At 72.2% G+C, this 56,933-nt stretch carries 52 protein-coding genes and 1 pseudogene (1 of these 53 running past the window's edge); 40 read left to right on the top strand and 13 right to left on the bottom strand.

What is annotated here, in order from left to right; all coding sequences use genetic code 11:
• The 3 genes from metH to ACGFSH_RS22710 all read left to right on the top strand — a co-directional run.
• On the top strand, positions 1-3,179 hold the 3' portion of the coding sequence (metH, locus tag ACGFSH_RS22720; protein ID WP_393351363.1) for a methionine synthase. The gene continues 340 nt to the left of window position 1, outside the view; the window shows 3,179 of its 3,519 coding nt (coding positions 341-3,519); the start codon falls outside the window, past its left edge; its stop codon occupies positions 3,177-3,179.
• Between the two features lie 132 nt (positions 3,180-3,311).
• The gene (locus ACGFSH_RS22715; RefSeq protein WP_393351361.1) at positions 3,312-4,010 is read left to right on the top strand and encodes an HAD family hydrolase; all 699 of its coding nucleotides are present in this window, start codon (positions 3,312-3,314) and stop codon (positions 4,008-4,010) included.
• Between the two features lie 476 nt (positions 4,011-4,486).
• On the top strand, positions 4,487-6,094 hold the full coding sequence (locus ACGFSH_RS22710) for an ABC transporter substrate-binding protein (protein ID WP_393351360.1): 1,608 nt from the start codon (positions 4,487-4,489) through the stop codon (positions 6,092-6,094).
• 75 nt (positions 6,095-6,169) lie between these two features.
• Here ACGFSH_RS22710 and ACGFSH_RS22705 read toward each other — a convergent pair whose 3' ends face one another.
• Both ACGFSH_RS22705 and ACGFSH_RS22700 read right to left on the bottom strand, forming a co-directional pair.
• Entirely contained in the window at positions 6,170-6,841 is a 672-nt protein-coding gene (locus tag ACGFSH_RS22705; protein WP_044380401.1) for a response regulator transcription factor, read from the bottom strand.
• Positions 6,842-6,855: 14 nt separating this feature from the next.
• Positions 6,856-7,860, bottom strand: coding sequence for a RecB family exonuclease (locus ACGFSH_RS22700; RefSeq protein WP_393351358.1), 1,005 nt, complete (start codon positions 7,858-7,860; stop codon positions 6,856-6,858).
• Between the two features lie 187 nt (positions 7,861-8,047).
• Between ACGFSH_RS22700 and ACGFSH_RS22695 the strand changes: the two genes are divergently transcribed.
• The 3 genes from ACGFSH_RS22695 (at position 8,048) to ACGFSH_RS22685 (ending at position 11,311) form a co-directional block, all read left to right on the top strand.
• Entirely contained in the window at positions 8,048-9,553 is a 1,506-nt protein-coding gene (locus ACGFSH_RS22695) for a site-2 protease family protein (RefSeq protein WP_393351356.1), read from the top strand.
• 58 nt (positions 9,554-9,611) lie between these two features.
• The gene (locus ACGFSH_RS22690; protein WP_393351354.1) at positions 9,612-10,514 is read left to right on the top strand and encodes a tRNA (adenine-N1)-methyltransferase; all 903 of its coding nucleotides are present in this window, start codon (positions 9,612-9,614) and stop codon (positions 10,512-10,514) included.
• Between the two features lie 239 nt (positions 10,515-10,753).
• Positions 10,754-11,311 carry a hypothetical protein gene (locus ACGFSH_RS22685; RefSeq protein WP_393351352.1) on the top strand — a complete coding sequence of 186 codons (558 nt, stop codon included), beginning with the start codon at positions 10,754-10,756 and terminating at the stop codon, positions 11,309-11,311.
• A gap of 61 nt (positions 11,312-11,372) precedes the next feature.
• On the opposite strand, the gene ACGFSH_RS22680 is transcribed toward ACGFSH_RS22685, so the two are convergent.
• Positions 11,373-11,678, bottom strand: a complete 306-nt coding sequence (locus ACGFSH_RS22680) for a ferredoxin (RefSeq protein ID WP_393351349.1) — start codon at positions 11,676-11,678, stop codon at positions 11,373-11,375.
• 243 nt (positions 11,679-11,921) lie between these two features.
• Here ACGFSH_RS22680 and arc point away from each other — a divergent pair, with 243 nt between their 5' ends.
• The 6 genes from arc to prcA all read left to right on the top strand — a co-directional run bounded on the left by arc (position 11,922) and on the right by prcA (position 18,080).
• Positions 11,922-13,688 carry a proteasome ATPase gene (gene arc, locus ACGFSH_RS22675; protein WP_109001848.1) on the top strand — a complete coding sequence of 589 codons (1,767 nt, stop codon included), beginning with the start codon at positions 11,922-11,924 and terminating at the stop codon, positions 13,686-13,688.
• A 233-nt stretch (positions 13,689-13,921) separates the two neighbouring features.
• A complete protein-coding gene (gene dop / locus ACGFSH_RS22670; protein ID WP_393351347.1) occupies positions 13,922-15,433 on the top strand; it encodes a depupylase/deamidase Dop in 1,512 nt (503 codons plus the stop codon).
• A 187-nt stretch (positions 15,434-15,620) separates the two neighbouring features.
• On the top strand, positions 15,621-15,839 hold the full coding sequence (locus ACGFSH_RS22665; protein WP_256920687.1) for a ubiquitin-like protein Pup: 219 nt from the start codon (positions 15,621-15,623) through the stop codon (positions 15,837-15,839).
• Positions 15,840-16,015: 176 nt separating this feature from the next.
• Positions 16,016-16,465, top strand: coding sequence for an endonuclease VII domain-containing protein (locus ACGFSH_RS22660; protein WP_393351344.1), 450 nt, complete (start codon positions 16,016-16,018; stop codon positions 16,463-16,465).
• Complete coding sequence (gene prcB / locus ACGFSH_RS22655) at positions 16,417-17,262, top strand: proteasome subunit beta (RefSeq protein ID WP_393351341.1); 846 nt, start codon at positions 16,417-16,419, stop codon at positions 17,260-17,262. The genes ACGFSH_RS22660 and prcB overlap by 49 nt, the downstream gene beginning before the upstream one ends.
• Positions 17,263-17,324: 62 nt before the next feature.
• A complete protein-coding gene (gene prcA / locus ACGFSH_RS22650) occupies positions 17,325-18,080 on the top strand; it encodes a proteasome subunit alpha (protein ID WP_393351339.1) in 756 nt (251 codons plus the stop codon).
• A gap of 91 nt (positions 18,081-18,171) precedes the next feature.
• On the opposite strand, the gene ACGFSH_RS22645 is transcribed toward prcA, so the two are convergent.
• Positions 18,172-19,188, bottom strand: a complete 1,017-nt coding sequence (locus tag ACGFSH_RS22645) for a LacI family DNA-binding transcriptional regulator (protein WP_393351337.1) — start codon at positions 19,186-19,188, stop codon at positions 18,172-18,174.
• Between the two features lie 119 nt (positions 19,189-19,307).
• On the opposite strand from ACGFSH_RS22645, the gene ACGFSH_RS22640 reads away from it, so the two are divergent.
• The 12 genes from ACGFSH_RS22640 to ACGFSH_RS22585 all read left to right on the top strand — a co-directional run bounded on the left by ACGFSH_RS22640 (position 19,308) and on the right by ACGFSH_RS22585 (position 31,663).
• Positions 19,308-20,567, top strand: coding sequence for an MFS transporter (locus ACGFSH_RS22640; RefSeq protein ID WP_393351334.1), 1,260 nt, complete (start codon positions 19,308-19,310; stop codon positions 20,565-20,567).
• Positions 20,568-20,576: 9 nt separating this feature from the next.
• The gene (pafA, locus tag ACGFSH_RS22635) at positions 20,577-21,938 is read left to right on the top strand and encodes a Pup--protein ligase (protein WP_069771814.1); all 1,362 of its coding nucleotides are present in this window, start codon (positions 20,577-20,579) and stop codon (positions 21,936-21,938) included.
• A gap of 137 nt (positions 21,939-22,075) precedes the next feature.
• Positions 22,076-23,080, top strand: a complete 1,005-nt coding sequence (locus ACGFSH_RS22630; protein WP_393351331.1) for an FKBP-type peptidyl-prolyl cis-trans isomerase — start codon at positions 22,076-22,078, stop codon at positions 23,078-23,080.
• A 65-nt stretch (positions 23,081-23,145) separates the two neighbouring features.
• Positions 23,146-23,517 (top strand): FKBP-type peptidyl-prolyl cis-trans isomerase, encoded by a 372-nt coding sequence (locus ACGFSH_RS22625; protein WP_329408164.1) that lies wholly within the window; start codon positions 23,146-23,148, stop codon positions 23,515-23,517.
• Between the two features lie 154 nt (positions 23,518-23,671).
• Positions 23,672-24,649 carry a helix-turn-helix transcriptional regulator gene (locus ACGFSH_RS22620; RefSeq protein WP_393351329.1) on the top strand — a complete coding sequence of 326 codons (978 nt, stop codon included), beginning with the start codon at positions 23,672-23,674 and terminating at the stop codon, positions 24,647-24,649.
• Positions 24,650-24,667: 18 nt separating this feature from the next.
• Positions 24,668-25,729, top strand: coding sequence for a WYL domain-containing protein (locus ACGFSH_RS22615; RefSeq protein WP_329408160.1), 1,062 nt, complete (start codon positions 24,668-24,670; stop codon positions 25,727-25,729).
• A complete protein-coding gene (locus ACGFSH_RS22610; protein ID WP_393351327.1) occupies positions 25,726-26,016 on the top strand; it encodes a hypothetical protein in 291 nt (96 codons plus the stop codon). The genes ACGFSH_RS22615 and ACGFSH_RS22610 overlap by 4 nt, the downstream gene beginning before the upstream one ends.
• A 17-nt stretch (positions 26,017-26,033) precedes the next feature.
• Entirely contained in the window at positions 26,034-26,228 is a 195-nt protein-coding gene (locus ACGFSH_RS22605) for a hypothetical protein (RefSeq protein ID WP_393351325.1), read from the top strand.
• Between the two features lie 292 nt (positions 26,229-26,520).
• On the top strand, positions 26,521-26,808 hold the full coding sequence (gene tatA, locus ACGFSH_RS22600) for a Sec-independent protein translocase subunit TatA (protein WP_329408154.1): 288 nt from the start codon (positions 26,521-26,523) through the stop codon (positions 26,806-26,808).
• Positions 26,809-26,855: 47 nt separating this feature from the next.
• Entirely contained in the window at positions 26,856-27,800 is a 945-nt protein-coding gene (tatC, locus tag ACGFSH_RS22595; protein WP_393351323.1) for a twin-arginine translocase subunit TatC, read from the top strand.
• Between the two features lie 31 nt (positions 27,801-27,831).
• A complete protein-coding gene (locus ACGFSH_RS22590; protein WP_393351321.1) occupies positions 27,832-28,722 on the top strand; it encodes a diacylglycerol kinase in 891 nt (296 codons plus the stop codon).
• Positions 28,723-28,810: 88 nt separating this feature from the next.
• Entirely contained in the window at positions 28,811-31,663 is a 2,853-nt protein-coding gene (locus ACGFSH_RS22585; protein ID WP_393351319.1) for a DEAD/DEAH box helicase, read from the top strand.
• A gap of 348 nt (positions 31,664-32,011) precedes the next feature.
• On the opposite strand, the gene ACGFSH_RS22580 is transcribed toward ACGFSH_RS22585, so the two are convergent.
• The gene (locus tag ACGFSH_RS22580) at positions 32,012-32,233 is read right to left on the bottom strand and encodes a hypothetical protein (RefSeq protein WP_393351318.1); all 222 of its coding nucleotides are present in this window, start codon (positions 32,231-32,233) and stop codon (positions 32,012-32,014) included.
• A gap of 405 nt (positions 32,234-32,638) precedes the next feature.
• Here ACGFSH_RS22580 and ACGFSH_RS22575 point away from each other — a divergent pair, with 405 nt between their 5' ends.
• The 5 genes from ACGFSH_RS22575 to ACGFSH_RS22555 all read left to right on the top strand — a co-directional run bounded on the left by ACGFSH_RS22575 (position 32,639) and on the right by ACGFSH_RS22555 (position 37,287).
• On the top strand, positions 32,639-34,213 hold the full coding sequence (locus tag ACGFSH_RS22575; RefSeq protein ID WP_393351316.1) for a sensor histidine kinase: 1,575 nt from the start codon (positions 32,639-32,641) through the stop codon (positions 34,211-34,213).
• Positions 34,210-34,617, top strand: coding sequence for a roadblock/LC7 domain-containing protein (locus tag ACGFSH_RS22570; protein WP_393351314.1), 408 nt, complete (start codon positions 34,210-34,212; stop codon positions 34,615-34,617). The genes ACGFSH_RS22575 and ACGFSH_RS22570 overlap by 4 nt, the downstream gene beginning before the upstream one ends.
• The gene (locus ACGFSH_RS22565; protein WP_393351312.1) at positions 34,614-35,054 is read left to right on the top strand and encodes a DUF742 domain-containing protein; all 441 of its coding nucleotides are present in this window, start codon (positions 34,614-34,616) and stop codon (positions 35,052-35,054) included. Before ACGFSH_RS22570 ends, ACGFSH_RS22565 begins: the two co-directional genes overlap by 4 nt.
• Positions 35,035-35,655 (top strand): ATP/GTP-binding protein, encoded by a 621-nt coding sequence (locus ACGFSH_RS22560; RefSeq protein ID WP_393351310.1) that lies wholly within the window; start codon positions 35,035-35,037, stop codon positions 35,653-35,655. The genes ACGFSH_RS22565 and ACGFSH_RS22560 overlap by 20 nt, the downstream gene beginning before the upstream one ends.
• 75 nt (positions 35,656-35,730) lie before the next feature.
• Positions 35,731-37,287 carry a cytochrome P450 gene (locus ACGFSH_RS22555; RefSeq protein ID WP_393351308.1) on the top strand — a complete coding sequence of 519 codons (1,557 nt, stop codon included), beginning with the start codon at positions 35,731-35,733 and terminating at the stop codon, positions 37,285-37,287.
• Here the strand turns inward: ACGFSH_RS22555 and ACGFSH_RS22550 are convergent.
• Positions 37,281-38,267, bottom strand: coding sequence for an RluA family pseudouridine synthase (locus tag ACGFSH_RS22550; RefSeq protein WP_393351307.1), 987 nt, complete (start codon positions 38,265-38,267; stop codon positions 37,281-37,283). The two genes, ACGFSH_RS22555 and ACGFSH_RS22550, sit on opposite strands and share 7 nt — an antisense overlap.
• A 66-nt stretch (positions 38,268-38,333) precedes the next feature.
• On the opposite strand from ACGFSH_RS22550, the gene ACGFSH_RS22545 reads away from it, so the two are divergent.
• Entirely contained in the window at positions 38,334-38,915 is a 582-nt protein-coding gene (locus ACGFSH_RS22545; protein ID WP_393351305.1) for a GNAT family N-acetyltransferase, read from the top strand.
• Positions 38,916-39,109: 194 nt separating this feature from the next.
• On the opposite strand, the gene ACGFSH_RS22540 is transcribed toward ACGFSH_RS22545, so the two are convergent.
• Together ACGFSH_RS22540 and ACGFSH_RS22535 are read right to left on the bottom strand one after the other, a co-directional pair.
• A complete protein-coding gene (locus tag ACGFSH_RS22540) occupies positions 39,110-39,961 on the bottom strand; it encodes a siderophore-interacting protein (RefSeq protein ID WP_393351304.1) in 852 nt (283 codons plus the stop codon).
• Between the two features lie 67 nt (positions 39,962-40,028).
• Positions 40,029-40,958: a 5'-3' exonuclease H3TH domain-containing protein gene (locus ACGFSH_RS22535; RefSeq protein WP_393351643.1), complete on the bottom strand. Its 930-nt coding sequence runs from the start codon at positions 40,956-40,958 to the stop codon at positions 40,029-40,031.
• A 205-nt stretch (positions 40,959-41,163) separates the two neighbouring features.
• Here ACGFSH_RS22535 and ACGFSH_RS22530 point away from each other — a divergent pair.
• The 4 genes and pseudogenes from ACGFSH_RS22530 to ACGFSH_RS22515 form a co-directional block, all read left to right on the top strand.
• Positions 41,164-41,322, top strand: a pseudogene (locus ACGFSH_RS22530) (glycine/betaine ABC transporter ATP-binding protein); the annotation flags it as partial.
• A gap of 20 nt (positions 41,323-41,342) precedes the next feature.
• Positions 41,343-41,507 (top strand): hypothetical protein, encoded by a 165-nt coding sequence (locus tag ACGFSH_RS22525; protein ID WP_393351302.1) that lies wholly within the window; start codon positions 41,343-41,345, stop codon positions 41,505-41,507.
• Between the two features lie 506 nt (positions 41,508-42,013).
• The gene (locus ACGFSH_RS22520; RefSeq protein ID WP_329408125.1) at positions 42,014-42,619 is read left to right on the top strand and encodes an XRE family transcriptional regulator; all 606 of its coding nucleotides are present in this window, start codon (positions 42,014-42,016) and stop codon (positions 42,617-42,619) included.
• Positions 42,619-43,338 (top strand): helical backbone metal receptor, encoded by a 720-nt coding sequence (locus ACGFSH_RS22515; RefSeq protein ID WP_393351300.1) that lies wholly within the window; start codon positions 42,619-42,621, stop codon positions 43,336-43,338. The genes ACGFSH_RS22520 and ACGFSH_RS22515 overlap by 1 nt, the downstream gene beginning before the upstream one ends.
• Here the strand turns inward: ACGFSH_RS22515 and ACGFSH_RS22510 are convergent.
• The gene (locus ACGFSH_RS22510; protein ID WP_393351298.1) at positions 43,250-44,425 is read right to left on the bottom strand and encodes a TDT family transporter; all 1,176 of its coding nucleotides are present in this window, start codon (positions 44,423-44,425) and stop codon (positions 43,250-43,252) included. The genes ACGFSH_RS22515 and ACGFSH_RS22510 overlap by 89 nt on opposite strands.
• Positions 44,426-44,495: 70 nt before the next feature.
• Here ACGFSH_RS22510 and ACGFSH_RS22505 point away from each other — a divergent pair, with 70 nt between their 5' ends.
• Complete coding sequence (locus ACGFSH_RS22505; protein ID WP_393351296.1) at positions 44,496-45,422, top strand: LysR family transcriptional regulator; 927 nt, start codon at positions 44,496-44,498, stop codon at positions 45,420-45,422.
• Between the two features lie 109 nt (positions 45,423-45,531).
• On the opposite strand, the gene ACGFSH_RS22500 is transcribed toward ACGFSH_RS22505, so the two are convergent.
• Together ACGFSH_RS22500 and ACGFSH_RS22495 are read right to left on the bottom strand one after the other, a co-directional pair.
• Positions 45,532-46,299, bottom strand: coding sequence for a gamma-glutamyl-gamma-aminobutyrate hydrolase family protein (locus ACGFSH_RS22500; protein WP_393351293.1), 768 nt, complete (start codon positions 46,297-46,299; stop codon positions 45,532-45,534).
• 64 nt (positions 46,300-46,363) lie between these two features.
• Complete coding sequence (locus ACGFSH_RS22495) at positions 46,364-47,098, bottom strand: FadR/GntR family transcriptional regulator (RefSeq protein WP_393351291.1); 735 nt, start codon at positions 47,096-47,098, stop codon at positions 46,364-46,366.
• Between the two features lie 137 nt (positions 47,099-47,235).
• On the opposite strand from ACGFSH_RS22495, the gene ACGFSH_RS22490 reads away from it, so the two are divergent.
• The 3 genes from ACGFSH_RS22490 to ACGFSH_RS22480 all read left to right on the top strand — a co-directional run bounded on the left by ACGFSH_RS22490 (position 47,236) and on the right by ACGFSH_RS22480 (position 50,815).
• The gene (locus ACGFSH_RS22490; RefSeq protein WP_393351289.1) at positions 47,236-48,606 is read left to right on the top strand and encodes a glutamine synthetase family protein; all 1,371 of its coding nucleotides are present in this window, start codon (positions 47,236-47,238) and stop codon (positions 48,604-48,606) included.
• Positions 48,607-48,680: 74 nt separating this feature from the next.
• Positions 48,681-50,036 carry an aldehyde dehydrogenase family protein gene (locus ACGFSH_RS22485; RefSeq protein WP_393351642.1) on the top strand — a complete coding sequence of 452 codons (1,356 nt, stop codon included), beginning with the start codon at positions 48,681-48,683 and terminating at the stop codon, positions 50,034-50,036.
• Positions 50,033-50,815, top strand: coding sequence for a 3-oxoacyl-ACP reductase (locus ACGFSH_RS22480; protein WP_393351287.1), 783 nt, complete (start codon positions 50,033-50,035; stop codon positions 50,813-50,815). The genes ACGFSH_RS22485 and ACGFSH_RS22480 overlap by 4 nt, the downstream gene beginning before the upstream one ends.
• A 16-nt stretch (positions 50,816-50,831) precedes the next feature.
• Here ACGFSH_RS22480 and ACGFSH_RS22475 read toward each other — a convergent pair whose 3' ends face one another.
• Entirely contained in the window at positions 50,832-52,034 is a 1,203-nt protein-coding gene (locus tag ACGFSH_RS22475; RefSeq protein WP_393351285.1) for an amino acid deaminase/aldolase, read from the bottom strand.
• Positions 52,035-53,556: 1,522 nt separating this feature from the next.
• On the opposite strand from ACGFSH_RS22475, the gene ACGFSH_RS22470 reads away from it, so the two are divergent.
• Positions 53,557-54,537 carry a hypothetical protein gene (locus tag ACGFSH_RS22470; RefSeq protein ID WP_393351283.1) on the top strand — a complete coding sequence of 327 codons (981 nt, stop codon included), beginning with the start codon at positions 53,557-53,559 and terminating at the stop codon, positions 54,535-54,537.
• Positions 54,534-55,811 (top strand): type VII secretion-associated serine protease mycosin, encoded by a 1,278-nt coding sequence (mycP, locus tag ACGFSH_RS22465; protein WP_393351282.1) that lies wholly within the window; start codon positions 54,534-54,536, stop codon positions 55,809-55,811. Before ACGFSH_RS22470 ends, mycP begins: the two co-directional genes overlap by 4 nt.
• On the opposite strand, the gene ACGFSH_RS22460 is transcribed toward mycP, so the two are convergent.
• Positions 55,787-56,842, bottom strand: coding sequence for a serine hydrolase (locus tag ACGFSH_RS22460; RefSeq protein WP_393351279.1), 1,056 nt, complete (start codon positions 56,840-56,842; stop codon positions 55,787-55,789). The two genes, mycP and ACGFSH_RS22460, sit on opposite strands and share 25 nt — an antisense overlap.
• Positions 56,843-56,933: the final 91 nt, after the last annotated feature.

Below are 56,933 nucleotides of genomic sequence, written 5' to 3'. Positions count from 1 at the left end.
GGGAGACCGCCGACGACTTCGCCGCCCGCGACGGCCGCACCCGCTGGGTCCTCGGGTCCATCGGCCCCGGCACCAAGCTGCCCACCCTCGGCCACATCGGCTACGGCACCCTGCGCGACGGCTTCCAGGCCAACGCCGAGGGCCTGCTCGCCGGCGGCGCGGACGCCCTGATCGTCGAGACCACCCAGGACCTCCTCCAGACGAAGTCCTCCGTCCTCGGCGCCCGGCGCGCCATGGAGGCGACCGGCGTCGAGGTGCCCTTGCTGGTCTCCATGGCCTTCGAGACGACCGGCACCATGCTGCTCGGCTCCGAGATCGGCGCCGCGCTGACCGCGCTGGAGCCCCTCGGCATCGACATGATCGGCCTGAACTGCTCCACCGGCCCCGCCGAGATGAGCGAGCACCTGCGCTACCTCGCCCGGCACTCCCGCACCCCCCTGCTGTGCATGCCGAACGCCGGTCTGCCCATCCTCACCAAGGACGGCGCCCACTTCCCGCTCGACGCCGTGGGCCTCGCCGACGCGCAGGAGAACTTCGTCCGCGACTACGGACTGAACCTCGTCGGCGGCTGCTGCGGCACGACGCCCGAGCACCTGCGCCGGCTCGTGGAGCGCGTGCGGGGGACCTCGCCCGCCGAGCGCGACCCGCGCCCCGAGCCGGGCGCCGCCTCCCTCTACCAGAGCGTGTCGTTCCGCCAGGACACCGCCTACATGGCGATCGGCGAGCGCACGAACGCCAACGGCTCGAAGAAGTTCCGCGAGGCCATGCTCGAAGGCCGCTGGGACGACTGCGTGGAGATGGCCCGGGACCAGATCCGCGAGGGCGCGCACATGCTGGACCTGTGCGTGGACTACGTCGGCCGGGACGGCGTCGCCGACATGGACGAACTCGCCGGACGCTTCGCCACCGCCTCGACGCTGCCGATCGTCCTGGACTCGACCGAGGTCGAGGTCATCCGGGCGGGACTGGAGCGGCTGGGCGGCCGCGCGGTCATCAACTCGGTGAACTACGAGGACGGCGACGGCCCCGACTCGCGGTTCGCGAAGGTCACCGCCCTGGCCAGGGAGCACGGCGCGGCGCTGATCGCGCTGACCATCGACGAGGAGGGCCAGGCCCGCACCGTCGAGTCGAAGGTGGCCATCGCCGAGCGGCTCATCGAGGACCTCACCGGCAACTGGGGGATCCAGGAGTCGGACATCCTCATCGACTGTCTGACGTTCACGATCTGCACCGGCCAGGAGGAGTCCCGCAAGGACGGCATCGCCACCATCGAGGCCATCCGCGAACTCAAGCGGCGCCGGCCCGACGTGCAGACCACGCTCGGCCTGTCGAACATCTCCTTCGGGCTCAACCCGGCGGCGCGCATCCTGCTGAACTCGGTGTTCCTGGACGAGTGCGTCAAGGCGGGCCTGGACTCCGCGATCGTGCACGCCTCGAAGATCCTGCCCATCGCCCGCTTCAGCGAGGAGGAGGTCGCCACCGCCCTCGACCTCATCCACGACCGCCGCGCCGAGGGCTACGACCCGCTGCAGAAGCTGATGGCGCTCTTCGAGGGTGCCACCACCAAGTCCCTCAAGGCGGGCAAGGCCGAGGAACTGGCGGCGCTGCCCCTCGACGAGCGCCTCAAGCGGCGGATCATCGACGGTGAGAAGAACGGCCTGGAGGCCGACCTCGCCGAGGCGCTGCTGACCCGCCCCGCCCTCGACATCGTCAACGAGACGCTGCTCGACGGCATGAAGGTGGTCGGCGAACTGTTCGGCTCCGGACAGATGCAGCTGCCGTTCGTGCTCCAGTCCGCGGAGGTCATGAAGACGGCGGTGGCCTACCTGGAGCCGCACATGGAGAAGTCGGACGCGGAGGGCAAGGGCACCATCGTGCTGGCCACCGTGCGCGGCGACGTCCACGACATCGGCAAGAACCTCGTCGACATCATCCTGTCGAACAACGGCTACAACGTCGTCAACCTCGGGATCAAGCAGCCCGTCTCCGCGATCCTCGACGCGGCCCAGGAGCACCGGGCCGACGTCATCGGCATGTCGGGCCTGTTGGTGAAATCCACGGTGATCATGAAGGAGAACCTGGAGGAGCTCAACCAGCGCAAGATGGCCGCCGACTATCCCGTCATCCTCGGCGGAGCGGCACTGACCAGGGCCTACGTCGAACAGGACCTGCACGAGATCTACGAGGGCGAGGTGCGCTACGCCCGCGACGCCTTCGAGGGCCTGCGGCTCATGGACGCGCTCATCGGCGTCAAGCGGGGCGTCCCGGGCGCGAAGCTGCCCGAGCTGAAGCAGCGCCGGGTCCGGGCGAGCGCCGCCGAGAACGTGGTCGAGCAGCGCCCGCAGGAAGGACACGTCCGCTCCGACGTGTCCACGGACAACCCCGTCCCCGAACCGCCGTTCCGCGGCACCCGCGTCGTCAAGGGCATCCAGCTCAAGGAGTACGCGTCCTGGCTCGACGAGGGCGCCCTGTTCAAGGGCCAGTGGGGCCTCAAGCAGGCCCGCACCGGCGACGGCCCCAGCTACGAGGAACTCGTCGAGAGCGAGGGCCGCCCCCGTCTGCGCGGTCTCCTGGACAGGCTCCAGACCGACAACCTCCTCGAAGCGGCCGTCGTCTACGGCTACTTCCCCTGCGTGTCCAAGGACGACGACCTGATCGTCCTGGACGAACAGGGCAACGAGCGCACCCGCTTCACCTTCCCCCGCCAGCGCCGCGGCCGCCGGCTGTGCCTGGCCGACTTCTTCCGCCCCGAGGAGTCGGGCGAGACGGACGTCGTCGGCTTCCAGGTCGTCACCGTGGGCTCCCGCATCGGCGAGGAGACCGCGCGGCTCTTCGAGTCGAACTCCTACCGCGACTACCTCGAACTGCACGGCCTGTCCGTCCAGCTCGCCGAGGCCCTCGCCGAGTACTGGCACGCCCGCGTGCGCGCCGAACTCGGCTTCGCCGGCGAGGACCCGGCCGACGTCGAGGACATGTTCGCCCTGAAGTACCGCGGCGCCCGCTTCTCCCTCGGCTACGGGGCCTGCCCCGACCTGGAGGACCGCGCCAAGATCGCCGAGCTGCTGCGGCCCGAGCGGATCGGCGTGCACCTCTCGGAGGAGTTCCAGCTCCACCCCGAGCAGTCCACCGACGCCATCGTGATCCACCACCCCGAGGCGAAGTACTTCAACGCACGGTGACGACGGGACGCCCCGGCCCGCATCAGGCGCGCCACCGGGCACACTGATCGGATAAGTCGTACACTGGTCGGTCCAGTGCAGGCCGGTTCCCCAGCGGGAACCGGCCTGCTCGTCCCTCAAGGAGGTACGCGGATGACCAGTACGGTTCCCGCGCCAGTGACCCGCACGGCCCAGGGCTCGGCCCTGCAGGCCGTGCTCCTCGACATGGACGGCACTCTGGTGGACACGGAGGGCTTCTGGTGGGACGTCGAGGTCGAGGTCTTCGCCCGCCTCGGCCACACCCTCGACGACTCCTGGCGCCATGTCGTGGTCGGCGGCCCCATGAGCCGCAGTGCCGGGTTCCTGATCGACGCGACCGGAGCCGACGTCACCCTCGACGAACTCGCCGTCCTGCTCAACGAGGGCTTCGAGGACCGCATCACCCGCGCCCTGCCCCTGATGCCGGGGGCCGCCCGGCTCCTGGCGGAACTCGCCGAGCACGAGGTGCCCACCGCCCTCGTCTCCGCCTCGCACCGGCGCATCATCGACCGCGTCCTCACCGCGCTCGGCGCCGGCAACTTCCGGCTCACCGTGGCCGGCGACGAGGTCCCGCGCACCAAGCCCCACCCGGACCCCTACCTGTTCGCCGCCGCGGGCCTGGGCGTGGACCCCGCCCGCTGCGCCGTCGTCGAGGACACGGCCACCGGGGTCGCCTCGGCGGAGGCCGCCGGATGCCACGTGGTCGCCGTGCCCTCCGTCGCCCCCATCGCGCCCGCCCCGCGCCGCACCGTCGTCTCCTCCCTGGCACAGGTCGACCTGACGTTTCTGCGCGGACTGATGCCGCTCCGATGACCGCCGCGGCGATCATTGGTGAGCGGCCGATGACGGAAATGCGAGGGGCGTTCACCCAGCGTGCACCGTCGATAGCGGGGAATTCGGCGGTTCCGCCCGCGAACGAATTCCGATCTTCACGGAGCGTCGCGCGGCCGTCGAATTCCGTGCCGCCCGAACTGTTTATGCGTGTGACGTTCCCCACCTGCCCGGGTCTCGACAGATGACTCTCCGCATGCATCGCGGCCCCGGCGGACCCGTGCGGACGCATCCTTGTGTCCCGATTGGTAAGCGGGTGTACGAATCCTTCCGGTGACGGCTGTTCAGTGCGTCCACAGCCGGTTTCGCTGCGTGATGGGCGTTCAACTCCGGTGGCCGTCAACCCTCCTGTCGGCCCCGACTAATCTCGTCGCGAGAACATCGCCCTAACCCCGTGATCCGCAGCGCCACCCCTGCATGCCGGATACACGGACCGACAGCTCTGGAGAAACTCGAGCATGAACCGTAAGACTTTGGTGCTGCCGGCCGTGGTCGGTCTGCTCGCGCCCGCACTCGCGGCCTGCGGCGGAACCGACGGCGGGAGCGGCAGCGGCGACGCCATCGTCGTCGGCACCACCGACCGGTTCACGGCCACGAAGGACGCCCCGGCCCCGCTCGACCCGGCGTACTCCTACGACGTCGGCACCTGGAACATCCTGCGCCAGACCGTGCAGACGCTGATGATCCAGCCCAAGGGCGAGGGCGAGCCCGTCCCCGAGGCGGCCGAGAGCTGCGGCTTCACCGACACCGGCAACGAGCGCTACTCCTGCAAGCTGCGCAGCGGCCTGAAGTTCGCCAACGGCGACGACGTGACCGCCAAGGACGTCAAGTTCTCCATCGAGCGCGCCCGCTCCATCAAGGCCGACTCCGGCGTCTTCGCCCTGCTGTCCACGATCGACACCATCGAAACGCAGGGCGACAACGAAGTCATCTTCCACCTCAAGACCGCGGACGCGACGTTCCCCTTCAAGCTGTCGACCCCGGTCGCCGGCATCGTCAACCCCGCCGACTACGACAAGAACAAGCTGCGCGACGGTTTCGACGTCGACGGGTCCGGCCCCTACACCCTCAAGGCCGAGACCGACGGCGACCAGATGACCAAGGCCGTGTTCACCAAGAACCCCAACTACAAGGGGACCTTGACGGTGAACAACGACAAGGTCGACATGGTGTCCTTCAAGGACGCCGACGCCATGGGCAGCGCCCTGCAAAAGGGCGACATCGACCTCATGACCCGCACCATGTCGCCGGAGCAGATCCGCAAGCTCTCCGAGTCCTCCGCGAGCGGCGACATCGACCTCGTCGAACTCAACGGCCTCGAGATCCGCTACCTCGCCTTCGACACCACGGACCCCGCGGTCAAGTCCAAGGCCGTGCGCCAGGCGATGGCCCAGATCATCGACCGCAGCCAGCTCGTCTCCGCCGTGTACGGCTCCCAGGCCGAGCCCCTCTACTCGCTCGTCCCGGCCACCGTCACCGGCCACTCCAACTCGTTCTTCAACACCTACGGCGACCCGAACGTCGGCAAGGCCAAGTCCATGCTGGCCGACGCGGACATCACCACCCCGGTGAAGCTGACCCTGAACTACACGACCGACCACTACGGTCCGGCCACCAAGCAGGAGTTCCAGACCCTGCAGAAGCAGCTCAACGACAGCGGCCTGTTCGACGTCACCATCAAGGGCACCGAGTGGGACTCCTTCGTCCCGGCCGAACGCAAGGGTGAGTACGCCGTCTACGGCATGGGCTGGTTCCCCGACTTCCCCGACGCCGACAACTTCGTCGCGCCCTTCCTGGACAAGGACAACTTCCTCAAGTCCCCCTACTCCAACAGCGACATCATCAACAAGCTGATCCCGGCCTCCCGCCGCGAGGCCGACCGCCTCAGCGCCGGCAAGAGCCTGACCGAGGCCCAGGACATCGTCGCCAAGGACGTCCCGATCCTCCCGCTGTGGCAGGGCAAGCAGTACGTCGCCGCCAACAACGACGTCACCGGCACGGCCTACGTGCTCAACTCCTCCGCCACCCTGCAGCTGTGGGAGCTCGGCCGCGGCTCCGGCAGCTGACCCACCCCGGACACCACGCACGACGAAGGGCGCCCCCCGCGGGGGCGCCCTTCGTCGTCGCCGGCCATGCCGCGCCTACTGGGCGCCCGGACGCACCAGACCGCTCTCGTACGCGTACACCGCCGCCTGCACCCGGTCGCGCAGCCCCAGCTTCGTCAGAACATGCCCGACATGCGTCTTCACCGTCGTCTCGCTGACGAACAGATCCGCCGCGATCTCCGCGTTCGACAGCCCCCGGGCCACCAGCTTCAGCACCTCCACCTCACGGTCGGTGAGCGTGTGCAGCGTGTCCGGCACCGGCTCGTCGCCCGACGGCAGATGGGTGGCGTACTTGTCCAGCAGCCGGCGCGTGATGCTCGGCGCCAGCATGGCCTCACCCGCGGCCACCACCCGGATCGCCTGCACCAGTTCGACCGCCGGCGCGTCCTTCAGCAGGAACCCGCTCGCCCCCGCCCGCAACGCCTCCACCACGTACTCGTCGAGATCGAACGTCGTCAGCACCAGCACCTTCGCCGGTCCGTCCCGCCCGGGCCCGGTGATCTGACGGGTCGCCTCCACCCCGTCCATCCGCGGCATGCGAATGTCCATCAGCACCACATCGGGCTGCAACGCCCGCACCTGGTCCAGAGCCTGCAGGCCGTCTCCGGCCTCGCCGACGACCGCGATGTCCTGCTCGGCCTCCAGAATCATCCGAAAACCCGTGCGCAGCAGCGGCTGGTCGTCGACCAGTAGGACGCGGATGGCCACATGAATCTCCTTCTCTAGCCCGGCCCCATTCTGCCCTGCGCCCCGCCCTCCGACTCGGCCGCCCTCACCGGCTCCACCACCGGCGACGCCACCGCCAGCGGATACGGCGGGGGAGTGCCCCCGAACTCCGGACAGTGCGCCTGGTGATCACACCAACCGCACAACTTCGTCGGCCGGGGCCGCCACTCACCCGTCCGCGTCGCCAGCCGGATCGCCTCCCACAGCGCGAGCAGCTTGCGCTCCACCCGCTCCAGATCCGCGAGCACCGGGTCGTACGTCAGAACGTCCCCACTGCCCAGGTACACCAGCTGCAACCGCCGCGGCACCACGTTCTTCAGCCGCCACACCACCAGCGCGTAGAACTTCATCTGGAACAGCGCGCCCTCCGCGTACTCCGGCCGCGGCGCCTTGCCCGTCTTGTAGTCGACGATCCGCACCTCACCCGACGGCGCCACATCGACCCGGTCGATGATCCCGCGCAACCGCAGCCCCGACTCCAGCTCCGTCTCCACGAACAGCTCCCGCTCGGCAGGCTCCAACCGCGTCGGATCCTCCAGCGTGAACCAGCGCTCCACCAGCCGCTCCGCCTCCGCCAGCCACCCCGCCAGCCGCTCGCCCTCCGGATCGTCGGCGAACAGCTCCACCACCTCCGGACGGCTCTCCCGCAACCGGTCCCACTGCCCCGGGATCAGCGACTTCGCCCGCGGCGCCGTCCGCTCCGCCGCCGGAGCGTCGAACAGCCGCTCCAGCACCGCGTGCACCAGCGTCCCCCGCGTCGCCGCCGGACTCGGCTTCTCCGGCAGCCGGTCGATCACCCGGAACCGGTACAGCAGCGGGCACTGCATGAAATCACCGGCACGCGACGGCGACAGCGAAGCCGGCGCCACCGCCACCCGCTCCACCGCCACCGGCTCCACCGCCACCGGCGCGCCCGCGACCTCACCCGCCGCCACGCCCGCCGGACCCTCCACGACACCGCCGCCGCCCACCTGGACGACGTCCTCGCCACTGCTCTCCATGACCACAGACCTTACGGCCCACCACCGACAGTCACCCCCCCTCCCGCACCCCGCCCGCCCCGGGCACCGAGGCCCGCCGGGAAAACACGGGGGGTGCCGGGCGGAACAGATCACCCCCGCCGCATACCATCGGAGCCAGACCCTCCCGCCCGGCACCGGCGGGAGACGCAACGATCGAGGGGACACCGTGGTGGAAAGCGGCGGGAGCGGGCGGCCGCGGCCGGACAACGAACAGTCGGCCGAGCACCCCTCCACACCTGCGTCCCCGGCCACCGACCCCCGGCCGAACCCGGCCCCGGCCGACGGCCCCCCGGACACCCCCCGGCACCCGCCGGCGCCGGACGACGACCGCGGCCCCGGCGGCGAACACCCCGACCCCACCCCCGGCGCCCCGACGGACGACGACGCGACCCCCACACCCCGGACCCCCCGCGCACACCCGGCCCGGCCCGCCGACGCAGCCGAACACGCCGAGCCCGCCGCCCCCCGCCCCACACCCCCCGGCCTCCCCAAAGGCCCCCCGCCCGCACGCCCCCCGGAGCAGCCCCGCGGCGGCCTCCTCATGGGCCGCCCCTTCGGCGTCCCCGTCTACGTCGCCCCCAGCTGGTTCCTCGTCGCCGCCCTCATCACCTGGGTCTTCGGCGGCCAGCTCGACCGCGTGCTCCCCGAACTCGGCGCCGCCCGCTACCTCGTCTCCCTCTTCTTCGCCGTCGCCTTCTACGCCTCCGTCCTCATCCACGAACTCGCCCACACCGTCGCCGCCCTCCGCTTCGAACTCCCCGTCCGCCGCATCCAGCTCCAGTTCTTCGGCGGCGTCTCCGAGATCGAGAAAGAAGCGGAGACCCCCGGCCGCGAGTTCTGGCTCGCCTTCGTCGGCCCCCTCCTCTCCCTCGCCCTCTCCGGCCTCTTCTACCTCGCCATGCAGCCCGTCGAGCGCGGCACCGTCCCCGGCGTCCTCCTCGCCGGCCTGATGATCTCCAACCTCATCGTCGCGATCTTCAACCTGCTGCCCGGCCTCCCCCTCGACGGCGGCCGCATGCTCCGCGCCGTCGTCTGGAAGATCACCGGCAAACCCATGAGCGGCACCATCGCCGCCGCCTGGGTCGGCCGCGCCCTCGCCGTCTCCGTCCTCATCGGCCTCCCCCTGCTCACCCAGTCCGGCGCCCTCGGCTCCAGCGCCGAGGACAGCGTCGGCATGGACACCGTCACCGACGCCCTCCTGGCCGCCATCCTCGCCGCCATCATCTGGACCGGCGCCGGAAACAGCCTGCGCATGGCCCGCCTGCGCGAGCACCTCCCCGAACTGCGCGCCCGCACCCTCACCCGCCGCGCCGTCCCCGTGGAGACGCACACCCCCCTCTCCGAAGCCCTCCGCCGCGCCAACGACGCCGGCGCCCGCGCCCTCGTCGTCGTCGACGCCCACGGCGAACCCCTCTCCCTCGTCCGGGAAGCCGCCATCGTCGGCGTCCCCGAACACCGCCGCCCCTGGGTCGCCGTCAGCGGCCTCGCCCAGGACCTCACCGACGGCATGCGCGTCTCGGCCGAACTCGCCGGCGAAGACCTCCTCGACGTCCTGCGCGCCACCCCCGCCACCGAATACCTCGTCGTCGAGGAAACCGGAGAGATCTTCGGCGTCCTGTCCGCGGCCGACGTCGAGCGCGCCTTCGTCAAGGCCATGGCCCGCCCCAACTGACCACCCCGCCCCCCGGACGATGGTCGGCGACCCCGCCAAACGCCGGTAGGCTGGTCACATGTCCGAACCGACCGGTGCCGCCCGCAGGCGCGGGCCCTTCAAGGTCGGGGACCAGGTTCAGCTGACCGACCCCAAGGGCCGCCACTACACGTTCACGCTCGAAGCCGGGAAGAACTTCCACACCCACAAGGGTTCCTTCCCGCACGACGAACTGATCGGCTCACCCGAGGGCAGCGTCGTCCGCACCACCGGGAACGTCGCCTATCTCGCGCTGCGCCCCCTGCTCCCCGACTACGTCCTGTCCATGCCCCGCGGGGCAGCCGTCGTCTACCCCAAGGACGCGGGGCAGATCCTCGCCTTCGCCGACATCTTCGCCGGCGCACGCGTCGTCGAAGCCGGCGTCGGCTCCGGCTCCCTCAGCAGCTTCCTGCTGCGCGCCATCGGCGACCAGGGCATGCTGCACTCCTACGAGCGCCGCGAGGACTTCGCCGACATCGCCCGGCAGAACGTGGAGCGCTACTTCGGCGGCCCGCACCCCGCCTGGCAGCTCACCGTCGGGGACCTCCAGGACAACCTGAGCGACACCGACGTCGACCGCGTCATCCTCGACATGCTCGCCCCCTGGGAATGCCTCGAAGCCGTCTCCAAGGCACTCGTCCCCGGCGGCATCCTGTGCTGCTACGTCGCCACCACCACCCAGCTCGCCCGGACCGTCGAGTCCATCCGCGAGATCGGCTCCTTCAACGAGCCCACCGCCTGGGAATCGATGATCCGCAACTGGCACGTCGAAGGCCTCGCCGTCCGCCCCGACCACCGCATGATCGGCCACACCGGCTTCCTGCTCACCGCCCGCCGCCTCGCCGACGGCGTCGAGCCCCCCATGCGCCGCCGCCGCCCCGCCAAGGGCGCCTACGGCGACGACTACTCCGGCCCCAACGCCGACGGAGGCGCCGGCCGCTGAGCGGCACCCCTGCACCACCCACAACGACAAGGCGCCGTGGCCGAGTTCCCCCCATCCACCGGGAACTCCGCCACGGCGCCTCGCCAGTTCGCCCCCGGCCCGGCCGCCCGGCCCTCAGCCGCCCCACCCCCGCGTCCGAAATCCCGCACCCCGGCGTTCCCCCGCCCTGTGACGTGTGGCACGATGCTGGCCAATCCCACCCCACCCCACCGGCACAGCCCCCGCAGGAGACACCCGTAGTGCAGCACTCCGCCGTCCCGGAACTGGCACACACCCACACCCGGCCCATCCACTGGGTCGCGACCGCCACCGCCGTCGCCGGCGTCGTCGCCCTCTCCTCGCTGCTGCAACCCAAACCCGCCACGGCCGCCCAGACCCCCGGCCCGCCCGCCGCGGCCCCCGCCACCACCGGCGTCGACTTCCCCCTGCACTGCGGCCCCGTCACCGCACTCGTCGTCAAGAAGGCCACCGGCGACCTCGACGGCGACGGCAACCCCGAAACCGTCGCCGTCGTCCACTGCGACGCCCCCATGGGCACCCCGCCCGACGGCGTCTACGTCCTCACCCGCGGCCCCCACGACACCCACGCGCGCGTCGTCGCCACCCTCGTCGACCCCAAAGCCCGCAACACCGTCACCGACCTCACCGTCACCGACGGAGCCGTCGCGGCCACCCTCCTCGGCTACTCCACCCCCGACGTCCCCAGCTGCTGCCCCGACGTCAAGGACCACGCCCGCTGGCAGTGGAAGGACCACAAGTTCCTGCGCACCACCCCCGCCGGCGCCCGCAGCGTCTGACTTACCCGGGCCGTTCGCCCTGTGAGAAATCAGACAGCCGTCACAGCGCGAGCCGGCCCGCTCACTCCGCGTCCGGACCGTAGACCTCGACCCCGTCCGAAACCCGGCGCACATGAATGCAGTCGCCCGGACACTCCCGCGCCGAGTCCACCACATCCACCAGCAACGGCAACGGCACCGGCGTCACCGCCCCCTTGGCCTGCAACAGCTCGTCCTGCTCACCCTTCACATACGCGAGCCCGTCGATGTCCAGCTCGAACACCTCCGGCGCGTACTGCGCGCAGATCCCGTCACCGGTACAGAGATCCTGATCGATCCACACCTCCAGGGCCTCGCCATCTACACCGGCCTCCTGCTGCACGCCCATAACTCCCGCCGTTTACCGTCGAACCGCCAGGGAACCATGCAGGCTCTGACGGGTGTTGAACACTTCGACCCTACCCTCGGCCGCTTTCCAATCATGTTCGGTGGGTATTCCCCTGGCGTGAGGGAGAGCGCAAGGGTGAAGATCGGACACACCCCGACAGTCTTTGTGATCTAGGGGTTTCAATCGACACCCACCCAGGTAGGGTCTGGAAGCGTCCAGCTCCCCTTGGAGGAGGTGAGGACCGTGGCAGCCCACGACGACGACATGAACCGCGGCATCCGCCCGGGACGAGGGTCCGACGACCCGTCCGGGCAGATTGCCTACCTTGAGCAGGAGATCGCCGTCCTGCGACGCAAGCTCGCCGACTCTCCGCGACACACGAGGATTCTCGAAGAGCGGATCGTCGAGCTGCAGACCAACCTGGCCGGCGTGTCCGCCCAGAACGAGCGACTCGCCAACACGCTCCGCGAGGCCCGCGACCAGATCGTGGCCCTCAAGGAGGAAGTCGACCGGCTCGCCCAGCCGCCGGCCGGCTTCGGAGTCTTCCTCACGGCGAACGAGGACGGCACCGCCGACATCTTCACCGGCGGCCGCAAACTCCGCGTGAACGTCAGCCCCGGCGTCGAACTCGACGAACTCCGGCGCGGCCAGGAAGTCATGCTCAACGAAGCGCTCAACGTGGTCGAGGCCATGGAATACGAGCGCGTCGGCGACATCGTCACCCTCAAGGAGATCCTCGAGGACGGCGAACGAGCCCTGGTGCTCGGACACACCGACGAAGAACGAGTGGTCAGGCTCGCCGAGCCCCTGCTGGACGTCACCATCCGGCCCGGCGACGCCCTCCTGCTCGAACCCCGCTCCGGGTACGTCTACGAGATCGTCCCCAAGAGCGAGGTCGAGGAACTCGTCCTCGAAGAGGTCCCCGACATCGGCTACGAGCAGATCGGCGGCCTCGGCGGACAGATCGAGATGATCCGCGACGCCGTCGAGCTGCCCTACCTGTACCCCGACCTCTTCAAGGAGCACGAGCTCCGCCCGCCCAAGGGCGTCCTCCTCTACGGACCCCCCGGATGCGGCAAGACGCTCATCGCCAAAGCCGTCGCCAACTCGCTGGCCAAGAAGGTCGCCGAAGTCACCGGCCAGGCCACCGGCAAGAGCTTCTTCCTCAACATCAAGGGCCCCGAGCTCCTCAACAAGTACGTCGGCGAGACCGAACGCCAGATCCGCCTCGTCTTCCAGCGCGCCCGGGAGAAGGCCTCCGAGGGCACCCCCGTCATCGTCTTCTTCGACGAGATGGAATCCCTCTTCCGCACCCGCGGCTCCGGCGTCAGCTCCGACGTGGAGAACACCATCGTCCCGCAGCTCCTCGCCGAGATCGACGGCGTCGAAGGCCTGCAGAACGTGGTCGTCATCGGCGCCTCCAACCGCGAGGACATGATCGACCCCGCCATCCTGCGCCCGGGCCGCCTCGACGTGAAGATCAAGATCGAGCGCCCGGACGCCGAAGCGGCCAAGGACATCTTCCAGAAGTACCTCACCGAACGCCTCCCCCTGCACTCCGAGGACGTCGGCGAACACGGCGGCGACAAGACCACCACCGTCCAGAGCATGATCCAGACGGCAGTGGAACACATGTACGCCGAATCCGAGGAGAACCGCTTCCTGGAAGTCACCTACGCCAACGGCGACAAGGAAGTCCTCTACTTCAAGGACTTCAACTCCGGCGCCATGATCGAGAACATCGTCGGTCGCGCCAAGAAAATGGCGATCAAGGACTTCCTCGACCACAACCAGAAGGGCCTGCGCGTCTCCCACCTCCTCCAGGCATGCGTGGACGAGTTCAAGGAGAACGAGGACCTCCCCAACACCACCAACCCCGACGACTGGGCCCGCATCTCCGGAAAGAAGGGCGAACGGATCGTCTACATCCGCACCCTCATCACCGGAAAGCAGGGCGCGGACACCGGACGCTCCATCGACACGGTGGCGAACACCGGGCAGTACCTGTAAAAACAGGGCGGCTGCGGGTGCCCACCACGGGTACCCGCAGCCGACTGCTTTCCGGGCCACGGCTGGAGCAAGGCAATGACGCAAATGATCTCCCCACCAGCGCAGAGGCGTTCTAGGCTCTTCCGTACCGCCGGGTCGCTAGTTGCGGGGACGGGCACCGCACACGCACCGGAGCACCACCGGTATCTGAGCGGCGCCCACGACCGAGGGTGCCGCCGGGCAAGGAGGGCCGCATGACCGTACGGCGAGTAATGGGCATCGAGACGGAGTACGGCATCTCCGTCCCCGGCCACCCCAACGCCAATGCCATGCTCACCTCGTCCCAGATCGTCAACGCCTACGCGGCGGCGATGCACCGGGCCCGCCGGGCCCGCTGGGACTTCGAGGAGGAGAACCCGCTGCGGGACGCGCGTGGCTTCGACCTCGCCCGCGAGACCGCCGACTCCAGCCAGCTCACCGACGAGGACATCGGCCTCGCCAACGTCATCCTCACCAACGGCGCACGTCTCTACGTCGACCACGCACACCCCGAGTACAGCGCCCCCGAGGTCACCAACCCCCGCGACGCCGTCCTGTGGGACAAGGCCGGCGAACGCATCATGGCCGAGGCCGCCGAACGAGCCGCCGCGCTCCCCGGCGCCCAGCCCATCCACCTCTACAAGAACAACACCGACAACAAGGGCGCCTCCTACGGCACGCACGAGAACTACCTGATGAAGCGGGAGACCGCCTTCTCGGACATCGTGCGCCACCTGACGCCCTTCTTCGTCTCCCGCCAGGTCTTCGCCGGCGCGGGCCGCGTGGGCATCGGCCAGGACGGCCACGAACACGGCTTCCAGCTCAGCCAGCGCGCCGACTACTTCGAGGTCGAGGTCGGCCTGGAGACGACGCTGAAACGCCCCATCATCAACACCCGCGACGAACCGCACGCCGACGCCGAGAAGTACCGCCGCCTCCACGTGATCATCGGCGACGCCAACCTCTCCGAGATCAGCACCTACCTCAAGCTCGGCACCACGGCCCTCGTCCTGTCGATGATCGAGGACGGCTTCATCGCCGTCGACCTCGCCGTCGACCAGCCCGTCCGCACCCTCCACCAGGTCTCCCACGACCCGAGCCTGAAGCGACTGGTCACCCTCCGCAGCGGCCGCACACTCACCGCCGTCCAGCTGCAGATGGAGTACTACGAGCTGTCGCGCAAATACGTCGAGGAACGCTTCGGCGCGGACGCCGACGACCAGACCAAGGACGTCCTCGCCCGCTGGGAGGACACCCTCAGCCGCCTCGAGAACGACCCCATGAGCCTCGCCGGCGAACTGGACTGGGTCGCCAAACGCGAGGTCATGGAGGGCTACCGGCGCCGCGACGACCTCGACTGGGACGCCGCCCGCCTCCACCTCGTCGACCTCCAGTACGCCGACGTCAGGGCCGAGAAGGGCATCTACAACCGCCTCGTGGCCCGCGGCCGCATCAAACGCCTACTGGACGAGTCCGAGGTCGACAGGGCCGTCTCCAAGCCCCCGGAGGACACCCGCGCGTACTTCCGCGGCCGCTGCCTGGAGCAGTACGCCGACGACGTCGCCGCGGCCTCCTGGGACTCCGTGATCTTCGACCTGCCCGGCCGGGACTCGCTCCAGCGCGTCCCAACCCTGGAACCCCTTCGCGGAACGCGAAATCACGTCAAGGAGCTCCTGGACCGCTGCCGGACCGCGGAAGACCTGGTCAGGGTCCTGTCGGGCAGCTGAACCGTGACCCGGACGGAACCTGCCCGACGGGTGGGACGCCTTCCGTCCGGGAATCATCGAGATGGGCCTCGTACGTTGACGCAACTGCGGGGCCGATGTCGGACCGGGCTTGTAGGGTCTGATCATCACCGATCGGCAGGAATGCCGACCTGTCGACCATGTCGGGCGAAAGAGCGGGGTGAGGGTAATGGCGACCAAGGACACCGGCGGCGGCCAGCAGAAGGCGACGCACTCCACGGAGGAGGTCGAGGAGCAGGCGGTCGAGACGCAGGGCTCCGAGGACCTCAAGGAGCGCCAGGAGAAGCTGAGCGACGACGTCGACTCGGTTCTTGACGAAATTGACGATGTACTCGAGGAAAATGCCGAGGATTTCGTTCGAAGCTTCGTTCAGAAGGGCGGCGAGTAGCCTTCGAATCGAAGGCTACGGGGGTCTTCGGGTTGGCAAGCGAAGAGAGCGTGAAGCGTTGCTCGCGGTGCAAAGAGCTCAGGTCGCGGGCATCCTTCGCCAGTAACAAAGCAGCTCGGGACGGGTTGCAGGCCTATTGCCGTGAGTGCTGGGCCGCCAACCACCGGGTCCGGCAGGTGGCCAAGGGAAAGAACGTGCGGCCGCGCGTGGCTACGCCCGAGGGGCACAAGTTCTGCCGCACCTGCGAGGAGGTCAAGCCGCACAGTGAGTGGCACCGGAACGCCACGGCGTCCGACGGCCTTGCGACCTGCTGCAAGGCCTGCAAGGCCGTCAAGGGGCGGCGTGGGCATCTGAAGCGGAACTACGGCCTCACGGAAGCCGAGCGTGACGCCATGGTCGCCGCTCAGAAGGGGCTCTGCGTGATCTGCCTGAAAGCCCCGGCCGTCCATGTGGATCACTGCCACGAGACGGGTAGGGTCCGAGGCGTACTGTGCTTCAACTGCAATTCGGCCATCGGCAAGTTGGGAGACGACCCCGACGCTGTTCGTCGGGCAGCCGCCTACCTGGAGGGAACTTCGTGGAAGCCAACACTCGTAGCACCGGGCGTCTACCAGCTGCCTTCCTGACGCCTGGGTCCTCGTCCTTCATGGACTTCCTCTCCGAGCACCAGCCGGAGATGCTGCCCGGCAAGCGGCAGCTGCCCCCGACGCAGGGTGTCATCGAGGCTCCGCACGGGACGACGATCGTGGCCGTCACGTTCCCCGGGGGCGTGGTGCTCGCCGGTGACCGCCGGGCCACGATGGGCAACGTCATCGCGCAGCGGGACATCGAGAAGGTGTTCCCGGCCGACGAGTACTCGGCCGTGGGCATCGCCGGCACGGCGGGTCTGGCCGTGGAGATGGTGAAGCTGTTCCAGCTGGAGCTGGAGCACTTCGAGAAGGTCGAGGGGGCGCAGCTCTCGCTGGAGGGCAAGGCGAACCGGCTGTCGACCATGATCCGGTCAAATCTGGGCATGGCGATGCAAGGTCTGGCGGTGGTGCCGTTGTTCGCCGGTTTCGACGTGGACCGGGACCGGGGCCGGATCTTCTCGTACGACGTGACGGGCGGCCGGTCGGAGGAGCATCACTTCGCGGCGACGGGTTCGGGTTCGGTGTTCGCGCGGGGGGCGATGAAGAAGCTCTACCGTGACGATCTGTCGGAGGAGCAGGCCACGACGTTGGTGGTGCAGGCTCTGTACGACGCGGCGGACGACGATTCGGCGACGGGTGGTCCGGATGTGGCGCGTCGGATCTTCCCGATCGTCACCGTGATCACCGAGGACGGTTTCCGTCGGCTGACCGACGAGGAGTCGTCGGCGATCGCCCGTTCCATCATCGAGCGTCGTCTGGAGCAGCCGGACGGCCCGCGTGCCGCTCTGCTGTAGGCGGCGGGCTCGTTCTTGTCCCAGGTGATCCAGTGACTTCGACAGAAAGGGACGGTTAACCGGTGTCGACGCCGTTCTATGTCTCTCCCCAGCAGGCGATGGCGGATCGCGCGGAGTACGCGCGCAAGGGCATTGCCCGTGGCCGCAGCCTGGTCGTGCTGCAGTATGCCGACGGCATCGTGTTCGTCGGTGAGAATCCGTCCCGTGCCCTGCACAAGTTCAGTGAGATCTATGACCGGATCGGTTTCGCGGCCGCCGGGAAGTACAACGAGTACGAGAATCTGCGGATCGGTGGTGTGCGGTATGCCGATCTGCGGGGTTACACCTATGACCGTGACGATGTGACGGCGCGTGGTCTGGCGAACGTGTATGCGCAGACGCTGGGCACGATCTTCTCTTCGGCGGGTGAGAAGCCGTACGAGGTGGAGCTGGTCGTCGCGGAGGTGGGTGAGACCGCGGACGGTGATCAGATCTATCGGTTGCCGCATGACGGGTCGATCGTGGATGAGCACGGTTCGGTCGCGGTGGGCGGTAATGCGGAGCAGATCAGCAGTTTCCTGGATCAGCGTCATCAGGACGGGATGAGTCTGGCGGAGGCGTTGAAGCTGGCCGTCCAGGCGTTGTCGCGGGATACGAACGGGACGCAGCGGGAGATTCCGGCGGAGCGGCTGGAGGTGGCGGTGCTGGACCGTACGCGTCCGCAGCAGCGGAAGTTCAAGCGGATCGTGGGCCGTCAGCTGGCGCGGTTGCTGGAGGCGGGCGGCGCGTCGACGGAGGCGGAGAGTTCGGACGACTCCGAGGACGTCGGTAAGGAGTAGTTCCGCGCTCTGGCGGGGTCGCTCCTCGTTGTTCGGGTGGTTCCCCTCTTGCACGCCCCGGCCGGTGTCCCCGGTCGGGGCGTGAGGTGCTTCAGGGGGTGCTGGGCGGGGCTGTGGAGGCGCGGACGACGAGGTGGACGGGGATGTCGGTGTCGTCGGGTGTGCGGCCTTCCAGGACGTCGAGGAGGGCTTGCATGCCGCGTTCGCCGAAGAGTTCGGCGTCGAGCCGGACGGTGGTGAGTTCGGGGTCGAGGGCGGTGGCGAGGGCGAGATCGTCGAGGCCGGTGACGGAGACGTCGTCGGGGATGCGCAGGCCGAGGCGGCGCAGGGCTTTGTAGGCGCCGGCGGCGAGTTTGTCGTCGTCGCAGACGACGGCGGTGGGGCGGGGGCCGGGTGCGGTGAGGGCGTTCTGGGCGGCGGTGCGGGCTTCGTCGATGGAGATGGGTGCGGGTGCGGTGCGCAGGGTGGTGCCGGGGGTGGCGGTGATGCGGGTGGTGAGGGCGTGGGCGCGGACGTCGAAGGTCCAGGAGGGGACGTCCGCGGCGAGGTGGAGGAAGTGGCGGTGGCCGAGGGTGAGGAGGTGGTCGGCGAGTTGGCGGGCGCCGTCGGCGATGTCGAGGTTGACGGTGGCGGCGCCGAGGCTTCCTGCGGGGTCGCTGTCGAGCATGACGAGGGGGAGCTGGTCGCCGCGGATGGCGGTGAGGGCGTCGGCGGCCATGGAGGAGGCGAGGATGCCGTCGAGGGCGGCCTGGGCGGAGGCGAAGGGGTCGCGGGCGGGGCCGATGCCTTCGGGGGAGGGGTAGAGGACGACGCCGAAGCCGTGTGCGGCGGCGACGCGTGCGGCTCCGGTGTAGACGCCGGCGAAGAACTCGGTGGTGAGGGCGGGGACGACGAGGAGGACGGTGCGGGTGCGGCCGAGGCGGAGGTTGCGGGCGGCGAGGTTGGGGCGGTAGCCGAGTTCGCGGGCGGCGTCGCGTACGCGTTGGGCGGTGGTCTCGGAGACGCGGCCGCGCCATTTGTCGCCGAGGACGAGGGAGACGGCGGCCTGGGAGACGCCCGCGGCCTGGGCGACGTCGCGGCTCGTGGGGCGGGTGCTACCTCGTGCCACGGTGGGCCTGCTCCTTCGTCTGGACTGGCGAACAGCGCACATGGTACGTATGACAAGAGGCGTTATACGTAAAACTTCGGGGTGGCTCACTGCCTCGGGCGAGGTGAGGGGGGCGGGCCATGGCCGCGGGGTACGGGGAGATCCTCAGGACGAGGCATGCGGCCCGGTTGCTGGCGGGCACGCTGGTGGGCCGGTTGCCGAACGCGACGGCCGCGATCGCGATCGTGCTGTTCGTGCGGGCGGAGGGCGGCACGTACAGCCTGGCGGGGGCGCTGGCGGCGGTGTACGGCGTGGCGAACGCCGTGGGCCAGCCGTTGCTGGGGCGGCTGGTCGACGTGTACGGGCAGCCGCGGGTGCAGTTGCCGGCGGCGTCGGCCTCGGCGATGGCGATGGCGGTGTTCGCGTTCGCGGGCACCGGTTCGCCGCCGGTGGCGTACGGGGCGGTGGCCGCGGCGGGGCTGTTCACGCCGCCGCTGGAGGGCGGGCTGCGCGCGCTGTGGCCGGCGGTGCTGCGGCGCGAGGAGCAGGTGCACACGGCGTACGCGATGGACGCGGTGGCGCAGGAGGTGATGTTCACCGTCGGGCCGTTGCTGGTGACGGTGTGCGTGTCGGTGTGGTCGGCCCAGGTCGCGCTGCTGGTGCTGAACGGGCTCGGGGTGCTGGGCGCGCTGTGGGTGGTCGTGTCGCCGCCCTCGCGCGCGTGGCGGTCGGCTCCGCGTGAGGCGCACTGGCTGGGCGCGTTGCGGTCGCCGGGTCTGCTGGCGCTGCTGGGGGCGTTCCTGTTCGTGGGGGTGGCGCTGGGGTCGATCACGGTGGCGTCGGTGCCGTACGCGGACGGTCACGGCGGGGACGCGGTGTACGGCTGGCTGATGGCGGCGCTGGGGCTGGGTGCTCTGGTGGGCGGTGTGGGGTACGGGGCGCGGCGGTGGGCGGGGGCGCCGGAGCGGCGGCTGGTGGGTCTGGTGGCGGCTCTGGCTGTGTGCTATCTGCCGTTGATGCTGATGCCGGGTGCGGTGGCGATGGTGGCGCTGACGGCGTTGGCGGGGGTGTTCCTGGCTCCCGCGATCGCGTGCGCGTTCGTGATCGTGGACCGGCACGCGCCGCGCGGGACGGTGACGGAGGCGTTCTCGTGGCTGGTGACGACGTTCACGGTGGGCGCGTCGGTGGGGACGGGTCTGGCGGGTCCGGTCGTGGAGGCCGGGGGTGCGTTGTGGGGGTTCGCGGTGCCGGGTGCGGCGGGGGCCGTGTCGTTGGTGGTTTTGCTGGCCACGGGGCGGGTAATGGGAGTTCCGGCCGGGAGCGGGGTGGTTGCGGCTTCATCGGAAAATGATCCGAACCGTGCTGCCGAACCCCGTTTCAGTTCAGGGGATCGGGCGTAATGTTCACTCATGGACCGCCGCATTTTCGGGCTGGAGAACGAGTACGGCGTCACATGTACGTTCAGGGGACAGCGTCGGCTGTCTCCCGACGAGGTGGCGCGGTACCTCTTCCGCCGTGTCGTGTCATGGGGCCGAAGCAGCAATGTCTTTCTGCGGAACGGCGCCCGCCTCTATCTCGACGTGGGTTCGCATCCGGAATACGCGACACCGGAATGTGACAACGTGACCGAACTGGTCACCCACGACAAGGCCGGCGAGCGCATTCTCGAGGGACTCCTGGTGGACGCGGAGCGACGCCTGCACGAGGAAGGAATCGCGGGCGACGTCTACCTCTTCAAGAACAACACGGACTCGGCGGGCAACTCCTATGGTTGCCACGAGAACTATCTGGTGGCGCGGCACGGGGAGTTCTCCCGGCTCGCGGACATCCTGATCCCGTTCCTGGTGACCCGGCAGTTGCTGTGCGGGGCGGGCAAGGTGCTGCAGACGCCCCGTGGGGCGGTGTACTGCGTCAGCCAGCGGGCCGAGCACATCTGGGAGGGCGTGTCCTCGGCGACGACGCGCTCGCGGCCCATCATCAACACGCGGGACGAGCCGCACGCGGACGCGGAGCGGTATCGCCGTCTGCACGTCATCGTCGGCGACTCGAACATGTCCGAGACGACGATGCTGCTGAAGGTCGGCGCGACGGATCTGGTGCTGCGCATGATCGAGGCGGGCACGGTGATGCGGGATCTGACGCTGGAGAACCCGATCCGGGCGATCCGCGAGGTCAGTCACGACATCACGGGCCGGCGCAAGGTGCGGCTGGCGAGCGGGCGTGAGGCCTCGGCGCTGGAGGTGCAGCGGGAGTACTACGAGAAGGCCGTGGACTTCGTCGAGCGCCGGGGGATCCGCACCGGCACGGTCGACCAGGTGCTGGAGCTGTGGGGCCGCACGCTGGACGCGATCGAGGCGGAGGATCTCGACCGGATCGGCACCGAGATCGACTGGGTGATGAAGTACCAGCTCATCGAGCGGTACCGGGCCAAGCACAACATGACGATGTCGCATCCGCGGGTGGCGCAGATAGACCTCGCCTACCACGACATCCATCGTCGTCGTGGTCTGTACTACCTGCTGGAGCGCAAGGGGCAGGCGGCGCGGATCTGCAACGACCTGAAGATCTTCGAGGGCAAGTCGGTGCCGCCGCAGACGACTCGGGCGCGGTTGCGCGGTGACTTCATCCGGCGTGCGCAGGAGCAGCGCCGGGACTTCACGGTGGACTGGGTGCATCTGAAGCTGAACGACCAGGCGCAGCGCACGGTGCTGTGCAAGGACCCGTTCCGTTCGGTGGACGACCGGGTGGAGAAGCTGATCGCCGGCATGTGAGCGGGGGTTGCGCACGCGTGCTCCGCGCGGGTGCGGAACGCAACACGGGCACCGTACGTTTCCCGTACGGTGCCCGTTCCACGTCGTAGAGTTGCGCGCACTCCATCCGAAGATCGACCGATTACGAGGCTTTCATCGTGCGCCGACGCTCCCTCATCCTCGCCGCCGTTCCCGCGGGACTGGTCACGCTGTCCGCGTGCGGTGACGACAAGTCCGATTCGAGCAAGGCGAGCGACAAGGCGTCGCCCTCGGCCTCGGGGCCGTCGGCGCCGCCTCCGCCGAAGATCGTGGACGGTCCGCTGCCGGCGATCACGGCGGGGGTGAAGTTCGGTGAGAAGCCGACGGTGGCGAAGGGTCCGGGCAAGCCGTCGGACCAGCTGGCGGTCAGGACGGCGATCGCGGGCAGCGGGAAGACGGTCGCGGAGAACGACTACATCCAGGCCGACTACCTGGCGCAGGTGTGGGACACGGCGCGGGTCCTCACCAACACCTACGACCACAAGGTGCCGCTGCTGACCCAGCTCGCGCAGGGCAGCACCCTGGAGGGGTGGCGTTATGCGCTGACGGGGAAGAAGGTGGGCAGCCGGGTGGAGTTCGCGGTGCCGCCGGCCTGGGCGTTCGGCAAGCAGGGCAACCCGCAGGTGGGGGTGAAGGGCACGGACACGCTGGTGTTCGTGTTCGACATCAAGGACTCGTTCAACGCGAAGAGTTCGGCCAAGGGCAAGGACGTGCCGCAGGACACGGCCGGTGTGCCGAAGGTGGGCACGAACACTGACGGCAAGGCGCCCTCGATCGACGTCCCGAAGACGAAGGCGCCGGCGAAGCTGGTGTCGGAGTACGTGATCGAGGGGGACGGGCCGGTGGTCGCGGCGGCCGACACGGTGCTGGTGCAGTACAAGGGCGTCATCTGGGACACGGGCAAGGAGTTCGACTCGACGTACGGCCGTGGTGCGCTGACATCGTTCTCGTTGCAGCAGGTGGTCAAGGGCTGGGCGCAGGGACTGACCGGCAAGAAGGTGGGCAGCCGGGTGCTCGTCGTGGTGCCGCCGTCGCTGGGTTACGGCGAGAAGCCGCCGAGCGGCAGCGGGATCGAGAAGGACTCCACGATGGTGTTCTCGGTGGACCTCCTCGCGAAGATGTGAGGTCGCCGAAGGTGTAAGACTGTCCGTGTTGTTGCCTTTACGTGAGACGTGCAGGAGCCAGTGACGTGAGCATTGACAAGCCCGAGATCGACTTTCCCGGTGGCGAGCCCCCGGCGGACCTGGAGATCAAGGACATCTGGGAGGGCGACGGCGAGGTTGCGCAGGCCGGTCAGAACGTCACCGTCCACTACGTGGGTGTCGCGTTCAGCACCGGTGAGGAGTTCGACGCCAGCTGGAACCGTGGGACGCCGTTCCGCTTCCCGCTGGGCGGCGGCCGCGTCATCAAGGGCTGGGACCAGGGCGTGCAGGGCATGAAGGTCGGCGGGCGCCGCCAGCTGACCATCCCGGCCCACCTCGCCTACGGCGACCAGAGCCCGACGCCGGCGATCAAGCCCGGCGAGACGCTGATCTTCGTCGTGGACCTGCTCGGCGTCTGACCGGTGCACATGCGGTCCGCGCCGATCGCGGCGTGACCGGTGCCGATCATCCGGGGCCCATGCCTGCCCGGGCATGGGCCCTCGGCTTTTGTCCGGGCACCGCGGGGCGGTACGGTCTCGATCGTAAGCACCATAGGGGAGGCGAAGGGCGTCGATGGCCATTGCCAAGGCCGAGCGGCTGATGAACCTGGCGCTGTGTCTGCTCGGGACGCGCCGGCCGCTCAGCAAGCGTGAGCTGCGCGACTCCATCGAGGCGTACGTCGAGACGTTCCGCGCGGGCGCCGGGGGTGCGGGCTCGGACGACTCCTTCAACCGGATGTTCGAGCGCGACAAGGACGATCTGCGCGAGCTGGGCCTGGTCATCGAGACCGTGGAGAGCCTGGACGGCGAGATCGGCTATCTCGCGCGCCGTGACAGCAACCGGCTGCCGCCCATCACCCTCGACGCCGAGGAGGCCGCGGCCCTCGGGCTGGCGGCCAAGGTGTGGCAGCAGGCGCGGCTGGCGGGCGCGGCCAGCGGTGCGCTGCAGAAGCTGCGGGCGGCGGGGCTGCCCGAGGACGTGGACCCCTACGAGGCGCATGGCGCGCTGGAGCCGAGGATCCCCGTGCACGAGGCGGCCTTCGAGCCGTTGATGCTGGCCTGCCGGGACCGTCGGCCGGTGGTGTTCGACTACCGCAAGGCCACCGCCGCGCGCCCGGAGCCGCGTCATGTCGAGCCGTGGGCGCTGGAGTGCTGGCGCGGCCACTGGTATCTGGCCGGTTTCGACCGTGACCGGGGCGCCGAGCGGGTGTTCCGGCTGTCGCGGATCACCGGCCGGGTGCGCTCGCGGGGGGCCGCGTTCACCGCGCCGGTTCCCGACGTCGTCACCGTGCGGGAGACGGTCGCGAGCTGGGCGGGGGAGACCGCCGACCGCAGCGCGCTGATCCGGTTGCGGACGGGTTCCGGGTACCCCTTGCGGGCGAAGGCCACCGCGGTGCGGGAACTCGGGGACGGCTGGGACGAGTTGGAGATTCCGTACGGGCACGGCCTGGACGCCTGGCTGGTGGAGTTCGGGCCGGACGTGGTGGTTCTGGAGCCGGCCGAGCTGCGGGCGGACGTCGTGGACCGGCTGCGGGCCGTGGCGAAGGGCTGAGGGGGAGCGAGCAACACAGTGGCAGGCAAACCGGTCAGGCCGGCGAACGCGATCGACCAGACCCGGCGGATGCTCTCCCTGGTGACCTATCTCAGGGAGCGGCCCGGCGCGCGCATCGAGGACGTGGCGCGCGCCTTCGGCATCACCGAGGACGAGCTGGTGTCCGACCTCGACGTGCTGCCCATGTGCGGGACGAGTTTCCGCGGCGGCGATCTCCTCGACATCGACACCGACGGCGAACGGATCTGGTGGCACAATCCGGCGGCGCTGGGCGCGGACGCCGCCGAGCCGCTGCGGCTGGCCGCCGACGAGGCGACCGCGCTGCTGGTGGCGGCCCGTGCCGTGGCCACGCTGCCGGGGCTGCGCGAGGGCGACCGGCAGGCGCTGCTGCGGGCCACGGCGAAGGTGGAGGCCGCGGCCGGCGAGGCGGCGGGGGCGAGTGCCCGCCTGTCGGTGACGTTCGAGTCGGAGGGCGGGGTCTTCGCGGACGTCGACCGGGCGATCTCCGAGCGGCGCAGGCTGTGGATCCGCTACTACTCGCCCGCCCGCGACGAGCTGAGCGAGCGCGAGATCGACCCGATCCGGCTGGTCAGCGTCGGGCACACCTATGTGGAGGCCTGGTGCCGCCGCTCGGAGGCACGCCGTACGTTCCGGCTGGACCGGGTCGCCGAGATCAAGATCCTCGACGAGCCCTCGGCGCCGCCGGAGATCGAGATGCGGGACCTGTCGGAGGGGCTGGTGCAGCCGGCCGCGGAGGATCCCGAGGTCGTGGTCGAGGTGGGGCCGGGCGGCCGGTGGGTCGCCGAGTACTACCCGCACGACAGCGCCGATGAACTGCCCGAGGGCGGTCTGCGTATCGCCCTGCGTACGCCCGATCCGGCCTCGCTGAGACGGCTGGCCCTGCGGCTGGGCCGCGACGGCCGGATCGTGTCGCCGCCGGAGCTCGCGGACAGCGCCCGACGGGCCGCCCGCGAGGCGCTGACGGCGTACGACGGGATCGAGGCGGGCGGCGCGCGGGGCGAGCCGGTCGCGGTGCCCGGCGAGAGCCGGTCCGAGGAACGGGAGCAGGGGGAGTCGTGAGCGAGTCGACGGCGTCCGGTGCACGGGGCATCTCGGTGGCTTCGGCGTTCGCGGGGATGCGCAGCGCGGCCCCGGTGCGGTTCAGAGCCGGGTGCCCGGACTGCCGGGGGGCCTTCGAGCTCGCCGCGAGCGCCCTGCGGCTGGCGATCGGCGCCTCGAGCCGCACGACCTTCTACTCGTTCACCTGCCCGGACTGCGGGGCGGCGGTGCGCAAGCCGGCCGGCGAGCGGATCGTGGAGCTGCTGACCGGGGGCGGGGTCAGGACCCTGCGGCTGCATTCCCCGTAGGGGTCTAGGCTCGCCTCATGTTCTGGGCGATGTTCGCGGTTGCGCTGGGTTTTGCAGGTCTCGCCGTCCTGGCGGTGTTCGCCGCGCGGGTCTTCGTCGAGGCGCAGCGGCTGGGGCGGCAGGTCGCCGAGTCCGCGCGCCGTGTCGACCGGGCCGCTCAGGATCTGGAGCGGGCGGCGGTGAACGCGGCGCGGGCCGTGGACACCCTGTGAGGCCGCGGCGGCGGGATCTCGCGAGCAGGCGGGAGCGCGGGGACGTCCGGGCGGGCCCCGGGGTCCGCGCGTTTCGCACCGCTTCGCCCTCCCGCGCCGATGGCGGCGGCAGGTACGCTGCTGGTCGCGGCTCGGAGAACGAGGCCCGGACCGCAGACCGGGAGTACGCACGGGGATTGCCTCACGTTTACCCCTGAGCGTTACGATCGCTGTCAACACGATCGTTCGGACATGCGTCCGACCGGTCGGACGGCAAACCGCCCCCGCAGCCTCGGTGAGAAGGTAAAGACTTATGTTCGGAAGGCTCGGCGCCCCCGAGATCATTCTCATCCTCGTCGTCGTCATCCTGCTGTTCGGCGCGAAGAAGCTTCCCGACATGGCGCGCTCGCTGGGCAAGTCCGCTCGCATCCTCAAGAGCGAGGCCAAGGCGATGAAGGAGGACGGCGGCAGCACGACCACTCCCGCCGGCCCGCCCCACACCGACGAGCAGACCCCGGCGACGCGCACCATCCAGGCCGCTCCCGGCGACGTGACCAGCTCCCGCCCGGTCACCGAGCCGACGGACACGACCAAGCGCTGACGCAGGGCCGGTGACCTCCGGCCCGCCGCACGAGATGGGAACGTGGGTTGCTGAAGTCTGCCCGCAAAGAGGAGAAGGACCCCGAGGGGCGGATGCCCCTCGCGGATCACCTCCGTGAGCTTCGCAACCGGCTCGCGAAGGCCTTGCTGGCCATCGTCGTCGTCACGGCCGTGGCTGCCTTCTTCTACAAGAACATCATCGAGTTCTTCACGAACCCGATTCTCAGCGCGGTGGGGTGCGACTCGACCTTTTCCGAGCTGGCCACCCAGCGGAGCGGCACCTGCGCCCGCATCGTGCTCAACGGCCTGCTCACCCCCTTCACGCTGGCTCTCAAAGTCTCCCTGATGGCCGGTGTGATCTTCGCGTCGCCGGTCTGGCTCTACCAGCTGTGGGCGTTCGTCGCGCCCGGTCTGCACAAGCACGAGCGCAAGTACGCCTACGCGTTCGTCGGCACGGGCGTTCCGCTGTTCCTCGGCGGTGCGTTCTTCGCCTACAAGACGCTGCCGACCATGGCCAAGGTGCTGCTGCAGTTCTCGCCGGCGGACCTCGACAACCAGCTGCCACTGGACGATCTTCTCGACCTGATCGTCCGCATGGTGCTCGTCTTCGGCCTCTCGTTCGAATTGCCGCTGCTGCTGGTGATGCTCAACCTCACCGGGGTGCTGACCGGCAAGCGCATGTTCGGCTGGTGGCGCGGGATGATCATCGGCATCACGGTGTTCGCCGCGGTGGCCACGCCCAGCACCGACCCGCTGACCATGCTGGCGCTCGCCGGTCCGATCTGGGTGCTGTACTTCTGCGCGACCGCCTTCTCACTGCTGAACGACCGTCGCAAGCAGCGCCGCGCCGCCCTCGGACCCGCCGACGACGAGGCGTCCGAGCTGGACCTCACCCCGGAGGACATCGGCGAGGTCGAGACGGTGGCCGCCTCGCGGGCGCTGCCTGAGCAGTCGAGCACGGACCGGGTCAACGGTTATGACGACGTGACCTGACAGACGTCGCCGAACTCGTAGGGTCGTCCTCGTGACCTGCGAGATCACCCTCTTCGTCAATCCCGCCGCGGGCCGCGGCCGGGGCGCCCGGGCGGCGCTGCCGGCCGCTTCCGCGCTGCGGGCGGCCGGCTACCGTGTGCGCACGGTGGTCGGGGAGGACGCGGCGGACGCCCTGGCCCGGGCGCGCGCGGCCGTCGCGGACGGCACCGGGGCCCTGATCGCCGTCGGCGGGGACGGGCTGGCCCACCTCGCGCTCCAGGCCGTGGCCGGCACCGACACCCCCCTCGGGCTGGTCGCCGTCGGCACCGGCAACGACTTCGCCCGCGCCCTCGGCCTGCCCGTGCGCGACCCGGCGGCCGCCGCCCACCTGATCGCCGACGCCCTGAAGGCGTCCCGGATCCGCGAGGTCGACCTCGGCCGGGTGGGCGAGCGCTGGTTCGGCACCGTCCTCGCCTCCGGCTTCGACTCCCGCGTCAACGACCGCGGCAACCGCATGCGGTGGCCCGCCGGACGCGCCCGGTACGACCTCGCGATGCTCGCCGAACTGGCCGCCTTCCGCCCGTTCGCGTACCGGATCACGCTCGACGACGGCGCGGTGCGGGAGGTCGAGGCGACCCTCGTCGCCGTGGGCAACGGCCCCTCCTACGGCGGCGGCATGCGGATCTGCCCCGGCGCCGACCTCGCCGACGGCCTGTTCGACGTCACCGTCGTCGGGGACTGCGGCCGGGGCACCCTGCTGCGGGTCTTCCCGCAGGTCTACCGGGGCACCCACGTCGACCACCCCCGGGTCACCGTGCACCGGGCCGCCCGGGTCGAGATCGCCGCCGCGGGCGTCTCCGGGTACGCGGACGGCGAGCGCCTGGCGGCCCTGCCGCTCACCGCACGCTGCGTGCCCGGCGCGGTGCGCGTCGTCGGACCCTGAGCCGGGACGGGCCGGCGAGCTCCGCAGCCGGGCCGGCGTGCCCCGGTGAGCTGGGCGTACCCAGGTTCGGAAGCACCTGATCCGGATAATGATCGTCCTGTTGTCAGTGCGGCCCGGTACGCTCGAAAGCACGATGACAGAGGATCTCTCACCGGCCGAGCGGTACGCGGCAGCACGTAAGCGCGCTGTCGAGCAGGCCACCGCGCTCGCGTCCTTCCGCGAGATGTACGACTTCGGTCTCGACCCCTTCCAGATCGAGGCCTGCCAGGCGCTGGAGGCGGGCAAGGGCGTCCTGGTGGCCGCCCCCACCGGCTCGGGCAAGACGATCGTGGGCGAGTTCGCCGTCCATCTCGCCCTCCAGCAGGGCAAGAAGTGCTTCTACACGACGCCCATCAAGGCGCTGTCGAACCAGAAGTACTCCGATCTGTGCCGCCGCTACGGCAGCGACAAGGTGGGTCTGCTCACCGGCGACAACAGCGTCAACTCCGAGGCGCCGGTGGTCGTGATGACCACCGAGGTGCTGCGGAACATGCTGTACGCCGGTTCGCAGACGCTGCTCGGCCTCGGCCACGTCGTGATGGACGAGGTGCACTACCTCTCCGACCGCTTCCGCGGCGCCGTGTGGGAAGAGGTGATCATCCACCTGCCCGAGTCGGTCACCCTCGTGTCGCTGTCCGCGACCGTGTCCAACGCCGAGGAGTTCGGCGACTGGCTGGACACCGTGCGCGGCGACACCGAGGTGATCGTCTCCGAGCACCGGCCCGTGCCGCTGTTCCAGCACGTGCTCGCCGGGCGGCGGATGTACGACCTGTTCGAGGAGGGCGAGGGCCACCGCAGGGCCGTCAACCCCGACCTCACGCGCCTGGCCCGCATGGAGGCCTCCAGGCCCTCCTACCAGGACCGCCGGCGGGGGCGCAGTCTGCGCGAGGCCGACCGCGAGCGCGAACGCAGACAGCGTTCGCGGGTGTGGACGCCGGGTCGGCCCGAGGTCATCGAGCGGCTCGACGCCGAAGGGCTGCTGCCCGCCATCACGTTCATCTTCAGCCGCGCCGCCTGCGAGGCCGCCGTCCAGCAGTGCCTGTACGCCGGGCTGCGGCTCAACGACGAGGAGGCGCGGGCCGAGGTCCGCGCGCTCGTCGAGGAGCGCACGGCGGCCATCCCGCGCGAGGACCTGCACGTCCTCGGCTACTACGAGTGGCTGGAGGGCCTGGAGCGCGGCATCGCCGCCCACCACGCGGGCATGCTGCCGACGTTCAAGGAGGTCGTCGAGGAGCTGTTCGTGCGCGGGCTGGTCAAGGCCGTCTTCGCGACCGAGACGCTCGCCCTCGGCATCAACATGCCGGCCCGGTCGGTGGTGCTGGAGAAGCTCGTCAAGTGGAACGGCGAACAGCACGCCGACATCACCCCCGGCGAGTACACCCAGCTCACCGGGCGCGCGGGCCGACGCGGCATCGACGTCGAGGGGCACGCCGTCGTGCTGTGGCAGCGCGCCATGAACCCCGACCACCTCGCCGGACTCGCGGGCACCCGCACCTACCCGCTGCGCTCCAGCTTCAAGCCGTCGTACAACATGGCGGTCAACCTCGTCCAGCAGTTCGGGCGGCACCGCTCGCGCGAGCTGCTGGAGACGTCGTTCGCCCAGTTCCAGGCCGACCGGTCGGTGGTCGGGATCTCCCGCCAGGTGCAGCGCAACGAGGAGGGCCTGGAGGGTTACAAGTCCTCCATGACCTGCCATCTCGGCGACTTCGAGGAGTACGCGCGGCTGCGCCGTGACCTGAAGGACCGCGAGACGGAACTGGCCAAGCAGGGGGCGGCCCAGCGGCGCGCGGAGGCCGCCGTGGCGCTGGAGAAGCTCAAGCCGGGCGACGTCATCCACGTGCCCACCGGCAAGTACGCGGGCCTCGCGCTGGTCCTCGACCCGGGCCTGCCCGCCGGCCGGGCCAACGGGCACCGCGGCTTCGACCACCACGACGGGCCGCGCCCGCTGGTGCTGACCGCGGAACGGCAGGTCAAGCGGCTGGCGTCGATCGACTTCCCGGTGCCGGTCGAGGCGCTGGAGCGGATGCGGATCCCCAAGACGTTCAACGCGCGCTCGCCGCAGTCCCGCCGCGACCTCGCCTCGGCGCTGCGCACCAAGGCCGGGCACATTCCGCCGGAGCGGGCCCGCAAGCAGCGCTCCCAGGCCGCGGACGACCGGGAGATCGCCCGGCTGCGCACCGAGATCCGGGCGCATCCGTGTCACGGCTGCTCGGAGCGCGAGGACCACGCCCGCTGGGCCGAGCGCTATCACCGGCTGCTGCGCGACACCTCGCAGCTGGAGCGGCGCATCGAGGGCCGCACCAACACCATCGCCCGCACCTTCGACCGGATCGTGGCGCTGCTGACCGAGCTGGACTACCTGCGCGGCAACGAGGTCACCGAGCACGGCAAGCGGCTCGCCCGTCTCTACGGCGAACTCGACCTGCTCGCCAGCGAATGCCTGCGCGCGGGCGTCTGGGAGGGCCTCAACCCGGCCGAACTCGCCGCCTGTGTCTCGGCGTTGGTGTACGAGTCCCGGATGAGCGACGACGCGATGGCGCCGAAGCTGCCCTCGGGCAAGGCGAAGGCCGCGCTCGGCGAGATGGTCCGGATCTGGGGCCGGCTGGACGCGCTGGAGGAGGACTTCCGCATCAGGCAGACCGAGGGCGTCGGACAGCGCGAACCCGACCTGGGCTTCGCCTGGTCCGCGTACATGTGGGCCTCGGGCAAGGGACTGGACGAGGTGCTGCGCGAGGCGGAGATGCCGGCCGGCGACTTCGTGCGCTGGTGCAAGCAGGTCATCGACGTCCTCGGGCAGATCGCGGCGGCGGCCCCGGCCGAGAGCACCACGGTCGCGAGAAACGCGCGCAAGGCGGTCGACGCGCTGCTCCGGGGCGTCGTCGCCTACTCGTCGGTGGGCTGAGCGCAGACGCACGGCGAGGACGGGCGGCGGGGAGGGCGGCGGGGATGCGTCGCGCAGCACGGCTGCGCCGACGACTTCCCCGCCGAGGGGGCGCACCCCCGTCGCTCGCAGGGGGCGCGCTCGAGATACGGCGCTGCCGCCGGGGAGTTGCCCACCACTCGCGGTCCTGTCGCGCCACCGCCACCGCCACCACCGATACCCGGGCCGCCGCCGAGCGTGCGGTCGTGCGCCCGCCCCTTGGCCGAGTGCCGTGCCGAGCGGGCGGCCGTGCGTCAGAACTCCCAGCCGCTCGGTGTCACTACGGGCCGGGCGAGGAGGAACTGCCCGTCGTACCGCCGGAGTCGGGGGTCACGTCGAGGGTTGCGTCCTCGGTCGCTCGCCCGTGCGGGTGAAATTCCCCGCCGATGGCGTGAAGCCCGCCGCCGCCGGTTCCGCGAGGCGTGCCGCGACGACCGCGAGCCGCTGTGCGGTGGTTCCCGCGCGTGCGACGGCCTTGACCTGCTGCCCGAAGCGAGCAACGAACGCTGCGCCGGGTTCCACGCCATCCGTGCCGAACTCGACCAAGAGCACGGCCAGTTGGTCCGGGTCCCGGCGTATGCCGCCGCCGGCGCCGTCCTGCGTGCCGTCCGCCTCCGGGTGGTCCGGCCACGGCGGGTGATCGTCGGCCCGTGGTCTCCTCATCCGTCCCGGTGAATTGCTTCGCACGCCCGTACGGCGTCACTCGTCGCGTTCGAATAATTGCGGAGCGTGCAAACGAGCGAGGTTACTCCACGTACGGAAGCGGTTTCAGGCAGTTGCCGAATATGACACGGCGATGATCCTGTCGGACTAAGCTCGCCCGCGGCGCACCGAGTTGAGGCGTATTCGTGCGCTTGTTCCCCAATATCCCGAAGATGCCGACAGATCCCTACAGAGGGTGCCCACATGGTGAGTGTTCAGTCCCCACCCGGTCGCCGAGAACTTCCCTACGCGCGCGTGCTGTTGCTGCCGGCGATACTGATGGCCGCGGCGACCGGAGCCGCCGTCGCCCTGGTGGCGACGCATGCCCGGCTCGCCGTCGGCGTCTGTGGAGCCGTCGCGACGCTCCTGGTGATCGCGGTGGGAGCCGAGTCGGTGCGCCGCGGCCGGCGCCTGAGGGAACTGCGCGCGCAGACCGACCAGCGCATCGCGCACCTGGAACGGCGCGTCGCCGACCACGCGGAGGAGAACCGCCGCCTCGCCACGGAGCACGTGCCGAGCGCCGTGGCCTGGCTGCGCGCCGGGAACTCCCCCAGGGAGGTGATGCGCGACCTGAGTCAGAGCGACCCGGCCTTCCGCGCACTCGACGACGCGCAGCGCGCCGTGGTCCGCACGATCCTCGACATCGTCGACCACGAGGAGTCCCTGCGCGACTCCGCCCAGCGCTCCTTCGTCAGCATCGCCCGCCGCGTCCAGGCCATCGTCCACCAGCAGGCGGCGGAACTGCGGGAGATGGAGGAGGACCACGGACGCAACCCCGAGGTCTTCGACGACCTGCTGCGCATCGACCACGGCACCGCGCTGATCGGCCGGCTCGCCGACTCCATCGGCGTCCTCGGCGGCGGCCGCCCCAGCCGCAACTGGCCGCAGCCCGTCCCGCTGTACAGCGTGCTGCGCGGCGCCATGTCCCGGATCCTGGAGTACCGGCGCATCCAGCTGGACTCCATCGCCAAGGTCAACATCCGCGGTCTGTCCGTCGAGCCGCTCATCCACGCGCTCGCCGAGCTCCTCGACAACGCCACCCGCTACTCGCCGCCGAACAGCAAGGTGCACGTCAACGCCGTCGAGGTGCAGACGGGCATCGCCGTCGAGATCGAGGACGCCGGCGTCAGCCTCAGCGAGGAGGCCCGCGCCAAGGCCGAGCGCATGCTGGAGCAGGCCATGGCGGGCGTCGACATCCAGGACGTCGGCGGCACCCCGCGCCTGGGCCTCGCGGTCGTCGGACGACTGTGCACGTCGTTCAACCTCCAGGTCTCCCTGCGGACCTCGGCCTACGGCGGCGTCCGTGCCGTCCTCATCGTGCCGAGCGAGATGCAGACCTCCGACCCCGCCCCCGGCTTCGCGCACGGCATCGGCGCCACCGCCGTCCCGCAGATCGACCTGAGCCAGATCGGCGAGGGCCCCAAGCGCCCGCCGAAGAAGCGCCGCCCCACCAACGCGCGCATCCCCGCCGGAGTGTCCCTGACCGACGACGAGGTGCCCGAGGTCACCGAGTGGACCGAGCAGGGCCTGCCGCAGCGCCGCAGCAAGACCACCATCTCCATCGCCCAGCGCTACCGGGAGGCGTACGCCGCCCAGGACGCCGCACGCGAGGGCAAGCCCGACCCGTTCGCGCGGCCCGAGCCGGAGCCGCAGCCCGAGGAGAAGCGGCGCGAGCCGGGGCTGGCCTTCGAGGCCTTCTGGGAGGGCCTCGTGAAGGCGGCCCCGCCCGGAGCGCACCCCACCGACTTCACCCGCAATCCCACCGCATACCTGCACCTGCTCGAAGACAAGGCCGAGACCGAGGCCGACGATGAAGGGGACCTCACGTGATCCAGCAGCGGCAAAACTTCGACTGGCTGCTCAAGGAGCTCTATGACGGGGTTCCCGGCATCGAGATGATCGTCGTGCTCTCGGCCGACGGACTGCGCATCGCCCGCTACGCGGGCGACCCCGACGCCGCCGACCGCGTCGCCGCCGCCTGCGCCGGCCTTCAGAGCCTGGCCGCCGCCGTGGGCCAGGAGATCCACTCCAGCAGCGGCGAGATGGACATGGTCGTCATCGACCTCAGCGGCGGCTACTTCTACATGATGTCGGCCGGCGCCAACGCCTACCTCGCCGTCCTCGCCGACGTGCGCTGCGAGGCCGGCCGGATGAGCGGCATGATGCGCGACCTCGTCGTCCGCATCGGCGCCCATCTGACCAGCCCGCCCCGCCGCAACGGGCACAGCGTATGACCCCTCCGCAACGCCGCCGGCGACAACCCCTGCCCCGGTCGTCCCCGCCGCCCCCACCGGCCCCGCAGCCCGCGCCGCCCTCGGCCGACGGCCAGGACGGCGGCGAGGGGGAGGGCAAGAACCCCGAGCGGCTGTACATCATCACGGGCGCGGACGGCGAGCGCGCGCCCGTCGACCTCGTCACCCTGATCGTGGCGCGCGCCGAGGCGCCCTCGTCGGCGCCGCCGGAACAGTCGGCGGTGCTGCGGATGTGCGCCGCCCCGCTGTCCGTGGCCGAGATCTCGGCCTACCTGCGCCTGCCGTTCAGCGTGGTGACGGTCCTGCTCACCGAGATGCTGGCGGCCGAACTCGTCCAGGCGCGGGCCCCCATCGTCCGGCAGCAGCTCCCCGACCGTTCCCTCCTCGAAGCGGTGATGCATGGACTTCAACGGCTCTGACACGATTCCCGGCCCACGGACCGAGGACCATCTGCCGCACACCACGACGGCCGCGGCGAAGATCGTCATCGTGGGCGGCTTCGGCGTCGGCAAGACCACCATGGTCGGCTCCGTCAGCGAGATCAGGCCGCTGACCACCGAGGAGACCATGACCCAGGCGGGCATCGGGGTCGACGACGACTACGGCTCCGAGACCAAGACCGCCACCACCGTGGCCATGGACTTCGGCCGCATCCGCATCACGGAGCAGGTCGTCCTCTACCTCTTCGGCACGCCCGGCCAGGAACGCTTCTGGTTCCTGTGGAACGGGCTGTTCGAGGGCGCGCTCGGCGCGGTCGTCCTCGTCGACACCCGCCGCATCGAGGTCAGCTTCGAGGTGATGGGCCGGCTGGAGGAGGGCGGGGTGCCGTTCGTCGTCGCCGTCAACACCTTCCCCGACGGGCCCCGTTACCCCATCGAGGACCTGCGGGCCGCCCTCGACCTGCCGCCCGAGATCCCCATCGTGGAGTGCGACGTCCGCCGGCGCGCCTCCAGCCGGGACGTCCTGATGACCCTCATGCGCTTCCTGCACTCCCTGGCACTCAGCCGCAGCCTCACCTGACCGCACGGCCCCACCGACCACCGGCACCGGATCCGGCACCACACCGGGTCCGGCACAGTTTCGGAGCGACCCCCTGTGACTCCCGAACACCCCGTCCCCACCGGCCCGCACGACCTCGCCCTGGACCCGCCGTCCGGCTGCCCCGCCCACAACCGGGGCCCCGGCGGACTGGCCCGCCTCTACGGCCCCGGCGCGGAGGACCTCAACGAACTCTACGAGCGGCTGCGCGAGGAGTACGGCCCCGTGGCGCCGGTCCTGCTCCACGACGACCTGCCGATGTGGATGGTCCTCGGCCACGCCGAGAACCTGCGCATGGCACGCACGCCCTCGCTCTTCACCAAGGACAGCCGCATCTGGTCGCAACTGCTCCAGGGCAGGGTCCGGCCCGACCACCCGCTCATGCCGCACATCGCCTGGCAGCCCATCTGCGCGCACGCCGAGGGCGAGGAGCACAAGCGGCTGCGGGGCGCGGTCACGGCGGCCATGGCGACCATCGACGACCGCAGTGTGCGCCGCTACATCAACCGCTCCACCCAGCGCCTGGTCAACCGCTTCTGCGAGCTGGGCCGCGCCGACCTGGTCCGCGACTTCGCCGAGCACCTGCCGATGGCCGTGATGTGCCACATCCTCGGCATGCCGGACGAGTACAACGACACGATGGTGCACTCCGCCCGCGACGCACTCAAGGGCAGCGAGACGGCCGTCGCCAGCCACGAGTACGTCGTCGAGGCGCTGGCCAGGCTGACCGCCCGCCGCCGCGCCGAGCCGGAGGACGACTTCACCAGCCACCTCATCACCCACCCGGCAGGGCTCACCGACGACGAGGTCAGGGAGCATCTGCGCCTGGTCCTGTTCGCCGCCTACGAGAACACGGTCAACCTGCTCTCGAACGTCCTGCGCATGGTCCTCACCGACCCGCGCTTCCTCGCAAGGCTCAACGGCGGGCAGATGACGGTGGCCGAGGCGGTCGAGCAGTCCCTGTGGGACGAGCCCCCGTTCAGCACCATCTTCGGCTACTTCGCCAAGCAGGACACGGAGTTGGGCGGCCAGCGCATCCGCCGGGGCGACGGCCTCTTCTTCGCGCCCGCGCCCGGCAACGTCGACCCCCGGGTGCGTCCCGACCTGTCCGCGCACATGCAGGGCAACCGCTCCCATCTCGCCTTCGGCAGCGGGCCGCACGAGTGCCCCGGCCAGGACATCGGCCGCGCGATCGCCGACGTCGGCGTCGACGCGCTGCTGATGCGGCTCCCCGACGTCCAACTCGACTGTGCCGAGGACGAGTTGCGGTGGACGATGTCGATCGCGTCGCGGCACCTGGTCGCGCTGCCGGTGCGCTTCGAGCCCAGGGACCAGCAGGACGTCAAGCACAAGCCGAGCCACGCCCCGATCCCGCCGCAGCGCCTGACGCCTCCGGTGCCCGCGCCCCTGCGGTCCGCACCGGCCGCCGCCGAGCCGCCGGCCGCTTCGACGCCCGCGCCCGTCCACGCGCCGGTCCCGACGGCGCCGGCGTCCGCACCCATGCCCGGCGCCGCGCCCGCGTCACCGTCCGGACCGCAGGCCCCGCACCCCGCGGGGCCGGTCCGCCGGCCGAACGCCTGGCGGCGCTTCCTGGCCTGGTGGCGCGGTTACTGAGCCGCTCCCGGCCGCGGCGCGTCCGGCGGCGGGCCCGCGGCCCAACGGTCGTACGCGGTCCAGGCCTCCAGGGCGCGCCCGCTGCGCAGCAGGTGCCGCCTGCCCGTGACCGGATCGGTGAACTCCAGCTCCCGCGCCAGCAGTTGCAGCGGCCGCCGGAAGTCGCCGGCCGGTCCGGGACCGGCCACCTCGGGGTACAGCGGATCGCCGAGGATCGGCACGCCGAGCGCGTTCATGTGGACGCGCAGCTGATGGGTCTGGCCGGTGGCGGGCAGCAGCCGGTACCGGCCGAGCCCGCGGGCCCCTTGCTCCACCAGCTCGACGCGGCTCACCGCGTTGGGCTCGCCCGCCACCTCGTAGGCGGCCAGGACGCCCCGCTCCTTGACGATCCGGCTGCGCACCGTCCGGGGCAGGGCGAGCGCGGGATCGTACGGCGCGATCGCCTCGTACACCTTGCGCACCCGGCGGTCGCGGAACAGCGTCTGGTACGCGCCGCGGTCCTCGGGACGCACGACGAACAGCACCAGACCGGCGGTGAGCCGGTCGAGCCGGTGCGCCGCGCCCAGCGCGGGCAGGCCCAGTTCGCGCCGCAGACGGGCCAGCGCGGTCTCGACGACATGGCTGCCGCGCGGGGTGGTCGCCAGGAAGTGCGGCTTGTCGGCGACGACCAGGTGCTCGTCGCGGTACACGATCTCCAGCGGGAACGGCACGGGCGTCTCGGGCGGCAGCTCGCGGTGGTACCAGACGAACGTCCCCGGTGTGTACGCCGTGTCCGCCGTGACGGCCCGTCCGCCGGCGTCGACGACCTGCCCGGCCTCCAGCATCGCGTCCACGACCGGGGCGCGCGCCGCGCCGAGCCGCTCGACCAGGTGCTCGCGCACGGTGGCCCAGGAGCCCTCGCCCGGCAGCCGGACCCGCACCGGGTCGACGCCGTCGCGTTGCGGCAGGGGAGGGGGCGGGGGCGGCGTACGGCGTCTCATCGGGGTCCAGCGTACGGCGGGGGAAAATCCGTTGACTCCTCGTGAGCCGTCGGCAGGATGCGGGTCATGCCCTACACAGTCGGCCCCGTCCTTCCCGCCGGAACCCTCTCGAGCGTGCCGCAGCCCGTGGTCCCCACCGGCGACGGCCTCCTCCTGCGCCCCTGGCGGCTCGACGACGCCCCCGCCGTCCACGACGCCTTCCAGGACCCGGCGATGCACCAGTGGCACATCCGGGCCGCCGACTCCGTGGAGGAGGTGGCCGGCTGGATCAGGCAGTGGTGCGCGGCCTGGGAGGAGGAGCGCAGCGTCCAGTGGGCCGTCGTCGACGCCGACGCCGACGCGCTGCTGGGCCGGGTGGCGCTGCGCAGCATCCTGCTCGACGAGGGCGTCGCGGAGGTCGCGTACTGGACCACGAGAGCGGCGCGCGGCCGGGGGGTCGCTGCGCGGGCCACGGTCGCCCTGGCGCGCTGGGCCCTCGACGAGGTCGGCTTCCACCGGCTCGAACTGCACCACGCCACCGCCAACGAGGCTTCCTGCCGGGTCGCCGGGAAGGCCGGCTTCACGTTCGAGGGCACCCGGCGCAGCGCCTGCCTCCATCCGGACGGCTGGCACGATATGCACGTCCACGCGCGCGTGCAGGGCGACTGAGCGGGGGCGACCCGGCGGGCCGGCCGAGGGGCCGTGCGACGGGCGCCTCGGACATGGGGGGACCAGGGCCGGCGTCGACGTACCGTGCGGTGGCCGGGTCGGTCGTGGGCACGTCGCGCGCCGACGGGTTCGCAGGGCGCGGCGGGTTCGGCGGGCGGCCCGCCGCTCCAGGTGCGGGCCGCCGTCCGCCGGGGTCACGCGGTCGGCGTCGCGCCCTGCTGCTCCTGCTCCTGCTCCACGCGGGCGTTCCACTCCCGCTTGGAGGCCTGCCAGCCGTCCTCGTCGTGGCCGAGCCGCCAGTAGCCGGAGATCGACAGGTCCTCGCGGGGGACCTCCCGCTCGACGCGCAGCAGCTTGCGCAGCTCCTTCACGCAGGCCGCCTCGCCGTGCACGAACGCGTGCAGGCGGCCCTCCGGGAAGCGCAGCGCCCGCACGGCCTCGACGAGCCGTTCGCCGACCGGCCGCCCGCCGCGGTGCAGCCAGACGACCTCCACGTCGGACTCGATCTTCTGCTCCTCCTCCGGGCCCGCCACCTCGATGAAGGCGTGGGCGAGGGCGCCGGCGGGGAGCGACTCCAGCGCGGCAGCGATGGCGGGCAGGGCGCTCTCGTCGCCGGCCAGCAGATGCCAATCGGCGGCCGCGTCGGGCGCGTAGGCGCCGCCGGGGCCCATGAAGCGGACCGTCTCGCCGGGCCGCACGCGCGTCGCCCACGGTCCGGCCAGGCCCTCGTCGCCGTGGATCACGAAGTCCAGGGTGAGTTCACGGTGTTCGGCGTCCCAGTGGCGCACGGTGTACGTCCGGGTCACGGGCCACTGCTCGCGGGGGAACTCGGCGCGGATCCGGTCCAGGTCGAACGGCTCCGGGTAGGTGACGCCCTCGGGGCCGAAGAGGAGCTTCACGTAGTGGTCGGTGCACGTGTCCGCGGCGAACCCGGCCAGGCCCTCGCCGCCGAGGACGACGCGCTGCATGTGCGGGGTGAGCCGTTCGGTGCGGACGACCTGCGCGGAGTGAGGCTTGCGCGGCTTCCGTGCCGGACGTTCTGCCATGACGGCCTCCCATGTCGATGTAGTTAGGTTAACCTAAGTTAGCATCGCTTTCGGGGCGCGCTCCCGCTCAGGACGCCAGGGTCGTCAGCAGACGTTGCAGCGATCCGCCGAGTCCCCAGCGCTGCGCCAGCGCCTCCAGTGTCGCCCCGTCCCGCGACGCACGCGGCAGTGCGGTCGTCACCTCCGGCAGGGGCACGTCGCCCGCGACCCTGACCACCTTCGGCGCAACCGCCACGTACGGCCGGGCCTCGTCCAGCCGCTTGCGCTGCGACGGCGTCAGCCTGGCTTCGCGGTCGTCGACGGCCGCCATGATCCCGGCCAGGTCGCCGAACTCGGCCAGCAGCTTGGCCGCGGTCTTCTCCCCGATGCCCGGCACGCCCGGCAGCCCGTCGCTCGGGTCGCCGCGCAGCAGCGCCAGGTCGGCGTACCCGGGGCCGTCGACGCCGTACTTCTCACGCAGCCACGCCTCGTCCGTGACCTGGAGCGTCCCGACGCCCTTGAGCGGGTACAGCACGCGCACCCCGCGCGCGTCGTCCACCAGCTGGTACAGGTCGCGGTCTCCGGTGACGATGTCCACCGGGCCCTCGGCGATCGCGGTGAACGTGCCGATCACGTCGTCCGCCTCGTAGCCCGCGACGCCCACGCGCGCGATGCCGAGCGCGTCCAGGACCGCCTCGATGACCGGCACCTGCGGCGAGAGCGTGTCCGGCACCTCCTCCTCGTCCGGTCCGCCCGCGCGCTCCTCGGCGACCCGGTGCGCCTTGTAGGAGGGGATCAGGTCCACCCGCCACTGGGGCCGCCAGTCGGCGTCCATGCAGGCGACGAGCTCGTCCGGCCGGTGGTCCTTCACCAGCCGGTCGATGAAGTCCAGCAGCCCGCGCACGGCGTTCACCGGGGTGCCGTCCGGCGCCCGCACGGAGTCCGGGACGCCGAAGTAGGCGCGGAAGTAGAGCGAGGCGGTGTCGAGGAGCATCAGTCGTCCGGTCACCCCACGCATCATGCCGCACACGCGCACGCGTGACGGCCGTGCATTCACTCCCGCGGCAGACGCGAACGTCCGGCGCGCCTTCTGTGAACCGAGCCACTCATGCGTTTGCCCCCGGCCGGCCAGGGCAGGAGCCGCCGCGGAGCGGGGCGGGTCACCCCGTCGGTCGTTCGCGGTCGCCCACTGCTCCGGTCCCGTCCCCCACCGAGAGGCACACGTGTCATCCAGGCCGGAGGCCGAGCGTCTGCACAAGGTGTTCGGCAGACGACCGGAGCGGGCCGTCGAGCGGCTCCGCGCGGGAGCCGACCGTGCGGAGCTGCGCGCGCAGGGCGCCACGGCCGGCATCGTCGACGCGTCCTTCACGGTGCGGCCGGGAAGTGGCTCAAGGACGTCCGGATGACCGAGGACCGGCTCACCGGTCTGGAGGCGCTGATCCCGAAGGCCGGCAAGGGCAGGGAGCAGGACGAGGTCCGGACCTCGCTGAAGGACAACCCCGCTCGTCGACCGGTGGGTACCGGTCGCCGGCTCGGGGAAGGAGAGCCGGGCGGCGCGGTGACCTGACAGCACCGCGGCCGTCCGCCGAGGGGCGGGCGCCGGCGCACGGCCTCACGGCCCGCGCCGGGGCCCGTCCCTCACGCCGTCCGGACCCCCTCCCGGCCCCCCAGGCGCGCACCTGTCCGGCAGCCCGGCACGCACGCGTGCCGCGATCCGAGGGGCCCGCGCGTGGGCGGCCCGACGGGAGGAATTCGGCCAACCACGCAGAGCTACACTCATCCCCGAGCCGGTCCGCCGGTGACGCCGGGGACGGGCGGGAACACCGGGGGCCGCTCGCGCATTGAACCGGAGAACGGGAGACCCGCGCCGCACCCGCCGCTTCCGGGCCCGGAGCGACTGGCGTGAACTGTGGGGTCCCGTGTCACCCCGTGTGTCCTCGATGTGACGGGCACATGAAACGGTTTGCCGAACATGCATAGGGTGCAGAGAACTCAGCAGTGACCTCGGCGCGGGACGTGCCCGAGGATTCGGTGGACACACGGCGTCGACGAGCGAAGGAGGGAGCCGGAGCGATGGGCGACCACAAAGAACAGCCCCTGCGGGTGGGCGCGGCCGTGCGCCGCCGGCGCCGCTCCCTGGAGCTGACCCTCGCCGTCGTGGCCGAGCGCAGCGGCCTGTCGGTGCCCTTCCTGAGCCAGATCGAGAACGACCGCGCGCGGCCCAGCACCGGTTCCCTGGAGAAGGTCGCCGACGCGCTGCGCACCACCGCGGTCGAGCTCCTCGCCGCCGCCGATCCGGCGTGCAGCGTGGACGTCGTGCGGGCCGAGGTCGTCGAGGCCGCCGGACAGCTCCCCGGGCAGACGCCCGACGCGGAGCCCCGCTCCCGTTCCCTGGTGCGCGGGCACCACCAGATGCACGCCTCCGAGTTCACCGGCGACCACGACGCCGGCCGCGAGTTCCAGTACCGCAACGACCAGTTGATGTACGTCGCCGACGGGGCGGTGGAGATCGAGGCGGAGGGCCGCGCCTACCGCCTCGGCCGCGGCGACACCCTGTACCTCACCGGCGGCGTCCGCCACCGCTGGCGGGCGACCGTGGCCGACACCCGCGTGGTCGTCGTCGCCGTCGCCGAGCACATCGAGGCGGTCCGCGACCGGGACCGGGGACGGAAGCGGTAGTGCGGGTCGTCTCCCTGGTGCCGTCGCTCACCGAGGCCGTCGCCGTGACCGTGCCGGGCGCCCTGGTCGGGGCCACCGACTGGTGCAGCCACCCGGCAGGCCTCGACGTCACCCGGATCGGCGGCACGAAGAACCCCGACGTCGAGCAAATCGTCGCGCTCGCCCCCGACCTGGTGATCGCCAACGAGGAGGAGAACCGGGAGCCCGACCTGACCGCCCTGCGGGCGGCCGGGCTGCGGGTCCTGGTCACGGAGGTCCGCGACGTCCCGCAGGCCTTCCGTGAGCTGGCGCGGGTCCTCGACGCCTGCGGCGGGCCGTCCCGGCCGGACTGGCTGGCGCGCGCCGAACGGGCCTGGGCGGCGCCGCAGCCGCTCGCCGGACGCCGTACGGCCGTCGTGCCGATCTGGCGCCGCCCCTGGATGGTGCTGGGCCGGGACACCTTCGCGGGCGACGTGCTGGCCCGCCTCGGCGTCGACCACCTCCACGCCGCTCACGCCGAGCGCTATCCGCGCGTCCCGGTCGAGGATCTGCGGGCGGCCGCGCCGGACCTCGTCGTGCTGCCGGACGAGCCGTACCGCTTCACCGCCGACGACGGCCCCGAGGCCTTCCCCGGAGTGCCGTGCGCGCTGGTCAGCGGACGGCACCTGACGTGGTACGGACCGTCGCTCGCGGAGGCTCCGCGGGCGCTGGGCGAGGCGCTGCGAGCAGCTCACCGCTGAGCAGCCCGCGCACGGTGTGCCGGGCGGCGACGCCCCAGGCGGCGACCAGCAGCAGGTACAGCGCGCAGGCGAGCACGTCGAAGGCGACCAGCCCGGTGTGCCGGGCCAGCACCGCCGTCCCGGTCACACAGGTGCCGACCGGGAAGGTGAACGCCCACCACGTCATCGTGAAGCCCATCCCGTGCCGGCGGGCCCGCGCCACATGGGCGCCGGCCAGGCACAGCCACAACAGCGCGAAGCCCATGACCGGCACCCCGTACAGCACGGCGAGACCGCCGAGCCCCGCGAGGCCGTGGCCGTCCGCTCCCGGCACCACCACCGGAGCGGCCTCGGCGAACCTCCCGACGGCGGTCGTCGACTGTCCGAGGGGGCCCAGCACGAGGAACAGGGCGGGGGTGAGCGCGAGGGGCAGCGGCCCGCCGGTCAGCAGCCGCGCGAACACCAGCGGCAGCATGACGAAGGTGGCCAGCAGACTCAGCCCGAACATGGCGAGGCACGCGTACAGCAGCGTCAGCCGCGGCTGCCCGGCCGGCAGGAACGGCGCCAGCGACGGGCCGAGCGCCGCGGACACCATCGGCGCGACCAGCGGCAGCAGCCACACCGGCGTGGCCTGTGAGACCGTCACCCGATGCCGCACGGCCATCAGGTACGGCACGGCGACGGCGGCCGCGAGGGCGACGACCGTGCCGACGGTGAACAGCACGGCGTCCACGGCGAGCGCGGCGTCGACGCCGATCCAGTCCCGGCCGACCGCGAGCGTGCCGCCGCCGACGGCGAGCAGCGCCATCGCGAGACAGCCGTAGAACGGGGCCGCCGCCGGGTCGAGGAGGTGCGCGCGGGCCTGGTCGCGGTGGTGGCGCCAGTGCAGCGCGCGGGCGGCGAGCAGCGCCGCCAACAGGGTCACGGAGAGCGCCCAGAATCCCGTGCACAGCGGCCGCAGTCCCGGCGCCCGCACCGGCAGGGCGACGCCCGCGGTGGCGACGATGGCGGTGCCCATGACCGTGGCGTACCAGTTCGGTCCGAGGTGACGGACGGCGTCGGTGCGCGGACGGGGCAGGACGGACGGGGGCTGGGCGACGGTGACCATGCCTCCACGTTCGCCCGGGAACGGGTCCGCGACCAGGGAGGATGTCTCTATGGGGGCATAAGCTGGGCTTATGGGCAGTGTGGAGGAAGAGCGGCTGGACGGCGCCGGTTCGATCGCGCACCGGGTCCCGGACCTGGGCGCGCTGGAGCTGCTGCTGGCGGTGGCGCGGCTGGGCAGCCTGGGCGCGGCCGCGCGGGAGCTGGGCATCACCCAGCCCGCCGCGAGCAGCCGGATCCGCTCCATGGAGCGCCAGCTGGGCGTGGCGCTGGTGGACCGCTCGCCGCGCGGCTCCCGGCTCACCGACGCGGGCGCGCTGGTGACGGACTGGGCGGGGCGGATCGTCGAGGCGGCACGGGCCTTCGACGCGGGAGCGCGGGCGCTGCGGGACCGGCGGGATTCGCGTCTGCGGGTCGCGGCCAGCATGACGATCGCCGAGTACCTGCTGCCCGGCTGGCTGCTCGCGCTGCACGCCCGGCGGCCGGACACGGCGGTGTCGCTGCTCGCGGGCAACTCGGCGGCCGTCGCCGAGCGGCTGCTGGCGGGGGAGGCGGACCTCGGGTTCGTGGAGGGGCTCACGGCGCCGGCCGGACTGGACTCCACCGTGATCGCGCACGACCGTCTCGTGGTCGTCGTGGCGCTCGGCCACCCGTGGGCCCGCCGCCGCCGGCCGCTGGACGCCGCCGAGCTGGCTTCGACGCCGCTGATCCTGCGGGAGAAGGGGTCGGGCACCCGGCAGGTCCTCGACACGGCCCTGGGCGGTCTGGCCCGCCCGCTGATCGAGCTGTCGTCGACGACGGCGGTGAAGGCGGCGGCGGTGAGCGGGGCGGGCCCGGCGGTGCTGAGCGAACTCGCCGTGGGCGAGGAGCTGGCGCTGCGGCGGCTGGTGGCGATTGCGGTGGACGGGGTCCCGCTGGCCCGGGACCTGCGCGCCGTGTGGCCCACCGGGCACCGCCCCGCCGGCCCGGCGCGGGAACTCCTGACCCTGACCCGCGGCTGAGCCCCGGAACCGAGCCCTGAAGCCGAGCGTGGGGGCCGAGCGCCGGAGCGGCCGGCGAGCCCTGAAGCCGAGCGCGGGGGCCGAGCGCCGGAGCGGCCGGCGGCGGCCCTCAGCGGGTGGGGGGCGTGTGCCGGGCGGCGGAGCAGGAGGCGGCGGCGGTGACGAGGGCGCGCATCACCCGGACGTCCTCGCCCATCTCCGGATGCCACTGCACCCCGAGCACCCACCCGTCGGACGACGGCAGCTCGACGGCCTCCACGGTGCCGTCCGCCGCGTGCGCCGACGCGACGAGCCCCGCGCCCAGACCGTCCACCGCCTGGTGGTGATAGGCGGGGACGGAGGCCCGCTCCGGGACCAGAGCGGCGTAGAGCGTGCCCGGGACCGGCTCGACCGGATGGCGGCCGACGACGCCCACGGCCTCCAGGTGCCCGTCGAGGTGCTGGGTCAGGGTGCCGCCGAGGGCGACGTTCAGGAGCTGCATGCCGCGGCAGACGCCGAGCAGCGGCAGGCCGGCCGCCAGCGCCGCGTCGATCAGGGCCAGCTCCCAGGCGTCGCGCTCCGGCGCCGGCGGCCCGGTGCGGGGATCGCGCTGCGCGCCGTACCGGACGGGGTCGACGTCGGGGCCGCCCGCGATCACCAGGGCGTCGACGCGGGCCACGGCCGCCGCTGCGTGGGCGGGCGCGTCCGGCGGAAGCATCGCGGCCAGTCCGCCGGCCCGCTGCACGAGCCGCGGATACCCGGCGGGCAGGAGTGCCGCGTCCAGCTCCCACACGCCCCAGCGCGCGCCCGGCTCCAGATACGTGCTGACGCCGATCAGCGGCCTGCCGCCCGCCGCCCCGCCGGTCCCGGACGCCGTCGCCCGCGCCGTAGTCGTCATGTGTCCCTCCGGCCGTTCAATGGACCGCCTTCATACCATTGTGCGATCCCTTCGTGGGCGCGCCTCAGGTGAGGAAGCCCCGGAGCAGGGCCGCCGTCCCGGCGCAGTGCTCCCGCATCATCTCCCGCGCGCCGTCCGCGTCGCCGTCCAGCACCGCCTCCACCAGCGCCGCGTGCTGGCGCTGGGAGTGCTCCAGATTGCGCACGAGGAGCGGTATGCAGTCCAGCAGCCCGTTCACGGTGGCCCGCACCGACGCGTACTGCGCGGTCAGCGAGGGCGAGCCGCACAGCTCGGCCAGGGTCAGGTGGAGCAGCGTGTCGCGGCGCCGGTACTCGGCCAGCGGGGCGTCCGCCGTGCCGGCCAGGGCCTCGCGCAGCCGCTGCGCCCGCTCGCCGCTCAGACCGTGTGCGGCGCACAGTCCCGCCGCGCCCACCTCCAGCACCTCCCGGAAGCGCAGCACGTCCTCGATGTCCGTCCCCGCGACGCGCCGCCGCAGCTCGTCCTCGCCGCCCGCGTCCGTGCGCGGCAGCACGAACGTGCCGCCGTAGCGGCCCCGGCGGGCCTCCACCAGGTCCTGGTCCTGGAGGACCCTGAGCACCTCGCGCAGCGTCACCCGGCTGACGCCGAGCCGCTCCGCCAGCACCCGCTCGGCCGGCAGCCGTTCGCCCTCCGCCACCAGACCCAGCCGGAGGACCTGAAGGATCTGCTCCAGCGCCTCCTCGAAGCCGTTGCCGGCCCGCACCGGCCGCAGGACCGGGGCCAGCCGGTCGTCCGGTCCGCCGTCAGCACTCACCGCCATCAGGCCGCGCCCCCTTCCCAAGCAATGGTTCTCGGCAATACCTTATGGCCACCGGTCGCGGGCCGACCCGCAGAAGGCGACAGAAGCCAGGACAGCCAGTAAGCCAGGACAGCCAGGAAGCCTGAGGAGGCCCTCCCGTGGCAGACCGCACACCCCCGCTCGCCGTCGAGGAACTGCGCGCCCTCGTCGCGGGCGGCGAGATCGACACCGTCGTCCTCGCCTTCCCCGACATGCAGGGGCGGCTCCAGGGCAAGCGGTTCGCCGCCGGCTTCTTCCTCGGCGAGGTCCTCCCGCACGGCACCGAGGGCTGCAACTACCTCCTCGCCGTCGACACCGACATGAACACCGTCGACGGCTACGCCATGTCCTCCTGGGACAGCGGCTACGGCGACTTCGCCATGCGTCCCGACCTCGCCACCCTGCGGCGCGTGCCCTGGAACGCCGGCACCGCGATGCTCATCGCCGACCTGGCCTGGCACGACGGCTCGCCTGTGACCGCCGCCCCGCGCCAGATCCTGCGCCGCCAGCTGGAGCGCCTGGCCGGGCACGGCCTCACCGCACAGGTCGGCACCGAGCTGGAGTTCATCGTCTTCAAGGACAGCTACGAGGCCGCCTGGGACGCGAACTACCGGGGCCTCACCCCGGCCAACCAGTACAACGTCGACTACTCGGTGCTCGGCACCGGCCGCGTCGAACCGCTGCTGCGCCGCATCCGCAACGAGATGGCCGGGGCCGGGCTCACCGTCGAGTCCGCCAAGGGCGAGTGCAACCCCGGCCAGCACGAGATCGCGTTCCGCTACGACGAGGCCCTCGTCACCTGCGACCAGCACGCGATCTACAAGACCGGCGCCAAGGAGATCGCCGCCCAGGAGGGCGTCTCGCTGACCTTCATGGCCAAGTACAACGAGCGCGAGGGCAACTCCTGCCACATCCATCTCTCGCTCACCGACGCCGACGGCGCCAACGTCATGGCCGGCGCGGCCGGCGACCCGGACGGCATGTCACCGACCATGCGCCACTTCCTCGCCGGACAACTCGCCGCCTTGCGCGACTTCTCCCTGCTCTACGCCCCCAACATCAACTCCTACAAGCGGTTCCAGCCCGGCTCCTTCGCCCCGACCGCCGTCGCCTGGGGACACGACAACCGCACCTGCGCGCTGCGGGTCGTCGGCCACGGCCGCTCCATGCGCTTCGAGAACAGGCTGCCGGGCGGCGACGTCAACCCGCACCTCGCCGTCGCCGGACTGATCGCCGCGGGCCTGCACGGCGTCGAGCGGAAACTCGAACTGCCCGAGGCCTGCGCCGGCAACGCCTACACCGCCGACTACGCGCACGTGCCCACCACCCTGCGCGAGGCCGCCGCACTCTGGGAGAACAGCCCGATCGCACGGGACGCCTTCGGAGAGGAGGTCGTCGCCCACTACCGCAACATGGCACGCGTCGAGCTGGCCGCCTTCGACGCCGCGGTCACCGACTGGGAACTGCGCCGCTCCTTCGAACGCCTCTGAAAGGACCCGACGTGTCCCACCCGCACCCGCAGTCCACCGGCGAACAGCCCCCGACCGGGCCGTTCCCGCACGAACTGACCGTCCTCGACCCGGCCACCGAGGCCGTCGTCGCCACCGTGCCGGCCGCCTCCCCGGCCGACGTCGACCGCGCCGTCACCCGCGCGGGCGCCGCCCAGGCCCGCTGGGCCGCCGCGGCCCCCGCCGACCGCGCCCGGCTGCTGCGCCGCTTCGCCGACGCCGTCGACGCCCACCGGGAGGAACTGGCCCTGCTGGAGGTCCGCGAGGCCGGCCATCTGCTCGGCAACGCCCGCTGGGAGGCCGGCAACGCCCGCGACCTGCTCCTCTACGCGGCCGGCGGCGTGGAACGGCTCCTGGGCCGCCAGATCCCCGCCCCCGGCGGCTGGAACGTCACCTTCCACGAGCCCCTCGGCGTGGTCGGCGTGATCGCCCCCTGGAACTTCCCCATGCCGATCGCCGCCTGGGGCTCCTTCCCCGCCCTCGCCGCGGGCAACGCCGTCGTCCTCAAACCCGCCGAGACCACCCCTCTCACCGCCCTGCGCCTGGCCGAACTGGCCCTGGACGCGGGCCTGCCCGAACACCTCTTCCAGGTGCTGCCCGGCCACGGCGCGGTCACCGGACGGGCGCTCGTCGACCACCCCGGCATCGCGAAGATCGTGTTCACCGGCTCCACCCGCACCGGCCGCGAGGTGATGCGGCGCTGCGCCGAACTGATCAAGCCCGTCACCCTCGAACTCGGCGGCAAGAGCCCCAACGTCGTCTTCGCCGACGCCGACCTGAAGGCCGCCGTCGACCCCTTCTCGTTCCTCGACAACTCCGGCCAGGACTGCTGCGCCCGCACCCGCATCCTCGTCCAGGAATCGGTGTACGACGAGGTCGCCGACCACCTCGCGCGCGAACTGGCCGCCGTCGTGGTCGGCGATCCGGCCGACGAGGCCACGCAGATGGGGCCGCTGATCTCCCGTCAGCAGGTCGACCGCGTACGGTCGTTCGTCCCCGACGACGCCGAGGCGCTGCGCGGCGGCGCGCCCGAGGGCCCCGGCTTCTGGTTCCCGCCGACCGTCCTCACCGGCGCCGCGTCCGACTCGCCCGCGGCCCGCGAGGAGATCTTCGGCCCCGTGGCCGTCCTGCTCCCCTTCACCGACGAGGCGGACGCGATCCGGCTCGCCAACGACACCCCCTACGGCCTCTCCGGCTCCGTCTGGACCCGGGACGTGGGCCGCGCGCTGCGCGTCTCGCAGGCCGTGCGCGCCGGGAACCTGTCCGTCAACTCCCACTCCAGCGTCCGCTACTGGACACCCTTCGGCGGCTACAAGCAGTCCGGCGTCGGCCGTGAGCTGGGTCCGGACGCCCTGACCGCCTTCACCGAGACCAAGAACGTCTTCATCAGCACGGAGGGCCCCGCACAGTGACCAGAGAGATCGTCTGCCGCCGGCTCGTCGGCCGCACCGCCGTCGTCACCGGAGCCGGCAGCGGCATCGGCCTCGCCACAGCCCACCGGCTCGCCGCCGAAGGGGCCCACGTGGTCTGCGGCGACGTCGACGAGACCCGCGGCAGGGCCGCCGCCGAGGAGGTCGGCGGACTCTTCGTGAAGGTCGACGTCACCGACCCCGACCAGGTCGAGGCGCTGTTCAAGGCCGCCCACGACACCTACGGCAGCGTCGACGTCGCGTTCAACAACGCCGGTATCTCCCCGCCCGACGACGACTCCATCCTGGAGACCGGCCTGGAGGCCTGGAAGCGGGTCCAGGAGGTCAACCTGACCTCCGTCTACCTGTGCTGCAAGGCCGCCATCCCCTACATGCGGCGCCAGGGCCGGGGCTCCATCATCAACACGGCGTCGTTCGTGGCGAGGATGGGCGCGGCGACCTCGCAGATCTCGTACACGGCGTCCAAGGGCGGCGTGCTGGCCATGTCCCGCGAACTCGGCGTGCAGTTCGCGCGGGAGGGCATCCGCGTCAACGCCCTGTGCCCCGGACCGGTCAACACCCCCTTGTTGCAGGAGCTGTTCGCCAAGGACCCGGAGCGGGCCGCCCGCCGCCTGGTCCACATCCCGGTGGGCCGGTTCGCCGAGGCCGAGGAGATCGCCGCCGCCGTCGCCTTCCTGGCCAGCGACGACTCCTCCTTCGTCAACGCGACCGACTTCCTGGTGGACGGCGGGATCTCCGGCGCCTACGTGACGCCGCTGTAGTCGGCGCGCCGCCGGGTCACAGGAACGTCCGGCCCTCGCCCCGGTAGGTCGGCACGGTCGCCGTCACCGACTCGCCCTCGACGAGGTGCAGTTCGTCGAACCGCTCGCACAGTTCACCGGCCTTCGCGTGCCGGAACCACACCTTGTCGCCGATCAGCAGATCGTCGGCGGGGGAGCCGATGAGCGGGGTCTGCACCTCGCCGGGGCCCTCCTGGGGGTCGTACCGCAGTCCCTCGGGCAGATACGGCACGGGCAGCCGGTCGGGCCCGGCGGCGCCGGAGGCGGGATACCCGCCGCCCAGCACGGTCACGATCCCCACCCCGGGCCGCCGCACGACGGGCTGCGCGAACAGCGCGGCCGGACGCCCGCTGAACGACGTGTAGTTGTCGAACAGACGCGGCACGTACAGCCCCGACCCGGCCGCGATCTCCGTGACGGCGTCCTCGGCCGCCGTGTGCTGCACACTGCCGGTGCCGCCGCCGTTGACGAACTCCAGGTCCGGGGCGACGGCCCGCACCGCGCGCACCACCGCCGCGCGCCGCTCGGCGAGCTCGCGCCGCGCGGTGGCCTGCATCAGCCGGATCGCCCGGGAACGCAGGGGCCGCCCCGCGAGGGAGTCGCCCACCCCGGCGATGTGCCCCTCGTACGCCATGATCCCGACGAGCGCGAACCCGGGCCGCCGGGACACCGCCCTCGCGACGTCCGCCACCTGGGCGGGGGAGTGCAGCGGGGAGCGCAGCGCCCCGACCCGCAGCCGCCCGCCGAGCAGCTTCAGCGACGTGTCCAACTCCAGGCAGACGCGGACCACTTCGGTTCCCTCGCCGCGCGCCGCGTCGATCAGGTCCAGCTGGGCGACGTCGTCGATCATGACGGTGACCGCCGCGGCCAGCTTGGGATCGGCGGCCAGCTCGGCGAACCCGGCACGGTCGGCCGACGGATAGGCCAGCAGGACGTCCTCGAAGCCCGAGCGGGCCAGCCACAGGGACTCGGCCAGGGTGAACGACATGATCCCGGCGAAGCCGTCCCTGGCCAGGACGCGTTCCAGCAGCGCCCGGCAGCGCACCGACTTGCTGGCGACGCGGATCGGCTTGCCCCCGGCCCGGCGGACCAGGTCGTCGGCGTTGGCGTCGAAGGCCTCCAGGTCCACGAGGGCGAGGGGGGCGTCGAGATGGGCGGTGGCCCGGTCGTAACGGGCCCGGTCGGCGGCGCGCGCAGTCATGGACGCAGCCTGCCAGACAGGATTACCGCAGGGTAGGGGGACGTTCCGGGCAGAAGCCCCCGGCGGCCCGGACGGGTTCCCGTTTGCCGGGCGACAAGCCGTAGAGTGACGCGCACGCACGCAGGGACGGCTCCGGCCGGACGCCCGCGTCGGGATGCCGCTCCGCCTGTGCGGGTATGGCTGCCCGGAACGGACCGCCGCGTCCGCCCGGGCCGCGGGCGACGGGAACGACGGCCCGCGTACTGCAACGACGGCCCGCGGACGAGGAAACGGGGGGTGCATGAGCACGGAAGCACGCCGCGCCTCGGTCCCCCCGCGACCCGACGTGCCGCCCCAGCCCGGCGTCCCTCCGCGCCCGACGACTCCGCCCCGCCCGTCCCGGCCCCCGGCCCAGCCCCCGGCGGGTCCCACGCCTCCCGTGGGCCCGCCCCCCGCGGGCCCGGACAGCCCGCTGAACCCGGCGGGTCCGGCGAACCCGCCCCACCCCGCCGGCCCGTCGGACCCCGCGGCCGCCGCCGGCGCGGACGGTCTCGCGACGGGGCGCCCCGCGAGCGACGGCCGACCCGAGCGCGAGCCGGAACCCCGTCCGGCCCCCGGCCCGCAGGAACGCCACTTCACGTCCCGGACCGCTCCGCCCGCGGCCGGGCCGGCCACCGCCCCCCGCGAGCCCTCCACCGGTCCGGCGCACCCGCCGTCCGCCGAGGCCCGCGCGGACGACGGCGCCCCGGCCGCCTCCGGCACCGCCGGTCCCCCCTCCCGCACCGCCCCCCGCTTCGTCAGGCTGCGGGCCCAGCACACGGACGCCATGACCCCGCCCCCGCCGCCGCCCGCGTCGGCGCGCTTCCCGGACACCCCGCCCCGCCCGGGCCGTCCTGCCCCGGCCGTCCGGAGCGACGCCCCCGCAACGCCCGGACGCCCCGAGGAGCGCGCGCCCGCCCCGCGCCCCGGCCCGCCCCACGACTTCCGCCGCCCCCCGCGCCCCACCGGGCCGGCGTCCCGCCCCGCGCCCACGGATCCCGCCGACGCCTGCGCGCACGGGCCGCGCGGATCGTCGGCCGTGCCGGGTGCGCCCGAAACGGGTCAGGCGGCTCGCGGTGGTCCCGGAGCGAGCGGGGCCCGCCCTGCCGGCTCCGGGGTTTCCCGCCCCGCGGGACCGGACGACGCCCCCGCGCCGAGGCCGGCCGCAGACCACACCGCCGAGCGCGCCTGGTCGCCCCTGCCTCGCGGCTGGGTCCCCGCGCCCGGCCCGACCCGCCCCGAAACGCGGACGCAGGCCCGCACGCAGGGCCCCGGCGCCGAGCAGCGTGACGGTTCCCGGTCCGGCCCCGCCTGGGCGTCCGCCCCCGAGACGCGGACACCGGGCCGCACGCAGGGTCCGGCGGCCGAGCCGCGCGACGATTCCCGTCCGGCCCCGGCCTGGTCTCCCGCGCCCGGGGCGCGGACACCGGGCCGCACGCAGGGCCCCGCGGCCGAGCCGCGTGACGACTTCCGCCCCGGCCCCGCGTGGGATCCCGCGGCGCCCGTGCGGCAGCCCGACTTCACCATCGCCCCGCCGCCCGCTCCGGAACCCGTACGGCGGCCCGACCCGGTCGCTGGGCAGGCCGACGGGCCCGATCCCGCCCTGTCCTGGAGCGCCCCGATGACCCCCGGCGGCGCCCCCGGGGCCACCCGGCCCGTGGTCACGTTCGCCCGGCCCGAGGGCTACACGCCCCGCATCTCCGGTCTGCGCGCCCCCGGCCTGCGCCTTCTCGGCCGCCGCGGCCGCACGGCCGCGGCCGCCGCCTGTTTCGTCCTCGGGCTGGGCCTCATCGGCGGCGCGGCGACCGGCAGTTGGCTGGTCGGCGGCTCGGGGGAGAACGCCGAGAGCAGCGCGTACACGGCCGCGGGCGGCCTGTGGCACAACGTGCCCGTGGACCAGCTCTTCCCGCCCACCGTGGACGGGCAGGGCGCGGGCCCCGGCGGCGCCGACCGCACCTGGACGCGGATCGCCGTAGCCCCGGACAGCGGCTGCGCCCGCGCCTTCGACCCGCTGCTTCTCAAGGTGCTCGCCCCGGTCGGCTGCCAACGCCTGCTGCGCGCCACCTACACCGACGCCACCCAGAGCTACGTGACCACCGTCGGCCTGCTGTTCACCACCGCGGACGCCGCCGCGATGCGCGCGCTCGACGCCCGGTTCGCCAAGGAGGGCCTGGCGCAGCGGGCGGACCTGATGCCACGCCCGTACGCGGCCAAGGGCACCGCGGCCGCCGGCTTCGGCGACCGGCAGCGCGCCTCGTGGACGGTGTCGGTCCTCACCGACGCACCCGTCGTCGTCTACGCCGTCTCCGGTTGGGCCGACGGCCGGACCGTCGACACCCCGCAGCCCGCCCCCCGGGCCACCGCGACCGGCGCCACCACAGCCCCCGCCCAGGCCGGCCTCGGCAACGAGGCCCAGGGCCTCGCCGACCGTGTCGAGCGCGGCCTGCGCAAGACCGCCGCCACGCCCTCGGAGCAGCCCTCATGAGCACCCCCAGGACCCCTGGCGCCCCGACGGCCCGCACGCCCCGCGCACCCCGTACGGCGCGCACGTCCCGCAGGGCCGGGCTCCTGAGCTGCCTCCTCGCCGCCGCCGTCCTCCTGACGCCCGCCTCCACCGCCCACGCCGACGGCATCCGGGCCCAGCAGTGGGCCCTGGACGCCCTGCACATCCAGCAGGTGTGGCAGACCACCAAGGGCCGTGGCATCACCGTCGCCGTCCTGGACACCGGCGTCGAGGCCGACCACCCCGACCTCGCCGGCAACGTCCTGGCCGGCCGGGACATGGTGGGCTTCGGGGCCCGTCCGGGTGAGCGCGCCTGGGCCCGCCACGGCACCGCGATGGCCGGCATCATCGCCGGTCACGGGCATGGCGAGGGGAACGACGACGGAGTGCTCGGCGTCGCGCCCGAGGCGAAGATCCTCCCCGTCCGCGTGATCCTGGAGGACGGCGACCCGCAGCGCACCAAGGCCCGCAACACCCGCGGCAACGCTCTCGCCGAGGGCATCCGCTGGGCCGCCGACCAGGGCGCCGACGTCATCAACCTCTCCCTGGGCGACGACTCCGTCTCCGCCCACCCCGAGCCCGCCGAGGACGAGGCCGTCCAGTACGCCCTGAAGAGGGGTTCGGTCGTGGTGGCCTCGGCCGGCAACGGCGGCGAGAAGGGCGACCACATCTCCTACCCGGCCGCCTACCCGGGCGTCATCGCCGCGACGGCCGTCGACCGCTACGGCACCCGCGCCTCGTTCTCCACCCGCCGCTGGTACGCGACCGTGAGCGCGCCGGGCGTCGACGTCGTCATCGCGGACCCGGACCACAAGTACTACCAGGGCTGGGGGACCAGCGCCGCCTCCGCGTTCGTCTCGGGAGCCGTCGCGCTCGTCAAGGCCGCCCACCCCGGTCTGACGCCGGCGCAGATCAAGGAACTCCTGGAGGACACGGCCCGCAACGCCCCTGCGGGCGGCCGCGACGACTCCCGCGGCTACGGCTTCATCGACCCGGCCGCCGCGCTCAGGGCGGCCGCCTCCCTCACCCCCCAGGGCCTCCGGTCCGCCGCCTACGGCGAGCGGTACTTCGGCTCCGGCCCCGACCGGGCGAAGGCCGGCGACGACGCCGCCGGCTGGGCCGGTCCGCTCGCGGGCGGCGCGGGCGGGGTGCTGCTGCTGACGGCGGTCGTCCTGTGGCGCGGCCGCCGCGGGCGCGACGGGCGGCCCGGCGCCCCCGGCCCCCACGAGCCCTACGAGCCGTACGAGGCCCTCTGACGGCCGGATGCGGTTGCGGACGCGGACGCCGACGTCGATGCCGTGCCCTCGGCCCGTCCGGCGCTCACGCCCCCGGTGAAGACCGACACCGCCGCCCTCGCCGCGGCCTCGACCAGCGCGATGCCGTCCGCCTGCGTCGCGCTGCCGTTCGACAGCACGGCCACCGCGTAGTCGCGGCCCCCGGCGCTCACCCGGCCGATGCTGTCGACGACCCACAGCCCGGTCGTGCTGCGCGGCAGCCAGCCGTTCTTCAGCGCCCACGCGGACCCGTCGGCCGCGGCCGAGACGCCCCAGTCCTGGCCTGCCGCGATCTTCCCCATCAGCGTCCGCAGATACGTCCGCGAGGCCTCGCCCAGCACCGAACCGTTCCCGAACACCTGCCGCAGCAACGTCAGTTGGTCGACGGCTGTGGTCCGGGTGAGCCCCCACAGCGCGCCCGCGCCGCCCTCGGTGCCGGTCAGCCCGAGCCGCTCGTTCGCGGCGTCGAGGCCCCCGGCCCCGCCGATGGCCCGCCACAGCGCAGAGGCGGCGTCGTTGTCACTGGTCTCGATCATGGCCGTCGCGTACGTCTTCTCGGCCGCCGTGAGACGACGGCCCTCGTCCTGGGCCCGCAGCAGCAGCGCGGCCAGGATGTCCGCCTTGACGATCGACGCCGTCTCGAAGACGCCCCCGCCGTACGCGGCGCGTTCGCCGGACGCCAGGTCGAGCACGGCCACGGACACCGCCGCCGACCCGGGCACGGTCACCGGCCCCATGGCCGACGCCAGCAGCGCGTCACGGTCCTCCCCGGCAGCCGCCGCCTCGGTCCCCACCGCCGCCTCCCCGGTCCCGTCCGCCGACGTCGACGCCGAAGGCGTCGCGGAGGACGACGATACGACCGCCCGGCCGCCCGAGTGGGCCGGCGCCGTCACACAGACCGTGCCGCCGGCCGCGACGCCCAGCACGGCGGCCGCGGCGAGCGCGAGGGGCAGGACAGGGCGGCGCCGGGCGGGACGAGCGCGGCGGCCGCGACGTGCTCCGCGGGATTCCATGGCCGTGATGCTCGGGGCGACGGCTGTGCGGGCCGTGGGACCGGCGTGAGAGCGGGGTCAGGAGAGCCTGAGAATCCCGTGAACGGCCCCG

The organism is Streptomyces sp. NPDC048481 (assembly GCF_043200075.1).
Classification (GTDB): Bacteria; Actinomycetota; Actinomycetes; order Streptomycetales; family Streptomycetaceae; genus Streptomyces.
This window is presented reverse-complemented; position numbering and strand designations above follow the sequence as displayed.

Bases quoted from the DNA above. Each gene is read 5' to 3' on its own strand.
- ACGFSH_RS22715 (WP_393351361.1), top strand. From the start codon at position 3,312: ATGACCAGTACGGTTCCCGCGCCAGTGACCCGCACGGCCCAGGGCTCG.
- ACGFSH_RS22710 (WP_393351360.1), top strand. From the start codon at position 4,487: ATGAACCGTAAGACTTTGGTGCTGCCGGCCGTGGTCGGTCTGCTCGCG.
- ACGFSH_RS22700 (WP_393351358.1), bottom strand. From the start codon at position 7,860: ATGGAGAGCAGTGGCGAGGACGTCGTCCAGGTGGGCGGCGGCGGTGTC.
- ACGFSH_RS22690 (WP_393351354.1), top strand. From the start codon at position 9,612: ATGTCCGAACCGACCGGTGCCGCCCGCAGGCGCGGGCCCTTCAAGGTC.
- ACGFSH_RS22680 (WP_393351349.1), bottom strand. From the start codon at position 11,678: ATGGGCGTGCAGCAGGAGGCCGGTGTAGATGGCGAGGCCCTGGAGGTG.
- dop (WP_393351347.1), top strand. From the start codon at position 13,922: ATGACCGTACGGCGAGTAATGGGCATCGAGACGGAGTACGGCATCTCC.
- ACGFSH_RS22665 (WP_256920687.1), top strand. From the start codon at position 15,621: ATGGCGACCAAGGACACCGGCGGCGGCCAGCAGAAGGCGACGCACTCC.
- ACGFSH_RS22640 (WP_393351334.1), top strand. From the start codon at position 19,308: ATGGCCGCGGGGTACGGGGAGATCCTCAGGACGAGGCATGCGGCCCGG.
- pafA (WP_069771814.1), top strand. From the start codon at position 20,577: ATGGACCGCCGCATTTTCGGGCTGGAGAACGAGTACGGCGTCACATGT.
- ACGFSH_RS22620 (WP_393351329.1), top strand. From the start codon at position 23,672: ATGGCCATTGCCAAGGCCGAGCGGCTGATGAACCTGGCGCTGTGTCTG.
- ACGFSH_RS22605 (WP_393351325.1), top strand. From the start codon at position 26,034: ATGTTCTGGGCGATGTTCGCGGTTGCGCTGGGTTTTGCAGGTCTCGCC.
- tatA (WP_329408154.1), top strand. From the start codon at position 26,521: ATGTTCGGAAGGCTCGGCGCCCCCGAGATCATTCTCATCCTCGTCGTC.
- ACGFSH_RS22585 (WP_393351319.1), top strand. From the start codon at position 28,811: ATGATCGTCCTGTTGTCAGTGCGGCCCGGTACGCTCGAAAGCACGATG.
- ACGFSH_RS22565 (WP_393351312.1), top strand. From the start codon at position 34,614: ATGACCCCTCCGCAACGCCGCCGGCGACAACCCCTGCCCCGGTCGTCC.
- ACGFSH_RS22560 (WP_393351310.1), top strand. From the start codon at position 35,035: ATGGACTTCAACGGCTCTGACACGATTCCCGGCCCACGGACCGAGGAC.
- ACGFSH_RS22550 (WP_393351307.1), bottom strand. From the start codon at position 38,267: ATGAGACGCCGTACGCCGCCCCCGCCCCCTCCCCTGCCGCAACGCGAC.
- ACGFSH_RS22545 (WP_393351305.1), top strand. From the start codon at position 38,334: ATGCCCTACACAGTCGGCCCCGTCCTTCCCGCCGGAACCCTCTCGAGC.
- ACGFSH_RS22540 (WP_393351304.1), bottom strand. From the start codon at position 39,961: ATGGCAGAACGTCCGGCACGGAAGCCGCGCAAGCCTCACTCCGCGCAG.
- ACGFSH_RS22535 (WP_393351643.1), bottom strand. From the start codon at position 40,958: ATGCGTGGGGTGACCGGACGACTGATGCTCCTCGACACCGCCTCGCTC.
- ACGFSH_RS22525 (WP_393351302.1), top strand. From the start codon at position 41,343: ATGACCGAGGACCGGCTCACCGGTCTGGAGGCGCTGATCCCGAAGGCC.
- ACGFSH_RS22520 (WP_329408125.1), top strand. From the start codon at position 42,014: ATGGGCGACCACAAAGAACAGCCCCTGCGGGTGGGCGCGGCCGTGCGC.
- ACGFSH_RS22510 (WP_393351298.1), bottom strand. From the start codon at position 44,425: ATGGTCACCGTCGCCCAGCCCCCGTCCGTCCTGCCCCGTCCGCGCACC.
- ACGFSH_RS22505 (WP_393351296.1), top strand. From the start codon at position 44,496: ATGGGCAGTGTGGAGGAAGAGCGGCTGGACGGCGCCGGTTCGATCGCG.
- ACGFSH_RS22500 (WP_393351293.1), bottom strand. From the start codon at position 46,299: ATGACGACTACGGCGCGGGCGACGGCGTCCGGGACCGGCGGGGCGGCG.
- ACGFSH_RS22495 (WP_393351291.1), bottom strand. From the start codon at position 47,098: ATGGCGGTGAGTGCTGACGGCGGACCGGACGACCGGCTGGCCCCGGTC.
- ACGFSH_RS22475 (WP_393351285.1), bottom strand. From the start codon at position 52,034: ATGACTGCGCGCGCCGCCGACCGGGCCCGTTACGACCGGGCCACCGCC.
- mycP (WP_393351282.1), top strand. From the start codon at position 54,534: ATGAGCACCCCCAGGACCCCTGGCGCCCCGACGGCCCGCACGCCCCGC.
- ACGFSH_RS22460 (WP_393351279.1), bottom strand. From the start codon at position 56,842: ATGGAATCCCGCGGAGCACGTCGCGGCCGCCGCGCTCGTCCCGCCCGG.